Here is a 57671-nt window from a genome sequence, read left to right as displayed (position 1 = left end):
TAGAGCATGACATGCAGCGGCTGGGCCAGTCGCGTGTCGAGGCTCGTGCCACCTATGAGGCGTCCAACCCGCAGGGCAAGCTGGTTCAGCCTGACGAAATTGCCGGCCTGGCGTCGTTTCTTGCCAGCGATGCGGCGCGGGCGATGACAATGGCGGATTATCAGGTCAACGCCGGCTCACTGTGGTAGCTGGTTCAGGAGCAGAGCCAAGTCTGTGGACGAGCAGTTCCCGCACGTCAGAGATCTGGGCAAAGTATCCCAGGTCCAGCGTATCCCACAGACGGTGTGCGATGGCGTTATCGTAGATGGCATCGGCCCGCAGAATGGTCGGGTTGTCGCGCAGCAAGCGGTATTCGGGCGCGGAAAGTGGGGCGGTTTCGACCCACTCCAGCATGGAAACCGCCTCGCCCCCGGCGTCCGTTACCGCGTCATCAGCAATCAGGTTGCAGTAAACGACCTCGTTCGGCACAACGGCGCGCACCAGCAATCTGGCGGCCGCGCGCACGTCGGTCATCCTGAAGCACATGTCGCGCGGGGTGCATCCGGAAAGCCGGCAGGCTTTCAGGATGGTCTCGTAGATGTCCTTGGGGTTGGGATCGTTCAGGTCATACAGGGATGGCAACCGAGCGATCATCGCCGCGACGCCTGATGCGGCAATGGCATGTTCAGCGGCAATCTTGGCAGCCCCATAGCCGGAAATTCCGTCGAACGGTTCTGTGGCGGTCTCGGGGAACGGTCCGCCGGCATCAGGAAAGATCGAGGTCGAGCTTGAGAACGCAAGCCGCGCCTTGGCGTCCTTGCAAAATTGCAGGACGGTTGCGATGCCGGCTTGTGATGCGCTCTCCATCCTCTCGCGGTCCAGTGCGAGGTTGACGGTCGCCGCGCAATGGATGACCGCCGACACTTGCCCGGTCAGCCTGGCATAGTCCTGAGCTTTCAAACCAAAGCTGGGCGCCTCGATCGATCCGGCAACGACGACAACGCGGTGCTGGGGCACGCCAAGCGCCTCTGCACGGGCGGCCAGACGCGACAGCGGGTCGTTGTTGCGCGGCCGGACCAGACAATAGATGACCTGATCGTCCGGCAGGTGGCGGGCAGCTTCGGCGAGGACATGACCGCCCAGAAAGCCGGTAGCGCCGGTCAGCAATATGCCCTTCTTGTGAAACACGCCCGGTTGCGCCGCAATATCAGGATCCTCGGTCAGCAAGCGGTGCAACCGTTCAAGGGGCAGGTTCAGTGCCCAGTCAAAATCGACAGGCCGATTGTAAGCCGCCTCAAGGGACAACAACAGATCGACGCACATCAATGAATCCCCCCCATGATCATGGAAGGACACGGCCATGTCGATGTGGCTGACGGGACAACCCAGAATACGCGCTGTGGACACGGTCACGGCAAGGGCGTCCGTATCATCATCATCGACCGTCTGTTGGTGCGGCGGAGTCTGTGGCAACGCCTTGAAGTCGCACTTGCCTGATACGGGATGGATGGGAATTTCGTCCATGCGCACCAGATAGGTCGGCGTGCAATAGCGTGGCAGAACCCGTTGCAGCGCCTCTGCCAGGATTTGCGGCGTGCGCTGCCACGGCGCGGTGATGGTCCAACGATCGGCATTGCGGGCCGTCTGTTCAGCATCGGCGGTATAGTAGAACACCAGAACCTGCCCCTGACCGTCGATCTGCTGCACCCAGGGGATGGCCCGTGCAAAATCAATGTGCTGACCAAGCGTCTCGGTCAGTTCGCGCGTCTGGATGCTGTGGCCGCGCAGTTTGAGCATATGCGCAATGCGGCCCAGCACATGGATCTGCCCATCGGCGGTCACCAATCCCTGATCGCCGGTATCATAGAGGCGCCGGTTCTGCCCCTCCAACGTCAGCACCCTGAACCGTTCCGCCGTTTCCTGGGGCCTGTTGACATAGCCCGGCCCCAGCATGCGGGGTCCTTCGAAATGCAGCAGTCCGGGCTGGCCCGCCGAACACGGCAGGTCGTGATCGTCCAGCACCACGGCGCTGAGATGCGGCATCGCGATGCCGACCGACGCCCCCTCGGTACCGGTCAGTCGGATCATGCTGACATCATGGGTCTCGCAGATGCTGTAGAGGTTCCAGAGCGCGACATTCGGCAGCTTTTGACGCGCCTCTGCGATCAGGCCTTTGTCGACCACTTCGCCGTTCAGGATGACGCGGCGCAATGGCAGGTCGGCGCCGACCTTCGGATCGATCGCCCTCAATGCCTTTTGAAAAAAGGACGGGGTGAACAGCATCTCGTCAATGCGATGCCTCGACAGGAATGACACGAGGCCCTGTGGTGCCATCAGATCGTTCGTGTCGGGAAAGCAAAGCCGCGCACCGTTGCGAAGTGGCCGGAACATTTCCCAGATCGCGAAAATGTAGATCCCGACGTTCATCGTCGCCGCATAGGGCGTATAGGCATCGCGCCATTGATAGGACAGGTAGGCCGCATCGTGCGTGACGGGAATGCATTTTGGGCGACCTGTCGTGCCCGATGTTGCCACCAGATAGATGGCGTCGGTCGGACGCACATCGGCGGCCACCAGTCGATGGATATCTGTATTCGCCGTGTCCTCAAGGCAGGCCTGTGCGGCAAGGAGGCTGCAATGGGTCGGCAGTTTTTCCAGTCCGCCTGGCTGACAGGTGACGATGGTTCCGATCTGCAATTCGTCGACGATATTGCCAAGGACGGCCTGCGGCATTGCAGGGTCAAGATGCACGAACGGGCGTCCACTGATGACGCATGAAACGGCCGCGGCAGCCAGCAACGTGCTGGGCGTCCCAAACAGCGCTATCGGGCCCTCGACGTCGAGCCTGCTCTGAAATGCCAGGACAAAGCTTGCCAGTTGGCCATAGCTCAGCTGATGATCCCGATCATCCAAAGCGCGATTGTGCTGATAGGCCATCAACGCGCGCACAAGCTGCGCGGGCACGGTTCCCTCGGGAGGAGGTGTCGTTCCGGTCAAAGAGGACATGTCGAAAAGGCTCCCTGAACCGTCGCTTTGTGTTGCCCTGAATAGGAGACGCGCCTTTGCTTGTCCACCGTGGCCGGCAATCCCCTTGGACGGGACAGGCTGTATGAAATCAAATTCTTAGGCTCCAGACCCATTGATTTTACGCCCTTTGCGTGATTCAGGCCGCCGCAAGGAGACCTGATCGATGAGCAACTTGTTCTGGCTGACCGAAGCGCAGATGGCGCGCCTTCGCCCGTTCTTTCCCAAGAGCCATGGCCGTCCGCGAGTTGATGATCTGCGTGTGCTGAGCGGCATTATTTTCATCAATCGCAATGGCTTGCGATGGTGCGATTCACCGAGGGAATACGGACCAGCCAAGACCCTCTACAATCGCTGGAAGCGTTGGAGCGATAACTGGGTCTTTGCTCGGATCATGGTCGGCCTGGCCGCCGAGGGTGCTGATCCAAAGACAATCATGATCGATGCGACGTATCTGAAGGCGCACCGCACGGCTTGTAGCCTGCATGCGAAAAAGGGGGGCGCGGTCGCCAGATCGGTCGAACGAAAGGCGGCATGAACACCAAGCTGCACGCCGTCACCGATGCGAAAGGCAGACCTATCTGGTTCTTCATGTCGGCAGGGCAGGTCAGTGATTATACCGGCGCGGCGGCGCTTCTGGACAGCCTGCCGCAGGCCGACTGGTTTCTGGCAGACCGGGGCTATGACGCTGACTGGCTTCGAAAAGCGTTGCAGGACAGAGGATGAAAGCCTGCATCCCCGGCCGGAAGTCCCGCAAGAAAACCGTGAAATACGACAAGCGCCGCTACAAAAGGCGCAATCGCATCGAGATCATGTTCGGTCGTCTGAAGGACTGGAGACGTGTCGCCACACGTTACGACAGGTGCCCGGAGACCTACCTCTCCGCAATCGCATTGGCCGCAACCGTTCTGTTCTGGCTGTGATCAAGAACGAGTCCTGACCCTAGCGCGCGGTTTGCGCGTACCGATCAGCCGACATCACCACAGTTCGTCACAAAGTGGTTGTATCGCTGCGGCGACAAGTGGGGGTCTGGCTTTGGGCGTCCGGGGCCATGTAAGAGAGTCGGGTCGGTCCGGGGCATCTGGCTGCGTTTTGCTGATGCCAGACCCAGTGCCGAATTGACGCCCAAAGACCGTTGAATCATCGGTCCCGAAGGCTCTTGTGGCTTGACGGATGCTACGCCTGCACTCCAGTTTGCGTAATGTTCGACTTTCGCGACATCGAGATCATCTATGCCATCGTCCGTCACGGAGGCTTTCGTGCGGCTTCTGACCGTCTGGGCATGGCGCAGTCTGCCATCTCCCGGCGTGTGCGCCACCTCGAAGACCGTATGAAGATCGCCATCTTTGAACGCGATGGGCGGGGGGTGCGCCTGACCGCCGAGGGCCGGCGCCTGTGCGATGAGGCCGAGCTGCTGGTTGCACAGCGCGACCGCATCCTCGAAGAGCTTACGCAGAAGGTCATGGCGGGGATCGTACGCCTCGGCGTGGCCGAGACAATGACCCATACTGTCCTGCCGCGCATGCTGACGACGCTGCGCGCCCGCCACCCTGACCTCCGCTTCGAGATCTCGGTCGAGACTTCGGAACAGATGGGTCTGCAGCTGGCGCAGGACGGGCTGGACGTGGCGATCATGCTTCGCGACCAGGCACCACGCGGGATCGTCATGACGCCCCTGCCGCCCGTGACCCTGGGGTGGTTCGGATCGCCCGTCCATTTCGCCGTTCCACAGCCCGCCGGTGTCGACGTGCTGGCAGGCCTGCCGATCGTGTCGTTTCCCAAGCGCACCATTCCTCATCGGCAGGTCGTTCAGTTGCTGTCATCGGGGCGGCACATGCCGGTTGCGGTGCATGGATCAGCATCACTGGCCACGGCGCTGCATCTGGTGGGGCAGGGGTTTGGCATCGGCACCATCCCCCATGACATCGTCCGATCCTGGCCCCATGCCGGAGTGGACGAGATCACCGTCCGCCCTGAGGCCCGCCTGCCTGATCTGGAATTTGCGATCTGCTATGACGCAGAACGCAACGAGAAAATCGGCCGTGAGGTCACCCGCGCCGCCATCGAAGCCTCTGCTGACTGATCACCTTAGGGGATCAGTACTGCAGTCGATTGCGTTCTTGATTCAATCAGTCTTCCGGCCTCACAGTTTCCGCATGCCGTGACGCGAGGACGATATGACACGTATGACGTCAGACATGACCGATCCAGAGGTTCTGCGTCGCCTGATACGCTGCGGCACGCACGACGCCCCGACCGCGGGTCTTGGCGGCGGCGCGCTGCAGGGCAATCTGGTCATCCTGCCCTCGGCGGAGGCGTCAGAATTCCTGCGCTATTGCCAGCAGAACCCGCGGCCCTGTCCCTTGCTGGCGGTGGGCGCGCCGGGCGATCCGTCCCTGCCGACCCTGGGCCGCGATATCGACATCCGCCGCGACGTCCCACGGTATCGGGTCTGGCGCGATGGCGTGCTGGTGGCAGAGCCGACCGACATCGCCGATCTGTGGCGGGATGACCTGGTCAGCTTTCTGATCGGCTGCTCCTTCAGCTTTGAGGATGAACTGATCCAGGCCGGCATCCCGGTGCGCCATTCGTCGGCCGGACGGAACGTGCCGATGTATCGGACCAGCATCATGACCCGCGCCGCCGGACGCTTTGGCGGCCCGTTGGTGGTCAGCATGCGCGCCATGCCCGCCGCCGACGCGATCGAGGCCGTGCAGATCTGCGCGGGCTTTCCCCTGGCCCATGGCGCGCCTGTCCATCTGGGCGACCCCTCGCTGATCGGCATCGCCGATCTGGACCGGCCCGATTACGGCGACCCACCGGTGATCGAGCCCGGCGATCTGCCTGTTTTCTGGGCCTGCGGGGTGACGCCCCAGGCCGCCATCGAGGCCGCGCGCCCCGCTCTGGCCCTGACCCATGCGCCCGGCCACATGCTGGTCACCGACATTCCGGCGGCGCGGGCCGAACGCATCCTGACCGGCCCCGGTCAGGCGCTTTAAACAACAAGAAACCAACAGGAGAGAACCAATGAAAAAAACCATCGCCATCCTGATGACCGGCAGCACGCTGGCCGCCCCCGCCATGGCCGAGGAGTTCTCGGTCGTGGGCAGCTGGTCCAACCTACCGCTGTATCAGCAGTTCGAATCGACCTTCTGGACCGAACGCCTGCCCGAAATGACGGATGGCCAGATGACAGCACAGCTGACCAGTTTCGACCAGATGGGCATTGCGGGTGCCGATGTCTACCGGATGCTGGGCGACGGGGTCTTTGACATTGGTGCGACTGTCGCCGACTACACCGTGGGCGACGCGCCCGAGCTGGAGGGGCTGGACGTTCCGCTGATCGCCACGGACGCGGCCGAGGCGCAGGCCATGGTCGAGGCCGCCCGCCCGATGGTCGAGGACATCATGCGCGACCGCTTTGGCGCGCAGGTGCTGGGCATCGCGCCCTATCCGCCGCAGGTCGTCTTCTGCCGGGGCGAGGTCGCCTCGCTGGCCGATCTGCAGGGCAAGAAGGTGCGCGGCTCGGGCCGGATGACGACCAAACTGCTCGAGGCGCTGGGTGCCGAGGGGATCAACATCGCCTTTTCCGAGGTGCCCGGATCGTTGGAACGCGGCGTGATCGACTGTGCGGTGACGGGCGCGGGGTCGGGCTATTCCGCTGGCTGGTGGGAGGTGTCGGACCACCTGCTGACCCTGCCGCTTGGCGGGTGGGACCCGGTCGTGATCGCGATGAACGCGGATCGTTTCGACGGGCTGACCGGTGATCAGCAGACCATGCTGGTCGGTGCCGTGGCCGAGGGGCTGGAGGCCCCCGCATGGGAAGCCGCTCAGGGCGGCCTGGAGGGGGACATCGCCTGCCTGACGGGTGACGCGTCCTGCGACGGCAGCCGTGCTTCCATGACCTTGGTCGAGGCCAGCGATGGTGACATGACGCAGGCGCGCGAAATCCTGCTGACCGAGGTGTTGCCCGACTGGTCTGCACGGGCGGGCGACGAATGGGCGGCGCGCTGGAACGAAACGGTTGGCCAGACGGTCGGCCTGTCCATCGACCGCTAAGACCATGGCCGATCACATCCTTGGCGCGCTTCGGCGCGCCAACAGGGCCGTGGCCCTGATCCTCGGGTTGGCGCTGATCCTGACGGTGGCGTTCATCCTGACCGACGTGGCGCTGCGGGGCCTCGGCCTCGGATCGCTTGGCGGGTCGGACGAACTGTCGGGCTATGTCATGGCCGCCGTCGCCAGCTGGGGCCTGGCCTTTGCGCTGCTGGAACGCGCGCATGTCCGCATCGACGTGGTGCGGCTGAAGCTGGGCGACACGGGCCGCGCTGCGATGGACATCCTGGCGATGATCGTCACCAACGGCGTCGTCCTGCTGATTGCATTCCAATGCTGGCCCGTCCTGCAAAAGACCATCGAACGCGGGTCCCGCGCCAACACGCCGCTCGAGACGCCGCTGTGGATCCCGCAGGGGATCTGGTTCGCGGGCTGGCTGTGGTTCGCGCTCAGCGCCACGGTGGTCACGCTGGTCGCGCTGTCCTTTCTGATCGCCGGCCGCCGCGCCGCGCTGGACGACACCATCGGCATCGGATCGGAGGTCGAGCCATGATCTGGACCGTCGCAATCTCTCTGCTGGGCCTGATGGCCCTGTCGATCCCGGTGGGAATCGTCCTGTTCCTGCTGGGCATCGGGGTCTCGCAGTTCTATTCGGCCTTCCCGCTGCTGCGCGGGATGGGCCAGATGATCTGGTCGTCCTCCGCCTCCAGTACGCTGATCGCCATTCCGCTGTTCGTCCTGCTGGGAGAGATCCTGGTGCGCGGCGGCGTTGCCGAGCGGACCTATGCCGCACTGGACAAGTGGCTGTCCTGGCTGCCCGGCGGGCTGGTCCATGCCAACATCGCCACCGCGACCATGTTCTCGGCCACGTCCGGCTCGTCGGTGGCGACCGCCGCCACCGTGGCGACCGTCGCCATGCCTCAGGCCGAGCGGCTGAACTATGACCCGCGGCTGTTCTCGGGCGCCATCGCGGCGGGGGGCACGCTGGGGATCATGATCCCGCCCTCGATCAACCTGATCGTCTACGGGTTCCTGACCGAAACCTCGATCCCGCAGCTGTTTTTGGCCGGGCTGATCCCGGGCCTGCTGCTGGCCCTGGCGTTCATCGTCGTGACCGCGCTGATCTGCATCGTGCGCCCGGCGCTTGGCGGCCCGTCGCGCAGTTTCGACTGGTCCGAACGGGTCAACAGCCTGGCGCAGTTGCTGCCGATCATGGTGCTGTTCGGCGTGGTGATCGGCTCGATCTATGCGGGATGGGCCACGCCGACGGAATCCGCGGCCATCGGCGTCGCCATGGCGGCGGTGATCGCCGCTGCGGGCGACGGGTTGTCGCGCAGCGCCATCGCGCAGGCGCTGGAGGGCACAATCCGTATTTCCGCGATGATCATGCTGGTCATCGTGGGGGCCTATTTCCTGAACTTTGCCATGACCTCGGCGGGGTTGGGGCGGCAGCTGTCGCAGCTGATCGGCGGGTCGGGCCTGACGCCCTTTGGCACGCTGCTGCTGGTCATTGCGCTCTATATCGTGCTGGGCTTCTTCATCGAGACGCTGGCACTCATGGTCGCAACCATCCCCATCGTCGTGCCGATCATGGCGGACCTTGGCTATGACAAGGTCTGGTTCGGTATCCTGCTGATCGTGCTAGTGGAAATGGCGCTGATCACGCCCCCCGTGGGGCTGAACCTGTTCGTGGTCCAGGGCGCGCGCAAACGCGGGTCCATCAACGACGTCATCATGGGCGTCATCCCCTATGTCATGGTCATGGCCCTGATGGTCGCCGCGCTGATCGCGCTGCCCGGCCTGGCGCTGTGGCTGCCCTCTGCCTTCTGAAAGGATACTTCAACATGAACTTCACCTGCAATGGCGCGCCCCTGAACATCGCGGTCCGTCATATGGTCGTCGCTGGCTGGACCGGCCGCGACGCAGCCGCGATCCAGCACCATATCGAGGAGTTGGCCGCGATTGGCGTGACGCCCCCCTCGGCCACGCCGCTTTACTACCGCGTCGCGGCCGGGCTCTTGTCCCCGTCCGACCGGATCGAGGCAGTCGGCCCCGACAGTTCGGGCGAGGTAGAGCCGCTGATCATCCAGTCGGACGGGCAACGCTGGCTTGGCCTTGGCTCGGACCACACCGACCGCAAGCTGGAGGCGCATTCCGTGGCCCTGTCGAAACAGGTCTGCGCCAAACCCTGCGCGGCCGAACTGTGGGCGTGGGACAGCGTGGCCGACCGCCTAGAAACGATCGAGCTGGAGAGCTGGATCGACGAAGGCGCAGGCTGGCAGCCCTATCAGTCCGGCACCCTGGCCGCGATCCGCCCCCTGGCCGATCTGATCGAAGGGGCCGCGTTCGACGCCCTGGCGCAGGATGGCGGTGCGGCGATGATGTGTGGCACCTTCGGCGCCAAGGGCGGCGTGCGCCCCGCCGCGCGGTTCCGCATGCAGATGCGCGATCCCTCCACCGGCCGCAGCATCACCCATGAATACATCACCATCACCCTGGCCGAGATCGCATGACGCCGCTTCTCTCCCGCGTGACGGATGCTCTGGAGCGTGCCAAGGCCCGGCCGGACCGGAGCGCGATCTTTACCCAGTTGGACGCCACGCGCATTCTGTCCGAGGCACGTCACCAGCAGGCCCGCGCCGACGCGGGCGAGGACCTGCCGCTGTTCGGAATACTGATCTCGGTCAAGGATCTGTTTGACGAGGCGGGCCAGGTTACCGGCGCGGGTTCGCGCCTGTTGGCCACGCGGTCCCCGGCGACCGAGGACAGCACCGTAGTCGCGCGGCTGCGCCATGCGGGCGCGGTGATGTTCGGGCGAACCTCCATGTCGGAATTCGCCTATTCCGGCGTGGGGCTGAACCCGCATCACGGCACGCCCTCCAGCGTGCTGGTCCCGGGGGTGATCCCCGGCGGGTCCAGCTCAGGAGGCGCGGTCAGCGTCGGTCTGGGACTGGTCGATGCCGCCATCGGCACGGATACGGGCGGATCGTTGCGCATCCCTGCGACGGCGAACGGCCTCTGGGGAATGAAACCCAGTCAGGGGCTGATCCCGGATGCGGGCATCCACCCGCTGGCCCCCAGCTATGACACGCCCGGTCCCATGGCCCGCGATGCCGACACGCTGTGCCGCGTGCTGTCGGTCATGGCGGGCGCCCGGATCGCGCCACAGCCCGCTGAACGGCTGAGACTGGCGGTCCCGCAGGGCGCCTTTACCAATGATCTTTCCCGCGACATGGCCGAATGGTTCGACAGAGAGACGGCCCGCCTCAGCGCCGCCGGTCACCACCTGCAGCCGGTGGACATGGCCCGCATCGGCGCGGGGATCGGTTTGAACCGCATCATCGTGGCGGTCGAGGCGCATCGCCTCTATGCCGCCGATCTGGACCGGCTTCAGACCCTCGGCGATCCCCGCGTCCTGTCGCGCATCCGATTTGCCGAGACGCTGTCGGCGCAACAGATCGACGACGCCTATGCCGAACGCGCCGACCTGGTCCGTGTGTTTCGTCAGACCATGGAAGGTTTCGATGCTTTGCTCGCACCTGCACTTTCCATGATGCCACCCACGATCGCCGCGGTGGAGGCGGATTTCGATCGTCTGAACGCGGCGATGCTGCGCAACACCTCCTTGGTGAACCTGATCGATGGCTGTGCGATCGTGTTCCCTTCGCCGGGGGCAACCCCTGCCTGGTCGTTGACCATGCTGGCTGGCGTGCATGGCGCCGATGCTGCGCTGATCGGCGCCGCTCTGCGTCTTTCTCCGGCAGGTGTCAGCGAACTCGTGTAGGCCGGGCGGCGCGTTTGATGGGGGCCTGACCGGGATGGTGACAAAGATGATTTGGAACCACGCGGTTCACGCTCGCCGTTCTCCGGGATGCATGCGCGGCGCCGTCCGCTTAGCTCAGCTTTGGACCTGTAGCGGACCCTTTGGCGGATGCGCTGCAACGCCGCCCGGGCAGGGCCTCATGCACCATGGCGGCCCAGGAACGATGGTGATGGCGCGATCAGCGCAGACATCGGGCCGGTGATCGGCTGCGCATCGCGGCGCGATCGGTTCACTCGCGGTGGGCGACGGTCCAAGAGACCATGGCGCTGTTGGCAACGGACCGTTTCCTGTTACCGCTGCCGACCGAACGCACCGCCCGCACGGTTGTCTTCGACAGCATCGAACGCGTCTGCAACCCGCGCAGCGGCGCCATCCGAAACCGGGCCACCTCGGCCCTATGGAGTGAGGGACACGCGCGATGTCAGCCTGACCTGCTGTCCGCGACGCGGGCCGTTGCTTTGGATGCAGCATCCTGCGCCTGAGCGGGCATCGCCAAAAGCGAAAGGCAGCGTGAAGGAATATTGCCAGCAGCACCGATGTATCAGCCTGCCGGCCGCGCGTTCGCGCCGACACGGCGATGACGCGACACCCTCCCGATTTGCGGCACGGCCTTACCCATGCTTCGCGCACCATGCTGCAGGTCGCGCGGCGTCGTTACGGCCCCCTTTGTCATCACGTCATCTGCTGGCGACCGCCTCAGGACTGTAATTAGCCCGCCGAAGAAATGTCTTCGACGGCATAAGCATTGGACAGTTGGTCGGCGGAAACCTGCGGCGCTGATGCCGTTCCGGGCGGAACGGTGCCCTGACCGGACTGCGCCTGCGTCAGCACGATGACCTTGGCCATGCTGTCGGTCCGCTCGGCAAGGTGGATGATATCGTGGTTGAACAGCCGGATGCAGCCTGCCGATGACGCCGTGCCGATCGACTGCGGATCGGGTGTTCCGTGAATGCGATAATAGGTGTCACCGCCCCGGTTGTGGATATAGAGCGCCCTGGCACCCATCGGATTTTCCAAACCACCTTCGACACCCTCTGCTGAAGGACCATAGTGTTCGGGATTGGCGGCCAGCATGGTGTCAGTCGGCGTCCAGCGGGGCCAATCGCGCTGATAGGGGGTATGCGCCTCCCCGGCAAAGCCGAACCCCGCGGCGCCTACGCCGACGGAGTAGCGCATGGCCTTGTTGTCCGCCTGAACATGATACAGCCGCCTGGCATAGGGATCGACGATGATGCTGCCCACCGGGTGATCGGTCCAGTAATCGACGACCTGACGCGCCTTGTCCTCCGTCAGCAGGGACGCAGGGATGGCGGGCACCGTGATATCGCCGTCCTGGGTGGATGCATACATCGCCAGGGTCTGTTGACTGACAGGAGCAACGACAGGTTGCTGGGCTGCTGCGGGCTGCGGGGTATCCTGGACCGCTGGCTGGCAGGCAGCCAGCGTGACAAGGGCGACACCGGCAAGAAGGTGTCTGGTCAGGTTGTGCATCATCGTCTTCTTTCGGATTGCGCTTGCGCCCTGATGTTGGCGGGTACCCCTTGGGCAAGAGGCGCCACCCCCATCTGGTTGTTCCGCCAAGCGGCCATGGATTCGCACTTTAGTGCCGCCCCAACCTTAAGCCCGCCTTAAGGTTGGGGGGTAACAAGGCACCGACCAAGAAAGGAATGCCCGGTCATGCGGCTGCTGATTGTAGAGGATGATCCCGTTCTGTCTGACGGGCTCAGTGTTGGTCTGGGGCTGTCAGGGTTCACGGTCGATGCCGTGGCGACGCTGGCTGACGCCCGCGCGGCGCTGCGCGAAGCGGAATTTTCCGGGGTCGTTCTTGATGTTATGCTGCCTGACGGTCTTGGCACACAGCTGCTTGCAGAGATGCGTTCAGAAGAAAACATGCTTCCGGTGTTGCTGCTGACGGCCCGGGACCGGGTCACCGACAGGGTAAGCGGGCTGGACGCCGGTGCTGATGATTATCTGGGCAAGCCCTTTGATCTTGATGAGCTGGCAGCCCGGATCAGGGCGATGCTTCGCCGACATGAAGGCCGTGCCAGCCCGACGATTGTCTGGGGCGGGCTGACGATCGACGCCACCACGCGGCAGGTTCTGGTTGATGGACACCCTCGCCACCTGTCGCGACGGGAGTTCGCCATCCTGCACGCCTTGATCGAACAACCCGGTCGCATTCTCTCGCGCGCGCAGTTGGAGGAACGGCTCTATGGCTGGCAGGACGACGTCGAATCCAATGCCGTAGAGGTTCATATCCACAATCTGCGCGCCAAGCTGGGGCGCGGAACGATCCAGACCGAGCGGGGGCTGGGTTATCGCATGAACGCGCACCCCCCGGAGGGCAACTGATGTCGTTGCGCACGCGTCTCTCTCTGATCCTGATCCTGTCCACCGGGCTGATCTGGGTTTCGGCAATGGTCTGGATCAACAGCTCGACCCGTGCGCAGGTCCAGACCGTGCTGGATGCGCGGCTTGAGGAGTCAGCCAACATGCTGGGCTCTCTTATCCGCGAAGGAGGGGTTACATTCACCGAGCCCTTCGTGCTCGAAGATACCAGCGCGGGTGGCGATGACCCCAACCGACTGCTCTATTGCCAGGTCTGGTCCCTGCGCGGAGAGCTGGTCGGCGCATCAGCAGGTGCCCCGAATGACAAGCTGGCCCAGACGCCCGGCCTGGTCACCTCGATCATAGACGGAGAGCCGTGGCGGGTGTTCACCGCCGTTAATTCCGAACTTGGTCTGCGCATCATGGTCGGTGATCGCATCACGGTTCGCGATAGTCTTGTCAGCGACGTCATGCGCGGCCTGGTGTGGCCAGCGCTGGTTGTCATTCCCGCTCTTACCCTGCTGATCTGGGTGGTTCTTGGTCGTGGCCTGTCGCCTCTGGCAAAACTGGAATCCGCGTTGCGCGCCCGCGGTCCCGACGATCTCAGCCCGCTGCCTGCGGCCCGGGACCCCCGCGAGATCCGTCCTATCCGGCGCGCCCTCAACCAGATGTTCGAAAAGCTCGACCATGTCCGCAGGACCGAGCGTGACTTTACGGCCTTCGCCGCGCATGAGTTGAAGACCCCGTTGGCAGGCATGCGCATGCAGGCACAGATCGCGCGACGCGCACCCGACGAGGCAAGCCGGAACCGCGCATTGGAGGCGATCGAGACCTCGGTCGATCGCAGTGACCGGATGGTGCGCCAGTTGCTTGATCTAACCTTCATCGACTACGAAGCCGCCGACCCCGATCCTCTTGTCCCGTCAGCTTTGCTGGACGAGGCGGCGGCAAACGCCGACCTGCAGGCACAAGCCGCCAAGGTTACCGTTCTGACCGTCACACATTCCCTCCCCATGGTTCATATTCCCAAAGTGCTGATCCAGTCGGCGCTGCGCAATCTGGTCGAGAATGCCATCCAGCATTCACCAGGCGGCGGAACCGTGACCCTGTCCGCGCGCCATGAGGGCGAATGGATCGTCTTCAGCGTCAGGGATGAAGGGCTGGGGATCGATCCCGCCCATCGCGACCGGGTGACGGAACGGTTCTGGCGCGGGCCGGGCACGATGTCCCAAGGCAGTGGCCTGGGGCTGTCGATCGTGGCCGCGGCGGTTCAGCGCATGTCGGGACGACTGACGTTCGGGTCAAGCCAGGAGGGGCAGGAGGTTCGCATCCACGTGCCTTTGTCCCCGGACTGATCGCCCAAGGAATACTCCCTGACGTGATGAACCATTCAGGGAGATCGACGTGATTTCTCACTGAAACTCAAAGGAAAATAAATGCCTTCCAATCTAAGACTGTCCCTTTTGTTGATCCGCGTGACGTTCGGTCTGTTCCTGCTGGCGTGGGCAGCAAACAAGATGCTCAATGCCGAAGGCACAATCAGCATTTTCGCCCGGTTCTATGGCGTCGAGAGCTTGGGAGAGACCTCGGCGTTTGTGATCGGAGGTCTTCAGGTCGCGCTTAGCTTGTGCATCATTGCAGGGCTGTTCAAGACGGTGACCTATGGCGCAGGCGTGCTGATCCACGGTGCGTCGACGCTATCGACGGCCAGCCATATCGCGATGCCGCTTGCCGAAGGCTCCAATCTTTTGTTCATGGCCGGTCTGCCGGTCTTTGCAGCGGCCATCGCCCTCTTTCTGCTTCGCCGTGATGATACCTTGATGTCTGTCGATGCCCTGACAGGACCCCAAGCGGTACGTAGCGCCTAAGGTATCGCCTTGGCCGGGCTGTGCGAACGCTCACCCCGGGAAAATCAAAACGCGCGGACATCGTCTTCAAGGCGTTGAACAGTCGACCATTCTAAAGTGCCGCGCTGCCTCTCTCAGCAGAGGTCTGCAACAGAACCCTGCCACGGTAAGGACGACGGCGCTTGCGGACAGTCAGCCGAAAGCTTCCGTTGCAGACGGTCCGGTTTTCAGGGGGCAGGGCACGGAAAACAGGTTCGGGCGCAAAAGCGCCCGAACCATGTGCAGTATCCGTCCACCTGTCTGATATGACAACGCGACGCATCAGATGGGGCGGATGGTGGGCCGTTACTCAGTGGCTGGGCGGACGGCAGTGACCTCCAGCTCGACCAGCCAACCCGGATTGACCAGAGCTTCGACGACCATCGCAGACCGGACCGGCAAGTTCGGCTGCTCTTCGGTACCAAAGAACTGGGTGTAGCCTGTCATGAAGCCGTCGAAGTCCACGGCTTCTCCTTCGGGTGCCACAAGGAAGGCCTGCATCTTGATGATATCACCGACGCCCATTCCCAGACCCTCAAGCTGACCCTTGATCCGGTTCATGACGCTGACGGTCTGTTCTTCCGTGGTGCCATAGGCCTCGACGCTGCTGCGATCAGCGCTTTCATCGATCACGGAAGGAACGGTCCCACTCAGGTACACGGTCGTCATGCCTGCCGGGACCTCGACCGCTTGCAGGATCGGAAAGTCAGAGCCCGGGTTGGTGTGGCGGGTGACCTCCTGGGCGCCAGCGGGTGCAGCGAGAAGCATGAGGGCAAGTGCCGCGAGTTTGGGCGTCATCAGATATCCTTTCATTGAACTTCACGGGCCTCGGCAACGCGCTCAGGCGTTGCGGGGTCCTCGTTGTATTCGTTGCCGAATGCCGTACGAATGTAGTTGACCACATCCGCCACCTGCGCGTCATCAAGGACGCCGCTGAGGGGCGGCATCGCCTTTTGACCGTTCAGGATCAGGTAAATGGGGTAATCCGGCGTCATCAGGTTTTCGTTGTTTGCCAGTGCAGGATATGCCCCGGCACCCTCGGCACCCTGTCCGTCCGGCATATGGCAACCGGCGCAGACCGCGTCATAGACGCCCTTGCCGCCGGACTGCGACAGGCGGGCAGGGTCCTCGAACCACCCGGCGCGCTGGGTCATGGCGACCTCACCTGCCTCCTGGCTCGTATCTATCACATCCTCTTGCTCAGGTGTATCGGTCGGCTTAGCCTCTTGGGCATAAGCGGGCATGGACAAGGCAGCCAGTGTCACCAAGGGAAATAGCAGATGTCTCATCATGACCTCCTCATGCTTCTGTAACGCTGGTGTGGAGGCGCTGAACGGCATCCAGTGCCGACAGGATGGCGCCTTCCATCCAGGCCGCAAGATAGGAGATATGCTCTCCCGCCATCAGCGTGCGCCCGTCCATCATGGTTGCGTCCATGTAGTCGGCGTCCCGATCCTTCCAGATCCCGTAACAACCCAGCACCCAGGGCACGCGGTGCCATCCCACCGAGACACCCGAAACAAACTCGTCCCGATACTGCGCGTGGATCTGGCTGCCATAGCCAAGCACCGTCTCCAGACGCTCGGCAGGAGACATGGAGTTGAACTGATACGACGAGGCGCCCCAACTGTAGGCGCTCAGAAGAACGGCAGGGCCATCGCTGAAGAAATCGGTGGAGGGGTATGAGATTAGCGAGATCGGCAGGGTGGTGTAGCTGATGCCACCATAGATGTGTTCGTCCTGCTCCCAGAAACGACGCTTGAACTCGATCCCGCATTTGAACGACGAGGCGTAATACATGCCGTCGATGATGCCCGACATGCGCGAGGAAAAGTCATGATCGATCTGGCTCAGGATCGAGAACGGGATCGTGCAGATGCAGTAATCCGCCGTTTCCGTCTGCTCGTCGCCACCATCTGACGGGATCCAGGTCGCCGTGACGGTCTCACCCTCGTGACGGATGCGGGTGACCTTGGCGTTGTAGGTGATAACCTCGCCCACTTCCTGCGCGAAAGCGTCCGCGATCTTGTCCATGCCGCCGATGGGCTGGAAAATCGTCGACTGCATATGGAGGTTATCGCCAGCCGTCAGGTTGCGCCACAGGTTGGACTGCAGGATATCAGAGAGCGGGATCACTTCCGATGGCTCCGGCTTGCCTGTCGTGCCCCCGCCCTCGGGCGACGCCCAGCCGCGATAGGAGGAGGATGCCTCGCCGGTCGCGTATGCCATGTCGTCGTTCAGCGCGCCGTAGCGTTTCAGGGCTGCAAGCAGCAGTTCGGCGTCTGCCTCGCTGACGCTGGCATCCAGGGCATTCTGATCGACAACCTTTGCAAGCAGCTCTGCCACGTGGCCGCGGAAGTCAGATGAGATTTCCCTGAACCGCTGCGGCTTTCCGTCGAATGCGTCAGCGTTATGCAGGTAGGCGTTGTAATTGACCTGGATAAAGGGCTCCAGCTTGACGCCGAACCGCTTGCAGTAGTCCAGCACTGCGTAGTGGTCGGATGGAATGCGCCATGGTCCCGGGTTGATGTAATTGCCTTCGGAGAAAGTGACCTCCTGCGTCTCACCGCCCAGCTCGGTGTAGGTGTCGCCGCCGCGCAGGCTCCAGCAACGGCCCCCGGCCTTCTCCCGAAACTCAAGGACTTTCACCTCATACCCGGCCCGGCCAAGTTCATAAGCGGCGGTCATGCCCGCCAGGCCAGCCCCCAGGATCAGCACCCGCGTGCCCTTGGCATCGCCACTCAGCTCAAGGCGCCCGTCATAAGTCGATGCCTGGGCCAAGCCAAGCGCGCCCACTGCGCCATACATGGCGCTTGCCCCTGCCACAGTGCCGATCATCGACAACAGTGAGCGTCGAGACATTCCTTCTGGGTTGAAAGTCATTCCAGTCCTCCAGCTACCCCGCACGGCCACAGGGCGCGTATCGGTTGAATGAGAAACTCTCCGGAACTGCTTGGGGAGGAAATCGGCCCTGTCACCGGCGACACCGGAAGCGTGCCAGATGCATAAAGTTTACGCACGATGCATCTTTTAGCAATCTAAATGTCCATCGATTAGGCGGTTTGAATTGCCTTCTGAGCTGCGGTCGCGGTGTCCATAACTCCGAGACAGGGCATTGGGGGGGGTATTTCGTGCCGGTGACTATGAGTCGCCAAGGCATCCAGCCAAGTACGTTTCCGGAATTGCTGAGCCATCTGTTCGATGGTTGCAAACAGCCGCGGATCCTTCCTTGGGTACCAAGCAAAGCACCCGGCGCGTGCCCCTCACATCTGACGCAGAGCGACGCTATTTTGCCAATGCACATGATTGCGCTTCGGAAATGGCATCGACGCAGAACGGCACGGTTAAATTCATTTCATGGAGGAAAGAGCGGGCCAAGAGTGTCGGATGATATGAGCGACACCGCTTTGCCGATGCACAGGTTCAGATGAGAATCTCATGATGGACCTCGATGGTGTCGGCCAAATGCGGTGCCATCCGCGCAAATTCGTGAACGGCGTCCTTTTGAAGCAAGGCACGGAATTGCTTGGCCAATGTTTCTGGAAGCGTGCCCAGCTCGTCGGTTCTGTTGATAAGATAGATCTGTCGCGACAGCCCTGAAAACGGCAACGGCATCAGGTCGACCTGATCCCTGAACCTCTTGCTGTCGAGGATGCTGAGCGGCGTGGTCAGCGTCCAGCCGCCTGTGCCTGCAACGGTTGCAATGACGGATCTGCTGGCCTCGAAGGAAAACCGCCGCGGAACATAAAGACCGATGCGTTTAAGATGGGCGGAAACCAGGCGACCCATCGGCATCGCTTCTGAATATTGAACCAGCGGCAACGTCGACAGCTGGGCACGCCAATCAAGATCGGGCGAGTATTTGCCGCGCGCCGTCACCAGGACAAACTTTTCGCGCAGGATCTGCAGGACCTGGAACCTGTGCATGCTGGTCGGGATCGTCGCGGTAACAGCAATATCCGCGTCTCTTGAAAGCAACCGCGCTGTGACCTGATCAGAGCGGCCAGAGTAAGTGCAGATGAAACATCTGGGCAGCTTTGCCTGTAGCGAGGCCGCCAGCGTCGGCGTCAGAGAGGCATCGAGATCGTCAATAACGGCAAAATTCAAGACTGGCAGGCTATCGAGATTAAGCTCTGCCAGCGATTCTTCGGCCATGGAGACGGTGGCGATGATGCGATGGGCGTGCTGGCTGAGAGCATGGCCGGCCGGTGTCAGCGAAATCGGCCTGCGGGTACGGTCGAACAGCTTGGTGCCGATGCCGTTTTCCATGGCGGTGATCTGCTGGGAGACATTGGATTTGCTGAGCCCCAGGGCTCTGGCAGCCTCGGCGACCGACAGCGCCTGTTCCAGCGCGATGAACACCCGTAGTCCACGCAGCGACAGCCGTCCGGATGGGTCAGCGATGGATTTCGGCTGTGCGTTGTCGTCTGCCATCTTGCGATCTCCTTCTCAGACTGGATGCGGCCCGGCGGCGGGCACAATGACATCCATCAGCCAGCGCAAAAAATAAGCCTATAAAACGGGCAATTCCTTGTGGGGCACCCGGCGGTGCGACCTTGCGTCATATACCAAAAAGAAATCATTGTTTTTGGTGTGTTGCATCATAGCGCCGGCGCGGCGGGATGGAAAGATCGTTCATGTGAACGGACGGCCTCGTTCTGTTTTTGTGAACTGACTGGCATCACGATTGACCGGATGGGGGTCGCACTCATTACGTTAACCCAGATCAACGAACTGCAACACGGGAACCAGCCATGAAAAGTCAGACGCGCGTCGTCGTTATCGGTGGGGGCATCGCAGGGTGTTCGACGCTGTACCACCTGACGCAAGAAGGATGGACCGATGTCGTGCTTGTCGAGCGCAACGAGTTGACGTCCGGCACGACCTGGCATTCGGCAGCGCAGGTGACGAATTTCGGAGCGACACAGACCATGGTCGGGCTGAAAAGCCATTCGATCAAGCTGTACAAGGAACTGGCCGAAGATCCCGAATATCCGATCAACTATCACCATGCCGATGGCGGAATGCGTCTGGCCAATACCGAGGGGCAGATGGATGGCTATCGTCATTTCATCAGTGTCGCCAAGGGCATGGGCGTCGATTTTGAATTGATCGATGCCGAGGAATGCGCCCGCCGCCACCCGTTGATTTCGACCGACAACCTGCTGGGGGGGCTTTGGGATCCGCTGGATGGCGATATCGACCCCGCGCAGCTGTGCCAGGCGCTGGCCCGCCGCGCCCGTCTTGCAGGGGCGGAAATCTATCGGCACACGCCCGTGACCGGCCTGACCCAGCATGCCGACGACAGCTGGACGGTGCATACCGAAAAAGGCGACATCCGCTGTGAAATCGTGGTCAACGCCTGCGGTTACCGGGTCAACGAAGTCGGCGCGATGATGGGCGTTCACCATCCCGTGGCGTCGATGGAACACCAGTATTTCCTGACCGAGCCGATCAAGGCCATCGAAGAGGCCGGGCACCGCATGCCGCTGATCCGCTGCCCGATCAGCGATTATTACTGCCGCCAGGAAAAGAACGGACTGCTGGTCGGATTCTATGAACAGGACTGCAAGACCTGGGGCATGGACGGCATCGACCCGAATTTTGTCAACGCACTGTGCCCGGACGATCTGGACCGTGTGATGGATGTGCTTGAAGGCGCATTCGCCCGGATGCCCGCGCTGATGGAGACGGGCATCCACACTGTCGTCAACGGCCCGATCACCTACACGATCGACGGCGCTCCGCTGGTCGGCCCGATCCCGGGAAAACGCAATGCGTTCTGCATCATCGGCCTGCGCGCCGGGTTGGGTGAGGGTGGCGGCCACGGCTGGCTGCTGGCGCAGCAGATTGTGCATGGCGAGGCCTGCTATGACACCTGGGGCATTGATCCGCGCCGGTTCACCGGGCATTGCAATGTCGAGCTGACCGCGCTGAAGGCGATCGAGGATTATCAGAACGAGTTCCGTTTCCACTTCCCGCATGAACATCGCCCGGCTGGCCGTCCGATGAAGACCACGCCGCTGACCCCGATCCTGGCTGCCGAAGGCGCTGATTTCGGTGTCGTGAACGGCTGGGAACGCGTGGCCTTTATCAAGCCGTCCCCGGATTTCCACGAAACCTTCAGCTTCCGCTTCAACGAGACATTCGATGTCGTGGGCGAAGAGGTGAAGGCGGTCCAGACAGGCGTCGGCATGACCGAGGTCAACGGTTTCAACCGGATCGAGATCACCGGCCCCGGTGCGCGCGACTGGCTGGACAAGATGACCTGCGGTCGCGTCACCAAGAAGGTCGGCAAGGTCGGGCTCAGCTATCTGCTGAACGATCATGCCAACATCAAGGCCGAAGCAACGCTGGCAAATCTGGACGACGACACGATCTGGTACGGGTCCGCCGCAGCGTCCGAATTCCATGACATGGACTGGCTGCAAAAGCATCTGCCCGATGACGGTTCGGTCACGCTCAAGTCGCTGACGAATGACTGGACGATCCTTGTTCTGGCAGGGCCCAAGGCGCGCGATGTTCTGTCCGCCGCGTCGCGCGGCGATTGGTCCGCACAGGCCTTCCCATGGTTGTCCGTGCGTCGGGCCTTTGTCGGGATCGCCCCGGCAGTGGTCATGTCGGTCAGCTTCTCGGGTGAATTGGCCTATGAGATCCACGTGCCCAACAATCAGCTCTATGCGGCCTATCTGGCGCTGCGCAAGGCGGGCGAGGAGCACGGCCTGCGCCTGTTCGGATCGCATGCGGTGGAATCGATGCGCCTCGAAAAGGGATATCGTCACTGGAAGGCCGACCTGATCACCGAATTTGACCCGCTGGAAAGCGCGCTGGATCGCTTTGTCAAACTGGACAAGCCCGATTTTATCGGCAAATCCGCGCTGGAGACGCATGTCCAGCAAGGGCCGCGCCGCAAATTCGTCAGCCTGGTTCTGGACTGCACCCATGCCCCCGCGCATGGCGGCGACAGCATCATGTTGGACGGGAAATGTGTCGGCACGATCACGTCGGGTGGATGGGGTTACCGTGTTGGCAAGAACATCGCGATGGGCTTTGTCGACCCGGCAGTGGCGGATATCGGCACCGCGCTGTCGGTCGAAGTGATCGGTGAACCGGTCCCCGCGACCGTGGTCGAGCCCTGCCTGTATGATCCCGAAAACAAGCTGATGCGCGGATAGGCCCCGGCGTCTGGCCTTTGGGCCAGACCGCCTCGGGCAGGAACGCCCGGACCCGACAAATCGATCAAGACGACAGGAGTCATTATGAAGGTTCTCGTACCGGTAAAGCGAGTTATTGATTACAACGTCAAGGCTCGTGTGAAGGCTGACGGGTCTGGCGTTGATCTTGCGAATGTTAAGATGTCGATGAACCCGTTCGACGAGATTGCCGTGGAAGAGGCGATCCGCCTGAAGGAAAAGGGCATCGCCACAGAGGTCGTGGCCGTCAGCGTCGGCGTCAAGCAGGCCGCCGAGACCCTGCGCACCGCGCTGGCCATGGGTGCCGACCGCGCCATTCTGGTGATTGCCGCAGACGATGTGCATCAGGATATCGAACCTCTGGCTGTCGCCAAGATCCTGAAAGCCCTGATCGACGAGGAACAGCCGGGTCTGGTCATCGCCGGCAAGCAGGCGATCGACAACGACATGAACGCGACGGGCCAGATGCTGGCCGCGCTGCTGGGCTGGGGTCAGGCGACCTTTGCCAGCAAGCTGGAGATCGAGGGCGGTGCCGCCCACGTGACCCGCGAGGTCGATGGCGGTCTGCAGACCATCAGCGTCACGCTGCCCGCGATCGTCACCGTCGATTTGCGCCTGAACGAGCCGCGCTATGCCAGCCTGCCCAACATCATGAAGGCCAAGAAAAAGCCGCTGGACGAAAAGACCGCCGCCGATCTGGGCGTCGATGTCACCCCGCGCCTTGCGGTGGTCGGCACCCGCGAGCCGCAGGGGCGGCAGGCGGGCATCAAGGTCGGGTCGGTCGATGAGCTGGTATCGAAACTGCAAGAAGCGGGGGTTGTCTGATGGCTGTTCTGTTGCTGTGTGAAGTCACGGGTGGCGAACTGAACCGCGATGCCACCGCCAAGGCGGTCAGCGCGCTGAAGGCCCTAGGCGATGTAACCGTGCTGTGCGCGGGGGCTGCCGCACAGGCGGCCGGCCAGGAGGCCGCAACGATTGCCGGTGTCACCAAGGTTCTGGTGGCCGAGGATGCGCTGTACGGTCACCGGCTGGCCGAACCGACGGCCGCGCTGCTGGTCAGCCTTGCGGGCGATTATGAACACATCGCGGCACCCGCCACCACGGATGCCAAGAATATCATGCCCCGCGTTGCCGCGCTGCTGGATGTGATGGTGATCTCGGACGTGACGGCAGTCATCGATGCCGATACGTTTGAACGCCCGATCTATGCGGGCAACGCGATCCAGACGTTGAAATCGTCTGATCCGAAAAAGGTGATGACGATCCGCACCACCGGCTTTGACGCGGCAGGCGAGGGTGCTGCTGCAGTGGTCGAAAAGGTTGCCGCGGCCGCGGATCCGGCGCTGTCGTCCTGGGTCGCCGATGAGGTCGTGACCAGCGACCGCCCCGAACTGACCTCGGCGGGGCGCGTTGTTTCGGGCGGACGCGGGGTCGGCTCGAAAGCGGATTTCGCCATCATCGAGACGCTGGCCGACAAGCTGGGCGCAGCTGTCGGCGCATCGCGCGCGGCGGTCGATTCCGGCTATGCCCCCAACGACTATCAGGTTGGCCAGACCGGCAAGGTCGTGGCACCCGATCTGTATGTCGCGGTGGGCATCTCGGGTGCGATCCAGCATCTGGCCGGCATGAAGGACAGCAAGGTCATCGTTGCCATCAACAAGGACGAAGAGGCCCCGATCTTTCAGATTGCCGATTATGCGCTGGTCGGTGACCTGTTTACGACCGTTCCAGAACTGACTGGGAAACTGTGATGAACGCCGCCATGCAGGATTGCACCAGCGTGATTGACGGCAAGGCATTCGCGGCCGATCTGCGCCGCCGCGTGGCCACGCATGTCGCGCGACTGAAGGCCGATCACGACATCACGCCAGGCCTGGCCGTCGTGCTGGTGGGCGCCGACCCGGCGTCAGAGGTTTATGTCCGCAACAAGGGCATTCAGACCCGCGAAGCCGGGATGACGGGCTTTGAACATCGGCTGCCTGACACCACCAGTCAGGACGACCTGATGGCCCTGATCGCGCAGTTGAATGCCGATGCTGCGGTGCATGGTATCCTGGTCCAGCTGCCGCTGCCCGCGCATCTGGACGCCGGGGCCGTCATCAATGCCATTGATCCGTCCAAGGATGTGGACGGCTTTCATGTCCTGAATGTGGGTTTGTTGGCGACCGGGCAGAAATCCATGGTACCCTGCACACCTCTGGGATGTCTGCTGATGCTGCGCGACAGGCTGGGCGATCTGTCCGGGCTGAACGCGGTGGTGGTCGGACGCAGCAATATCGTGGGCAAACCGATGGCGCAGCTTTTGCTGGGCGAAAGCTGCACCGTGACCATCGCACACAGCCGGACCAGGGATCTGCCGGCGGTCTGCCGCAGCGCCGATATTCTGGTGGCTGCGGTCGGTCGGCCGCGGATGATCCAGGGCGACTGGATCAAGCCGGGCGCCACCGTGATCGATGTCGGCATCAACCGGATCAGCGACGGGGACCGCACCCGCCTGGTCGGAGATGTCGATTTTGACACCGCAGCCCGGGTCGCGGGCGCAATCACGCCGGTGCCGGGCGGCGTCGGACCCATGACCATTGCCTGTCTGCTGGCCAATACGGTGACCGCCTGTTGCCGGGCCAACGGGTTGCCCGAACCTGCCGATCTGACCGCCTCACAGAGGGATGCCTGACATGCTGGACAGGAAAACGAACCGGGACGCAGCCGCGGCCACCGACGGGGCGAAGGTTTCAGGGACCAAATTGTGCCTGACAGTGTCATGCGCATCGACGCGCGGTATCGTCGCCGCCATCGCCAACTATCTGGCCGATCAGGGGTGCAACATCACCGCCAGCTCTCAGTTCGACGATCCGCAGACCGGGCGGTTCTTCATGCGCGTCAGCTTTGCCTCGGAAACCGGGGCGACAATGGAGAAGCTGAGCGAAGGCTTTGCCGAGATCGCCAAGGGCTGTGGCATGAATTATGAGTTCCATGACGAGGCCCGGAAAATGCGGGTCGTGATCATGGTCAGCCGCTTTGGGCATTGTCTGAACGACCTTCTGTATCGCTGGCGGATCGGATCGTTGCCGATCGAGATCGTGGCCGTGGTCAGCAACCACATGGATTACCAGAAGGTCGTCGTGAACCACGACATCCCGTTCCACTGCATCAAGGTCACCAAGGAAAACAAACCCGAGGCCGAGGCGCGCATCATGGCGGTCGTCGAGGATTGCGGCGCCGAACTGGTCATCCTGGCGCGCTACATGCAGATCCTGTCGGATCAGATGTGCCAGAAGATGTCGGGTCGGATCATCAATATCCACCACAGTTTCCTGCCCAGCTTCAAGGGTGCCAACCCCTATCGGCAGGCCTATGAGCGGGGTGTCAAACTGATCGGTGCGACGAGTCACTATGTGACCGCCGATCTGGATGAGGGACCGATCATCGAACAGGACGCCATTCGCGTCACACATGCGCAATCCGCCGAGGATTACGTCTCGCTTGGGCGCGACGTGGAAAGCCAAGTGCTGGCCCGCGCCATCCACGCCCACGCGACCCACCGCGTCTTTCAGAACGGCAACAAGACCGTCGTCTTTCCGGCGTCTCCGGGGTCATTCTCAAGCGAACGCATGGGCTGACACGTTACCAACCACAATCACATCGGGCTAACCGATGGATCCCCCTGGGGCTGCATGACGCGCCTCAACCAACAAGGAGCTGCACATGACACATCATCTGGGTACTGTTATCTTTGCTCTTGCCGCGATCGGGGCAGCGTCGCCCGCATTGTCCCAGGAACAAATGACCGTTGCGTATTTCCAGGAATGGCCGATGCCGTTCCAGTTCGCAAAGGCGCAGGGCATGTATGACGAACAGCTGGGCACCACGGTCAACTGGGTCGCCTTTGATTCCGGAACCGCGATGTCGGCGGCGATGGCTGCCGGTGACGTTCAGCTGGCCATCAGCCAAGGGGTGCTGCCCTTTATCGCGGCGACGTCGGCCGGTCAGGACCTGAAGATCGTCGACATCGCGGCCTCTTATGCCGAGAACGAGAACTGTGTCGTGGCCGCAGGTCTGGAGATCGACAAGGACAGCGCCGCAGAGCTGGAGGGCAAGCGCGTCGCCGTGCCGATGGGCACTGGTGCGCAATATACATTCCTGCAGCTGATGGACCACCTGGAGGTCGATACGACAACCATGTCGATCGTGGACATGGCCCCCGCCGAGGGTGCTGCCGCACTGTCGCAGGGCAGCGTGGACATGGCCTGCGGATGGGGTGGCGCATTGGCGCGGATGCAGGAATTCGGCAATGTCCTGTTGACCGGTGCCGAAAAGGAAGAGATCGGGATCCTGTCCTTTGACCTGATCACGACGACCGGAACCTTTGCCGCCGAGCAGCCGCAGCTTCTGGCCGATTTCGTCACCGTCACGGCGCAGGTGAATGCCGCATGGAATGCGGGCGAGCAGCGTGAGGAAATGCTGCCCGTGATCGCGCAGGACGCGGGGATGGAACAGTCGGTTGCAGCCGACACGATCGACGATTTCGTCTTTCTGTCCGTCGACCAACTGTTGTCGGATGCATGGCTGGGTGAGCGCGTCGGGACGTATATCGACGGCGCGGCAGGCTTTTTCAACGATATCGGCACAGTTCCCTCGGTCCTGCCGTCCTATGGCGCGCTGATCGACACCGCGCCGCTTGTCGATGCCGCCAGCCGCTGATGTCGGGGGAGGGCGCCCGGCGCCTTCCCGCCCCGCGCAAGGAGACAGTGCCATGTCCGGTCTGAAGTTGAACAATATTTCGATGCGGTTTGATCTGGCCAACGGATCGCACGTGCAGGCATTGGAGGATGTCTCCCTGGATCTGCAGCCGGGACAGCTGATGTCTGTTCTGGGGCCGTCAGGCTGCGGGAAATCCACGTTGCTGAACATCGTGGCGGGGTTTCTTGCCCCCACCGCGGGAACCGTCACGCTGAACGGCCATCAGGTCACAGGGCCGGATGCCGAACGCGGCGTGGTGTTCCAGAAAGGCGCGTTGTTCGAATGGATGAACGTGCGTGACAATGTCTCGTTCGGTCCGCGCATGGCTGGGCAGCGAGAGTCTCAATACGGTTCGCAGGTCGATCATCTGATCGACGTCGTGGGTCTCAAGGATTTCCGCGACAAGGCGATCTATGAATTGTCCGGGGGCATGCAGCAGCGCGTCGCGCTGGCACGCTGTCTGGCCAACGATCCCGATGTCATCCTGATGGATGAGCCGTTGGGGGCGCTGGATGCGCTGACGCGGGAAAAGATGCAGGCGATGGTCCTGAACCTGTGGAAGGAGACCGGCAAGACCGTGATCCTGATCACCCATTCGGTCGAAGAGGCGCTGTTGCTGGGCGAAAGGTTGGTCGTCATGGCGCCACGTCCGGGCCGGATCTACAAGGAATACAATCTTCCCTTTGCTGAACAGGGCGTGGGTCAGGACCTGCGCGAGGTCAAGAAACAGCCCGCGTTCACGGCGATGCGCGAAGAGATCCTGTCGATGATCTGGAACATGGAAGAAGAAATCATGGGTCGTCAGGGAGATGTGGCATGACCGGTATCGTGATCCTTCTTGTCTATGTGGCGCTGTTTGCCGGTGCCGCGGTCGTGGTCGGCTTTGTCCGGCATCGCACCCGGCCACGCAACGATTTCACCAGCCTGAAGACGGTGACATTCGGTGACGAAAGCGCCATCCGGCCTGACCGTGCGGCATCCATCATCTCGATCCTGGTGGTGTTCCTGTTGTGGGGTGCATTTACCGGGTCCCGGCTGGTACCCTTTCACGTGCCGGGGCCGTTCATCGGCGAAACCACGTTCACCTATCAGACGACGGACGCTGCAGGGCAGATGCAGTCGGGCGAGGTGCTGGTTTATGCCGGCGTCACCCCCCCGACGGACGCTGTCGGCGATGACGCGGTCGTGGCCAACGTGCCGCGGGGCCGCGATCAGCTGATCCCCTTGCCGGATGGCGCGCAGGCAGATACCATCGACGGATCGCCCATCGCGCCCGGGGGCCAGCTGCGCGTTGCGAATGGCACGGTCTCGATGACCGCCAAGGGGACGCTGTCGTTTTCCGCCGATCAGGGTCTGCAGATGGAGCCGATCTGGCTGCCCTCACCCGAGGCGGTGGCGGCGCGCTTTGCCGAAATCGCGCAGACCGGATATCAGAACTTTACCTTGTGGGAGCATCTGGGCGCGTCGCTGATGCGGGTGTTGGCAGGCTTTGCTTTGGGGTCGCTGGTCGGAATTCCCTTGGGCTATGCCATGGGCCTGTCGGGCTGGTTCCGCGGTTGGTTCGATCCGATCGTCGAATTCATGCGCCCGGTGCCGCCATTGGCCCTGATCCCGCTGGTCATCATCTGGTTCGGCATCTGGGAAACCGGCAAGATCGTCCTGCTGTTCCTGGCTGCGCTGTGGATCATGACCATCGCTGCGCGTGCCGGCGTGTCGGGTGTGAATATCACCAAGGTTCATGCCGCCTATTCTCTCGGGGCATCGAAATGGCAGATCATGCGCCATGTGATCGGGCCGAACTCTCTGCCCGAAATCTTTACCGGCGCACGTGTGGCCATGGGCGTCTGCTGGGGTACCGTGGTCGCCGCCGAACTGGTCGCCGCACAAATGGGCGCCGGAATGATGATCATCGCGGCCTCCAAGTTCCAGCTGACCGACATCGTGCTGATGGGGATCATCCTGATCGGCATCATCGGTTACGGGATCGATGTTCTGATGCGCCTTGCCGAACGCAAGCTGGTCCCGTGGAAGGGCCGCAGCTGACCCAACTGTTCCCGCGCGGCGGCATCGCCCGTCCGCGCACATCCAGACTTATATCAAAGGAAATAGCCCCATGATGCTCTCTCGTTTTCCCCGCAAGTTCCTGGCCCATCTGCCGACACCTCTGGAGCGTATGGACCGGTTGACTGCGGAACTGGGCGGGCCGGAAATCTGGATCAAGCGCGACGATTGCACCGGTATGTCGACCGGCGGCAACAAGACCCGCAAGCTGGAATTCCTGATGGCCGAGGCCGAGGCGCAGGGCGCTGATGTGGTGATGACCCAGGGCGCGACCCAATCCAACCACGCCCGCCAGACGGCCGCCTTTGCCGCCAAGATGGGATTTGCCTGCCATATCCTGTTGGAGGATCGCACCGGCAGCAATGACCGCAACTACAACACCAACGGCAACGTCTTGCTGGATCACCTGCATGGTGCCACGACCGAGGTCTGTCAGGGCGGTCTGGACATGAACGCCGAGATGGAGCGCGCCGCCGACCGCATCCGCGCCGAGGGCCGTACCGTCTATACCATTCCGGGCGGCGGGTCGAACCCCACCGGCGCGCTTGGTTACGTGAACTGCGCGTATGAGCTGATCGGGCAGGCCAATGATCGCGGTCTGGTCATCGACCATCTGGTTCACGCGACGGGCAGTGCGGGCACGCAGGCCGGACTGATCGTCGGGCTAAAGGCGATCAATGCGCAGGTTCCGCTGTTGGGTGTGGGGGTGCGCGCGCCCAAGGACAAGCAGGAAGAAAACGTTTTCAAGCTGGCACAGGCCACGGCCCTGAAGATCGGCGCACCGGACGTGGTTCAGCGCGGCGATGTGGTTGCGAACTGCGACTATGTCGGCGGCGGCTATGGCATTCCCACCGAGAGCGGGATGGAGGCCATTGCCATGTTCGCACAGCTGGAAGGCATCCTGCTGGACCCGGTCTATTCGGCCAAGGGCGCGGCCGGCCTGATCGATCTGATCCGCAAGGGTCACTTCAAGAAAGGTGAGCGGGTCGTGTTCCTGCATACCGGCGGCGCGGCTGCGCTGTTCGGCTATGACGCGGCCTTTGACTTTTCCGACCGGCGCGTTTCCAGCAAGGCGGCCTGATCCATGACGATTGCCCGCTTTACCAAAAGCTTTACGCAGCAGGAACCGATCCCCGAGGACGGCATCGAGGCGGCAATCGAGGTGATGCGCTCGGGTCGGCTTCACCGCTACAACGTCGCGCCCGGCGAGGAATCGCATGTTTCCGCGCTGGAACGCGAAGTCGCTCATTGGCAAGGCAGCGCTTATGCGCTGGCTTGCAGTTCGGGCGGTGCAGCCCTGCGGATCGCCATGCGCGCCGCAGGGATCGGTGTCGGCGACGTGGTGCTGACCAATGCCTTTACGCTTGCGCCGGTGCCCGGCGCGATCGTGGCCGTCGGCGCGCGCCCGGTTCTGGTCGAGATCACAAAAGACCTTCGGATGGATCTGGACGATCTGTCCGCCAAGATCGCCAGGCATCGTCCGGCGGCCGTCATGGCCTCGCATATGCGGGGCCATCTCTGCGACATGGACCGACTGACGGCCATTTGTGCCGACGCCGGGGTGCCGCTGATCGAGGATTGCGCCCATACGATGGGGGCCAAATGGAACGGACGGCGCAGCGGCTCTTTTGGGCTGGCCGGGGCATTCAGTTCCCAGACCTACAAACATCTGAATTCGGGCGAAGGTGGCCTGTTGGTATCGGACGACGCCGATTTCATGGCCCGTGCCATCATCCTGTCCGGGTCGTATATGCTGTATGCCCGGCATGGCGCCGCACCGTCAGAGGCGCATTTCCGGAATGCGCGTCTGGACATGCCCAACACCTCGGCGCGGATGGACAATCTGCGTGCCGCCCTGCTGCGTCCACAATTGGCACGGATCGAGGATGCGATCGACCGGTGGAACGAACGCTATCACGCAACCGAAGCCGTGCTTGCCGGCTGTTCCCGGATCGCGTTGCCCGCACGGCCTGCGCAGGAAACCTTTGTCGGCAGCTCGATCCAGTTCCGCCTGCCCGGGATTGCGCCGCAGGATGCGACGCGATTTGTAGCGGATGCAGCCGAGCTGGGGGTCGAGCTGAAGTGGTTCGGCGCGGTTGACCCGGTCGGCTTTACCTCGGCGCATCCAAGCTGGCGCTATGTCGACCCGCAATCGCTACCGCGCACGGATGCCGTGCTGGCGGGACTGTTCGACATGCGGCTGCCGCTGACCTTCAGCACCGACGATTGCCGACAGATCGGACATATCATCGTCGCCTGCGCCAACGCCCTTGCACCAAGCGAGGCGTCATGAGCGTCGCTCCGCGCCGTATCGGCGTTCTGGGCGGCATGGGACCCGAAGCAACGGTTCTGCTGATGTCGCGCGTGATTGCGGCGACGCCTGCCACGGACGACGCAGATCACCTGCCGCTGATGGTGGACATGAACCCGCAGATCCCATCGCGCATAGCCCGGCTGATCGAGGGACGAGGCGAGGATCCTGGCCCGGTGCTGGCAGCCATGGCCGCCGGCCTGCAGCAATCGGGCGCGCAGGCGCTGGCGATGCCCTGCAACACCGCGCATCACTACGCCCCGGTCATTCGCGACGCGGTGACGATCCCCTTGCTGGATATGGTGGAAATGGCAGTTGCACAGGCTGCCCAACAGGTCGGGCAGGGCGGTCTGGTCGGCATCCTCGGCTCTCCGGCCTTGCAGCAGGTGGGAATCTTTGACCGGGCCTTGGCCCGTCATGGATGCGAGGCGGTCTATGCCGCGGATCAGGACGCCCTGTTGTCGGCGATCCGCGGCATCAAACAAGGCGGTCCATCCGTGGCGGCCCGCGATGCGCTGGCTGATGCCGCGCGCGATATCGCCGCAAAAGGGGCCAGCCTGCAGCTGGTGGCCTGCACCGAGTTTTCGCTGATCGCGGATGCTGCGGCGGACCACGCCCGGATCATCGACACACTGGACGTGCTGGTTCAGGCGATGCTGGATTTCGCCAGATGACCGGCGCATCGCCACGACGCACCTGCGCCATGCCTCATGGTATTTCGAATGGAAGGAACACACGATGGGCGTGACCCAGCTTAAGACAGCCTCGCATAAAAGCGAAAGCGACGCGCCCGATGTGGAGCAGACTGTCCGCGACATCCTGGCCGATATCGAGGCGAATGGCGATGACGCTGCCCGGAAATATGCCGAACGGTTCGACGGCTATTCCGGCAACCTGGTCCTGACCCGCGACGACATCGACGAGGCTGCCAGTCAGGTCGATCCGCAGCTCAAGGATGACATCCGCTATGCCTATGACAATATTCGCGCCTTTGCCGAGGCGCAAAAGGCCACGATCGGCGATTTCGAAATCGAGGTGCGCCCGGGCCTGTTCGCAGGCCAGCGCGCCATCCCCTGCAATACCGCAGGATGTTACGTCCCGGGTGGGCGTTACGCGCATGTCGCCTCGGCGCTGATGACGGTAACCACGGCCAAGGTCGCGGGCTGCCGCAATATCGTGGCCTGTTCACCGCCGCAAAAAGGCAAGGGCGTGCATCCTGCCATCGCCTATACCGCCGATCTGTGTGGCGCCGACCATATTCTGGCCATGGGCGGCGTTCAGGGTGTGGCCGCGATGGCCAACGGCCTGTTCGGACTGCCCAAGGCGGATATTCTGGTCGGTCCGGGCAACCAGTTCGTCGCCGAGGCCAAACGCATCCTGTTCGGGCGGGTCGGGATCGACATGTTCGCAGGCCCGACAGACAGCCTGATCATCGCCGACACGACCGCGGATCCCGAATTCGTCGCGTGGGATCTGGTCGGGCAGGCCGAGCATGGCTATAATTCGCCCGTGTGGCTGATCACCGATGACCGCGCTTTGGCCGAACGTGTCATGTCCCGCGTTCCCGAATTGATCGCGACCTTGCCCCAGATGAACGGTCAGAATGCCGCGGCCGCGTGGCGCGACTATGCCGAGGTGTTCTTGTGCGACACCCGCGAAGACATGGCAGCGTTGTCCGACCGGATGGCGCCTGAACACCTGCATGTGCAGGCAGCCGATCTGGAATGGTGGCTGAAACGCCTGTCCTGTTACGGGTCGCTGTTTCTGGGCGAAGAGACGACGGTCGCCTTTGGCGACAAGGCGTCGGGCACGAACCACGTTCTGCCGACCTCTGGCGCGGCCCGCTATACAGGCGGCCTGTCGGTCCACAAATACATGAAGCTCGTCACATGGCAGCGCGCCTTGCCAGGTGCGGTGGCGCCGCTGGCCGAAGCGACGGCCCGCATCTCGCGTCTCGAGGGGATGGAGGGCCATGCCCGGACGGCAGATATCCGGCTGGAGAAGTTCGGTGGATCGCAACATGCGGATCGCACAGCGCTGATCCGCTCCTGATGCCGGCCCCAGGGACCATCCGGATGAAACCGGTCGCCACCAGCCTTGCCTATGTGCAGGCGTTGAAACCGATGTTGCCGGGTTTTGCCGTGGCGGCGCTTGTCGCCACGACCGCGCAATTTCTGTCAGAGCATTACGGCGCGCCTGCAATGCTGCTGGCGCTGCTTCTAGGGCTGGCGCTGAACTTTCTGGCCGAGGCAGGGACGCGAACCGCCCCCGGCATCGCGTTCACCGCGCGCAGCGTGCTGCGTCTTGGCGTGGCGCTGTTGGGCGCAAGGATCAGCATCGACATGCTGGCCCAATTGGGTGGGCCCGCCATCGCGCTGGTCATTGGCGGTGTGGTCCTGACCATCTGTTTCGCGCTGCTGGTCAGCCGCGTTTTCGGACACGACTGGAGATTTGCGTTGCTGACCGGGGGGGCGGTGGCAATTTGCGGTGCATCCGCCGCCATGGCAATCGCCGCCGTGCTGCCCAAGCACGAAAAGTCCGAGCGCGACCTGGTCTTCACCGTACTCTCGGTGACGGTGCTGTCGACCGTGGCAATGGTCGTCTATCCGATGCTTGCAGGTTGGCTTCACTTCACCCCGCGCAGTTCCGGAATCTTTCTGGGCGGCACGATCCATGATGTGGCCCAGGTCGTAGGCGCAGGCTTTTCGATCGGTCCGGAAACCGGAGAGGCCGCGACCTTGGTCAAGCTGATCCGTGTTTCAATGTTGGCGCCGGTGGTGCTGTGCTTCTCGCTGGCGATAAGGCGGTTCGGACCGGATGACGTGTCCGGCGGGAAAAATCCGCCCCTGCTGCCGGGTTTTGTCATCGGCTTTCTGGCTCTGGCAGCTCTTAACTCGGCCGGTCTCATCCCACCGGGTGTGGCCGATGCGGCCGGATCGTTATCGCGATGGGCGCTGCTTATCGCGATTGCCGCTGTGGGCATCAAGACCTCACTTGGGCGCATGGTCGAGGTCGGATCCGGTGCTATCACGCTTATCGTCGCCGAAACAACATTTCTTGCTTTGGTTATTGTCGGTGGACTTTATTTTATATGAGAGTTGTTCAGTCACGGTGTGCTCTGCCCGCTGAGAACTGGCCCGTTCGAAGCTGGAGATTTCGGCCAACTTTCCTTGGCTGGGAGAGGAGCTGAAGACGATGCAAGCATCAAGGTGCTCGGAGGGGCAGAAGGCGTTCATCCAAAGGTAAGGCGAAGAAGGCACGTCTGTGGCAGAGATCTGCCGCAAGGCGGGGATCAGCCAGGCGACCTGCTTCAACTGAAAGAGGCGGTATGGCGGGCTGCTGCCTGATGAGATGCGTCGGCTGAAGGCGCTTGAGGACAAGAGCGGTCGCCTGAAAAAGATCGTCGCCGACCTGACTTTGGATCGGGAAATGCTGCAGGACGTCATCCGGCGAAAGCTCATTCGCCAGCCGGATTGAACCGGTGGCGCCTGCTGGCTCACCTTGGCCCGATGCGCGAACTCGTTCGCGGGATGTGCATCGATCGGGGCGCGTCGATACGCAGCGCTTGAGGGGCATTGCGGTTTGACACCTCCACGTTCCGCTACAAGTCCCGGGGCACGGATCAGGCAGCTGTTGAGACACGGATCTGGGAGATCTGCGAAACGCGGGTGCGCTACGACTATAGGCGTGTCCATATCTTGCTGCGACGGGCGAGCTGGCAGGTGGACATCAAGAAAATTAGAAATTTTTACAATTATTTAGGTCTGAAGCGGAGGAGCAAGAACCCGAAATGGCGGGTGAAGGCCAAACTGCGAGACGATCACCAGTGGGTTGTCGGGCCGAATGATGCCTGGGCCATGGAATGAGCCGGGCCAAAAAACAGTCCGGAGGACTTTTTTCCTGGCGAATTTTCATGACCAGTTGGCCTTGGGCAATAAATTGAGGATACTGTCGATCGTCGACACGCATCCGCGTTTCTGTCCAGTGGCCGACCCGCGCTTCACCTGCCGCAGCGAGGATGTGGTCCGGTGCCTGGTCCGGTCCCTGGTACGGTCTGTGTACAGGTCGGCTATCCAAGAACGATCCGGGTCGACAATGGCAGCGAATTTATATTTCCCGATCTAGACCTGTGGGCCTACGACAACGATATCGCCCTGGACTTCTCACGCATTGGCAAGCCCACTGACAATGGCTTCATTGAGGCGTTCAACGCCAAGCTCAGGTCGGAGTGCCTGAACGCGCGTCGCCATTGTCGCTCGGAGCAGTGGCGCGACAATGGCAACATCATGAGCCGTGCGGGCGCGCAGAAAAAACTGGAGACCAGTCGTAGGCATTACAATGAGGCGCGACCCCACAGCGCGATCGGATGCAACGTCCCGATTGTCGTGCGTCATGCCAGCGGCGCAGCCAGCCGGTCGCTATGACCAAGCTGGAAAACTCCGGCATCCGGCGGGCCAAGGCCGGGGAGCAAAGCCGTGTCGCCTCATCCGCTCGTTTTCGTCGCGCAAGGGTGGGCCAGTCTTCGCGGTTAATGTGCCGTGATCTGTCTTCCATTCTTCTTGGCGCTGACTGAAGGCCCGGCCCGCCTTTCATGCCGCAAAAGATCGCCCCGCGGCCATTCATCGTGGGTGAGAGATACTGACGCACCATCAAACGTGCCGAGGTCGGACAGATGATCCCAGAGGCTAAGCGAATAGGGCGTCATCAGCAGGCTTTCGACGCGGTTATGCGCCGTCAGGATGACGGAGTGCACCGGAAGCAGAATGTGGTGATACTGGATCTCGCCGTGATCGATCTGCAGCGTGGCCCGCCCAGCTTCGGCAAGGTGCTTGGCCTTGGCCCAGCGTCCATGCCAGAAAATCCGGTGCAGGGGCGAAAAAAGCTCTCCGTTCAGGTCAACGGGCCAGTCCTGAGCGGTCTGGCCGGAACAATGCCGGTGGCCCTTCCAAATGACGGGCTGGCGACCGCCTGCCGTCAGGATCGAATCGCCCACCTGCACCTCCCGCACTGGGATCACGCCTGCACGGGTGACATCGACAAGCACATCGGGCCCAAAGCAAGGCGGCACGCCCTGCTTTAAGGGTACCGGGGCGATGTCGTAGGCACCATTTCCAACTGGAAAGGTCTGCGGCAGCGTCGTGAACGAGTTCGTACCGTTCGTGATTATGATTTGCCCAAGCTGGGGCGCCCCCGAAGAGGCTTTCATCACCGAGGTATTGATCCGTGCATAGTCATCGCCCAGCCCGGAAATATCACTTTGGATGCCGGCAGTCTGGCCCGGGTTCATCGGGTTGTATTCCGCGATCAGCTTGCCCGACGCGTCGTAAACCTTGATGTTGGTGATAGCGCTTTTGCCTGTCAGCTCTGACCCGGTGTCGTTGATGGCCGTAATCTCGATCCGGTGGTCCTTGGTCCATACCAGGGTGCCACGCTGCACTGTCGCGGTGCCTTGGGAAGAGTTGGTTCCGACGGATGGGTTAACGAGCAGCTGGTCGCCGCGAATGCTGAAAGTTGTCATTGGCATGTCCTTGGGCAGGTCTTGCCAGACTGTACCGACATACATTTTCCATATCGTTAATGCGCGGCCCGCAGCGATTGCAATTCGGCTGTCACGGGTGATTGCCCGAAGACAATGCCCTCATGCGTAAACCCAACCGACGCGCGACTATATGCACGATGCGATGCGCGATGCCTGGTCAAGCCGATGCCTGTTCTTGAAGCGCGGGCTGAAACGAACTAATGGGACCAGATCCGCCGCCCGACGGCACCAGTTAAAGAGGCCACGTTGGGCATAGAAATCGAACGGAAATTCCTGGTCGCAACCGATGCCTGGCGGGATCTTGTCAGCACAACCCACCATATCAGCGATCATCTGATTGCGCGGTTCGACCTGGGCAAGGCTCGCATCCGGATTTGCGACGGTTCGGCGACGTTGACGATAAAGGGAAACCGGACCGGGGTCTCGCGGAGCGAGTACCATTTTGACCTTGCGCCAGACGATGCCGCGGCGATGATCGCCGAGTTTTCAACGGCGCCCGCGCTGGAAAAGCGACGCCATGACGTCTGTCTGGCTGGTCTTGTATGGCAGGTCGATGAGTATATGGGACCGCTCGAAGGGCTGGTGACCTGCGATGTCGAACTGCCTCACGAAGTGCACGACCTTGCCCGCCCAGCATGGGCCGTGCGCGATATCACGCATGACAGCCGCTATGGTTCGGCACAGCTTGCACGCGCCATGCATGCCGATGGGGTTATTCCCGCAGATTGCACAGGCGGGGGAAAACGCCCCCCGCCCGCTGACTGACAAACCCCCAGATCGACAGGCGGGTGCGGATGCCGCACCCACCCTTTGTCACTGCGCGGCGCGCATGTCGCCAGTGGACCAGAACAGCGTCTCGCCCGAGCTGTCGTCCACGCCGTCATTGTCGGTGACCACCCAACCGGTTCCGGCCGCGTCGATCGCAAAGCCCTCGACCTTGTCGACGACATAGCCGTTCTGCGCCTGCAGGTCGGGGATCAGGTCACGGACCTTTTCCTTGGTCACCACCGGCAGGGTATCCCCCAATTTGGCGGGGTCCAGATCGGACAGCGGCACGCGGAACAGTGCCTTGACCGCGGCGGCAGCGCCGATCAGGTTGTCGCGTTCGATCACATAGGCCCAGTCACCGTCGATGGCGATCTCGGACAGACCCATCCAGCCTTCGCCCGCCGGTTCCAGCGGATAGGCGACGGCGCCCCATTCCTCGGTTTGCAGGTCATACGAGACCAGCTTTACCTGTCCGGCGGGATCGTCGCCCCATTCACGCTGGACGGCCATCCACAGGCGGTCACCCTGCAGGGCGATGCCCTCGAACCCGTACCGGACCTCGTGAGCCAGCAGTTCGACGGGCAGGCCGATCTCACCCTGGATCTCTCCCTGCGCGTCCACGTGATAGATCGCATGCGGGATCAGGTGATCGCTGCGCCCTTCCGAGGCCAGCCAGAAGCCGCCCTGACCGTCCGGTGCGATGCCCTCCAGGTCCAGCTTTTGCGCCGGATCGCCGTTGCGCGTCACGACCGTTCTGGCGGTGATCCGGGCCGGGGTTTGCGTGGCGTCGATGGTATAGATCGACGGTTGCGCGCCATAGGCGCTGTCCGACACCGCGAACAGCTGTCCGGGCGCATCGCCCGCAGCCAGGCCCGACAGGGCGCCCCAACCGATCAATGTATCCGCGCCCTCTGACGTGATCATCGGATATCGTGCGGGTTCATCCGTCGCCTCGAACAGCATGACATGCGCACGGGCACCGCCATCCTCGCCCAGATCGGCCTCGTTCGCGGTGACCAGCAGGTTGCGGGCGGGCAGGGCGACGATGCCCTCCGGGCTGATCCCCGACGGCAGCAGCTGCGTCAGGCGGGGCGCGGTCACGTCGCTGACGTCATACACCCCGATCAGCGATCCGCGTTCGGAGACGACAAAGACATGGGGCGTGCCGTCAAACGTTGCCACCTCGATGGATTCGGGTTCGACCCCCTTGGCGTCCGAACGCGTGTCGGGATAATGACCAGCCTGAATCACCGCATGTTCAAAGCTGTTGCCTGAATCAAAGACGACCGTGCCGTCCCGGTGAAAGATGGTCCAGCCGCGCGATCCGCCCTGGTAATCGCCTTCGTTCGCCGTCGCAAAGTGATCGGCGTCGATCCATTTGACCGCATCGGGTTCGCGGGGAACGTCCGCCAGCGCGTCGTCAAAGGACAGGGCACCGTCATCGCGGGTGTCGATGTCGTCAAGGTTGACCATGCCGGCGCTGAAATGCGACGCGACGGCCCCGTCCGCGCCGATCACGACGATATGGTTGTTCTCCTGCAGGGTGACGACGATCTCTCCTGCTGCGTTGATGTCGACATATTCCGGCTCCGGATCATCGGCGCCGATGTCGGCCAGACCCGTCATGTCGATGCGGCTTTGCCCGTCGCAATCCAGGGCGCCGTCCGTGACGGCCAGCTTGACGACATAACCGGCGGGCATCTGCGGCAGGGCGCCGTCGTTCAGATCCTCGTCGCGCTGATTTTCGATCGCAACGGCCACAAAGCTGCCGTCGTCGGCGCGGGCGACCGAATCCGGCTGACCGCCCAGATCGCACGATGCCAGAACCTCATGGCTCTCCAGATCCAGCACGCGCAACTGCCCCGACGGCTCTGTAAACGAGGTCGAGGTATCCACCCCGACGAACACGCGGTTGCCGATGATCACGGCGGTCGTGGGCTCTCCGTCCATGGCGACGTTGCCCAAGGGGACGGGGGCCGCCGGATCGGTGATGTCGACAAAGCCCAGTACCCCGAGGGGGCTGTCGGAATAGACGACGGTATTTCCATCCTCGGATGCCGAGATGATCTCGGCCGATGTCGGGCGGGATCGGTCCTCTCCCTCGGCCATGTTGTCGGGCGTGGCAAAGACGGCAAGACGGTTGAATGTGGTCTGTGCCACCGCAGGCATGGCGGTTGCCAATGCGATGGCCGACGTCAGAAGGGCAAATTTTTGCACCGTGGAATCCCCCGTTTTGGTTCGGGCCCTTCTTTGCTTGCTGTCGATGTCAGTCCTGCAACGAAATGATGGCGGTTGTGCAACATGCGATGGCCGCCTGTTCCGGCACATGCGTGGACTGCTGCCCTCTGGCAAAGTGCACGGGTCGGGCGGCGTCAAAGCGCGCCTTTCATCCTGTGCGGCCATCCCACGAGCATCGGCGGCGTTCGGCAGGTGATCGGTCAGGGCAATGCCAGAGAAAGCCCCGACTGCGCTTTGGGCTGGACAGTCGCTAGCGGCGCGACACGCATTCTGCGTGCCATTCGCCGGCGCGGGATCGACAGCGGGCATCCGGTCCAAAGCAGGTTGCACATTTCGTACAGCCGTTCGTTGATGGGTTCACATGACGCTGGGCAGGCGCGGTACCGATCACGGCCTGTCGGCCGCGACCCGCATGGCCCGGGAAACGCATCGACAAGACGTCGGTGCGGCAACGGCCCATCCAACGGCTTGGTCCGGACCGCTGGGTGGAGGAGGCATTGGCCTGAAAAGCGCGACGTGAGGCGGGTCGCGTGTCACCTGATCATGTTGCGGGCCTGTTCGGGTTGGAATGTGCCGTCCCCGATAAATCCGATTACCGTATCGCGAACCGGCTGCCCGAGGCACGTCATTGCGAGGAGTGGAGGACAGGTTTGCGGTGTATCATCCATCGTAATGACCATGGCGTTATAAACAGGACCAATGCGCCCTGTGTCGGACGCATTGAGGCAATCCGCGCAGCGTTGGTCACCGTTTGAACATCGCGTGTTTAGGATGTCTGATCATTTTGCCTGACAGCCCTGTAAACCGCGCACCTGAATGCATTGTGCCACCAAGCCAGACGGCGATCCGCATCGATGCTCGCCGCGTCTTGAGTGGCGTTATTTTTCTGGCGCAATGGTTCAGGATGGAACGATTCAGCGTGGGGCAATGGGCTGGCGGAAACGTATGACAATCGCTGAAACGACAGCAGCGCCTTTGCCCGGTTCATGGGCGGCCTGAGCGTCAATGCCACGGAACCGGGAACACTCATGACAAAGCGATCTATTTGACAGCGCACCGCACGGCATGCGGCCGGCATTCCTGCCGGAAATCCCGCAAGGCAATGGTGGGATATGAAACGGGGAAGCTTCTGGTCCGCCATGTCCCACGGACCCATCGTTCCATTCTGACTGTGACCGTTGCCAGGTTTGAGCTCGCTCCTAGCGATATTCCATCTGGCCACACCGCCAGAACCGACCCGGCGATGAGGTCCATTACAACGCAGGGCATGTCACCGCCTCTGCCTGCACACACGACTGGAAAAGTTCAGCGACTACGCTGTTCCGCGTCCCGGCCTCGATCAGGTCTGGGACCGCGCGTTATCCTGCGGCGTCGGGCGTGGCCTCGCGCAGGTGGCGTTGAAAACAACTGGTCTGTGTGTTTTGCAGCGGAACTGTGCCCGGAGCGTGATCAGGCCAAGGGTGGCCATGAATCCGAATGGTCGCAGCACGGGGGCGTTGACGCAGCCTATTGTGACCGACCTCTGCGATAGGACCGGCAGCACCGTGGGCGGTACTGGGTTTGCCTGCCACCAGAGAGGATTGTGAAGGCCCGCCCTGGACAGAATATCGAAACCGCCGGTCCGGGACGTGATCACCACCCGTTTCACATCGCCTGTGCCGACACGTGTGGGATCCAAATCAACATGTTTGTCCGTGACAGCGGTCGGATTGCCTGCGCATCGCGCAGCGCAGTTCGCATTGGATCTGGCAACCCGCACTGGGTCGCTGCCAAGTCCGGGCTTGCCGGGAATGCTGCCGACAGGGCAGAAACTGGGTCCGGCACGCCGGCCTGCCTGCACGCCGGCCTGGATGTGGGCGTGGCATTGCCCAAGTGCCGATCCCCGCTGATGCCCATGACATCACCGGGGATCGGGTGTATCGTCGCAGCATTCGCACCGGCCAGATGATGCAAGTCCCTCTTGCTGTTCGGCCCCTCGCGCGGGATGGTGCCATTCAACGCCATTCAACGCCATACGGAGCGAACAGTGCCAGACGTCGGTCTCAGAGAGTGGTTCGCGGTCGGACGCGCCATCGCAAGCGGTAATCTGCTGCGCTATGACAGCGGGGCAAGCCGAACGGCCCTGTTCGAACGCGAACTGGGTGCCCGAACCGGCGCGGCGCATGTGCTGGCCGTCACGTCAGGGACCAGCGGGCTGATCGCCGCACTGGCCGCCGCCGGGATCGGTCCCGGCGACGAGGTGCTGGTGCCGGCCTATACCTGGATGGCGACAGCCGCCGCGCCGGTGCAGGTGGGCGCCGTGCCGATCCTGGTCGATATCAACGAGACGCTGACGATGGACCCCGAGGACATCTGGGCCAAGATCACCCCGCATACGCGCGCCATCATTCCCGTGCACATGGTCAATGCCCCCTGCGACATGGACGCGATCATGGCAATTGCCAAGGAACACGACCTGATCGTCATCGAGGATTCGTCGCAGGCCGTCGGCATCCGCTACAAGGATCGCCATTGCGGGGCGATCGGCGATCTGGGGGTGTTCAGCTTCAACAAGATGAAGAACATGAACATCGGCGAGGGTGGTGCCGTCCTGACCAGTGACGAACGCTATTTCATCCGCGCGCGCAGCTATCATGACCTGGGGTCGATGGTCCGCCAGCATGGTGACCGGCTGAACGAGCCGGAATTCGTCGGCACGAACATGAAGGTCACCGAGATTGACGGCGCCATGCTGCGCGTGCAGCTGAAAAAGGTGGTCCCGATGCTGCGCCGCATGCAAAAGCGCCGCGCCATTCTGGCCGAGATCCTGGACCACAGCACCGAATTCAAGGTCACCCCCCACAACGACCCCGCATCGGCCGTCAGCCTGTCGATTTTGGCCCCGACCCGCGAGGCCGCGATCGAACTGACCAGCCGCCGCGGCGTGCACAACAGGCTGCGCGACAGTTCCAAGCACCTGTACACCAACTGGGAGCCGATCCTGAACAAGCGGACCTTCCACCCGAAGATGAACCCATGGGCCTGGGCCAAACGCGACATCGACTATACGCCGGACATGTGCGCCCGCACGCTGGATATTCTGGACCGGACCTGCATCGTCACGCTTGGGATGCGCTATCCCACCCCGCTGATGGCGATGGTCGCCCGAAAGCTGGCCGGCCAAAGGTGATCAGCGTGCGGCCGCATGTGCCGCCGCTCGCGCGGTCAGCATCATCATCGTCAGTGTCGGATTGTGAACATGCTGGCGGGGAAAGCACGCACCGTCGGTGACATAAAGCCCCGGCACATCCCAGCATTCGTTGTTCGGGTCGACGACCGATGTTGCAGGGTCGGTGCCCATGCGCGCGGTGCCGCATTCGTGCACGCTTGTCCCGCCGGGCGACAGATCGGTGTTGACGATCAGGTCCGTCATGCCCAGATCCGCGGCCAGATCGCGGATGATCCGCGCCTGTTGGGCGGCCAGGGCACGCTGGTCGTCGGAATGGCGGAAACGGATGACGGGAACGCGCATGCCATAGCGGTCGGTCTGCGACGGCGACAGCGTTACCCGGTTCCAGGCATCCGGCAGCATCTCTGCGAATGACACGATATCGACGCGTGCGGTCCCGTCAGGCCTGGGGTGCACGTGAATCTGCATGCTGATCGACGGATGCAGGGACTCATCCGGCGGAATATGGATGCAGCGGCCCGGTTCCGCCTGTTCAGGCATGACATCGTTTGATCCCGACCACAGGCCCGTCCCGCTCATGACCGCGTGGTCCATCAGGTTGCTGCCAAGCGCTGGCGAGCCTGTCCCGATGCCCTGGGTGTCGCCACCCGTTCGCGACAACAACAGGATGCGCGTGCTTTCGATTGCCGAGGCGCATAGAAAGACGATCGGTGCGTGGGCGGTGCGTACGGCGCCTGTCCGACTGTCCACCCACTCCACGCCATCGGCCGCCCCCGTCTGACCCCTGAGCACACGCCGCACCACGGCCCCGGCCTGAAACGTCATGCGACCGGTTCCAGCAGCCAGGTCCAGCCATGACAGGGGTGGCGCAAAGTTGCCAAGCACGGGCCGTGCCCCGGGCCATCTGGACCGAATTCCGTCCATGATCGCACTCTCAGAGGCCGTCGGCTGCAGCACGTGCGACAATCGGCTTGTTTCCGGGCCCGGATCTGTCTGGGAACCGCCACGCAGTTTCAGTTTGTCTTCGACCCATCCATACCAGTCGTCGACATCGTCCAGCGCAAAAGGCCAGCCATCGTCGACGCTGTTCGATCTGTCAGGTTCCATTCCCAAAAGTCGGTAATATTGCCGCCCATGACCGGGCACGGTCATTCGTCCCCCCGGCTGCCGGGCGCGAAACCACAGGAACTGGCTGCCGTCTTCGGTCTGATAGGGACAGTCGCGATCGTCGACCAGCACATCTGGCGCCATCGCCCATGCAAAGCATCGCGATTGCACGGGCTGGCGAGCACGGCCCAGCAGGCGAAACACGCGTTCGCCGAACCGTGCCAAAGCGGGGGGTAAACGGCTCTCCGCCTGGGTTCTGTCCAGAAACCGCGCCAGTGCTGTCAGCGCCTTGGTGACGCGACTGACCGGACCCGAGCCTGCCTCCAGCACCGCAACGCGCAGGCCCGCTTCGCACAGCGCGGCGGCCGCCACGCCGCCAGCCGCGCCAGAGCCGACGATGATCGCGTCGAACCGACTATGTTCCGATATGGAGGCGTGGTGCCACGATTTCGCGGTCGTCATCGTTGCACGGACCCATGCCGTCCTGTGGTCAGGCCAAGGCACCATGAAAGCGACCTGCAGGATCCCGCATGTCCGTGCCGACCAACGCCATCAAATTCCGCGCTGAAACGAGATTGTTTGAAATTCAACTGATTATCCATGCGGTCAAAATGCGCCACTATGCCAGACGTTCCCACGGTTACGACGTTTTAATGGGCACGCCACTACTGCGTACCGACGTACTGCCGCATGGACAACACGCTTGCGCATCTGTTGTCCGTACGAACACGATAAATCACTGTCCTGTAGTCAGAACCCTTATTCACTGCACCCCGCGAAGACACAGACCTCGAATGACCCGATTTCGTACCAACCCCATGTCGTGTCGTCAGAGCGTTATGATACCGACTGGATGCTGACAACCAATACCAAACCGAACTGTATAGATCCGTGCAGTGAGTGGCATCATGATGATGGCCGGGTAGGCGACACTAAGATACAAAAAGGTCAATATAAGTCTAACCCCTGATAGCAATCCACAGTTGCGCTTTGCTAAAAAATGGATGGTAATTGATATTTATTAGCATGTCGGCCAGAGCTTCGTGGGCAGACCATCACGACAAGCAAGGCGCTCTTGCTGACCGGGGCGCAGATTTCACCGCTCCCTCTGTTCGTTTCCAGAATCATGGTCGTCCGCATGCAGATGATTTGCGTGTTCGTGGTGAAATCATCCTTATCAATTGCGGTGGTGCGATGAGGAGGGACTGAATGCCATTGGTTTTCTAGAATCCCCAAAAGGGATCGTGGGCCGGCAACGGCCCTCTGCAGTCGTCTGAAATGGTTGAGCAACCATGGTGTCTTTGCCTGAATGATCGCGGGTCAGGCGGGGGAGGGTGCCGATCCGACGCGGGTCATCATCGACACGACCTCTTTGAAGGCGCACAGCGCGAACTACAGCCTGGGTGCCAACAAGGCCTGCGCGGTCGCCAAGTCGGCAGAACAAGTGGGTCCAAAGGGAAATGGCGACTGTCTGGGTGACAGTTCCGCCTGCAAACTGAACACGATGCCGCAGGCTGACACCGATGCGAAAGGTCAGCAAATTCGCCATTTCATCGCAGCAGAATGGGACAGTGACGACACCGCCGCTCCAACACCTTAGGACAAACTGCCGCAGGCTGACGGGCTTTTGGCAGGCTGGGGCCATGACGCTGAGTGGCTGCGAAAGGCGTTGCAGGATGGTGGCTTTGAAGCGTGCACCCTTCGCGAGGAGGCTGTCGGATGCGGCGGGCGCTGGTACAGGCGGCGCAATCGCATCACGGTCATGTGCGGTCGGCTGAAGGAGCGGAGGCGGTTTGCCACGCGCCCGAAGACCTGTCTCGCTACTATCGCTCTGATTGAAACAGTTCTGTTCCGGCTGTGAGCAAGGGCGATTCCACGCCCTAACAGTTTGACCGGCCGTCACTATTCGTTATCATCGCAAAACCGCGGGAGCAGCGCTTTGACCAAATCATCATCGCGAGTCGGTACCGCCATATTCTGGGAGGAATAGAATGATCAAATCAATTCTTGGGACATCGATCGTGGCACTGGCCGCTGCGATGCCCGCCGTCGCACAAGACGTTGACCGCACTGACTGGCCCGCCAGCTTTACCGTAGGCACAGCGTCCCAGGGCGGGACGTTCTTCGTGTTCGGTTCGGGTTACGCGAACCTCATCGCCGAGGAGTTGGGCGTCACGGGCGGTGCAGAGGTGACCGGTGGGCCGATGCAGAACATGGCCCTGGTCCATACGGGCGAGGCGGCCCTTGGCATGACCACGATGGGGCCTGCCCAGCTAAGCATTGCTGGCGAAAGCCCGTTGGCACCCGGTCTGGAAATGACCAATGTCTGTGCGCATTTCCCGATGTACGAAACGCCCTTTCATGCGGTCGCGCTGGCCAGTTCGGGGATCACCTCGCTGAGCGAGATCCCGGACGGTTCACGCGTGGGCTTTGGCCCTTCCGGGGCGACGGCAGACACCTATTTTCCCGAAATGCTGACGGCTCTGGGCGTCGAATTCGAGCGGCGCAACGGTGGCTGGAGCGATCTGGGCGGCCAGTTGCAGGATGGATTGCTGGACGTGATCGCTTTCGCTGCAGGCGTGCCGATTCCCGAAGTCTCTCAGTTGGAGGCATCGAACGACATCAGCATCATCGAATTCACCGAAGCGGAACAGGCACAGATAACCGAAGAATTCCCGGTCGCGAATTTCGAGATCCCCGCCGACACCTATCAGACGCTGACCGAGCCTGCGCGCGCCGTGTCGATGTGGAACTTTGCGATCGCCAACTGCGACCTGCCAGAGAGCTTTGTCTATGAGGCCACGCGCGTTATCATGGGCGACAATGCCCGGATGGTGCAGGTCCATTCATCAGCCGAAACAGCAGTGGTCGAAAACTGGGACAAGAACACGGTCATCCCGTGGCACCCGGGTGCGGCACGCTGGTTCAACGAAAATGGCGCCCAGATCCCTGACGACATGATCAAGCAGTAACATCGACACAATGTCGGGCCATCAGGGCCCGGCGGCTTTGACTGACCGGGGAACGATTCCCCGGTCTTTGATGATATGACAAGGGGAATACCAAGATGACAGTGACCGACAGGCCACGCGATGACGTGCCGGGGGATCACCCCGATGGGACGCGGGCCGAGATCGGTCAGGTCGGGGCGACTCAGTCCGGCCTTGCACCGTCCGGTGCCCGGGACGGAGCCGCGCCGCTGGTAGGAACAGGCGCCGATGAAGAGGTCATTGAATACAACCGGCGTCTTTATGATGGCCTGACCTTCAGGATCATCGCCGTAACCCTTGCCATCTATGCGTTTTTTCACATTGCCGCGCTGAACGGCCTGTCGATCCGCAACATGACCGGCGGCGTCGTCGATCTGCCCTTTCTGCCGCGCCTTCCGATGGAGACCTGGACCTATCGTACGGTCCATATCGCCGGCGCGACCGGGTTGGGCTTTCTGATGTTCTCGGGCACGTCCTTTGTCGATCGCGCCGATACCGCGCGCGACCGCATGCTGAACATGGCCTCCCTCATGCTGCTGATCCCGGCGATCTTTTCCCTGGGAGTAACCTTCTGGTTTCAGAACCTGATCGCCTCGGGCACGCAGTGGAGCGGGATGGACCCGACCATCATGTTCAACGAACGCTGGCTGTTCGGCGCGCCGTTGCTGGTCGCCACCTTTGGGGCCATCGCCATTTCCTGGGTCCATCAACGCCCGCGCGACCGGATAAACGCGGCGGATCTGGTCCTGCTGGTGGCGGGGGTGGCTGTGGCCAGCTATCTGATCACCATCTTCAATATGCCAATCCGCGCCACGACCGGCACGGCATTTGCCCCGCTTGGCATCTCCATGGCGGGGATCGCCGGAACCGCGCTGATCCTCGAGCTGACGCGGCGGGTCACCGGCTTGGCGTTGCCGATCATCGCGGGCATATTTCTGGCGTATGTCTGGATCGGGCACCTGATGCCGGGGGTCCTGAATTCGCCACGGATCGCGCTGCAAAGGTTCTTCAGTCAGGTCTATACCGATGTCGGCATTCTGGGTCAGACGACGGCGGTTTCCTCGACCTACATCATCCTGTTCATCATCTTCGCGGCCTTTCTCCAGGCCTCCAAGGTGGGCGAGTACTTCATCAATTTCGCCTTTGCCCTGACCGGTCGTCAGCGCGGCGGGCCGGCCAAGGTGGCAATCTTTGCCAGCGGCCTGATGGGGATGATCAACGGTACCTCGGCGGGGAATGTGGTGGCCACCGGCAGCCTGACCATTCCGCTGATGCACAAGGTCGGCTACGACAAGAAAACCTCGGGCGCGATCGAGGCCGCGGCCTCGACCGGAGGGCAGATCATGCCGCCGATCATGGGGGCAGGAGCCTTCATCATGGCCGAGATCACCGGCATTCCCTATCAGGAAATTGCCATCGCCGCGATCATCCCCTCGATCCTGTATTTTGCCTCGGTCTATTTCATGGTGGATCTGTCGGCGGCCCGGATGGGGATGCGCGGTATGCGTGCCGACGAGTTGCCAAAAGTGGCCGACATGATGAAGCAGGTCTTTCTGTTCCTGCCGATCATCATCCTTATCGTCGCATTGTTCCTGGGATATTCGGTCATTCGCGCCGGAACCTATGCCACGGCAGCCGCGGCGGTCGTCAGCTGGCTGACCCCCTATCGCATGGGTCCGCGTTCGGTTCTCTATGCATTTCAGATGGCCGGCACCATGTCGATCCAGATCATCGCGGTCTGCGCTTGCGCGGGCATCATCGTCGGCGTGATCTCCCTGACAGGCGTGGGCGCGCGGTTTTCCAACCTGCTGCTGGGTCTGGCAGATACCAGCCAGTTGCTGGCGATGTTCTTTGCGATGGTCATCGCAATCCTGTTGGGCATGGGAATGCCGACAACGGCAGCCTACGCCGTCGCGGCGTCGGTCGTCGCGCCGGGCCTGATCCGTCTGGGGATCGACCCGCTGACCGCGCATTTCTTTGTGTTCTACTTTGCGGTCGTCTCCGCGATCACACCACCCGTTGCCTTGGCCAGCTATGCCGCAGCCGGGATCTCCGGCGCGGATCCGATGGGAACGTCAGTCGCGTCCTTTAAGGTCGGATTGGCCGCCTTTATCGTGCCATTCATGTTCTTCTATAACAGTGCCCTGCTGATGGATGCCCCTTGGGCTGAAATTGCGCAATCCTTGGTCACGGCTCTGGTCGGTGTCTTCTTCCTTGCCGCCTCGGTTCAGGGCTGGCTCTGGGGCAAGGCGGCCGGGATAATCATCCGCCTGGGGCTCCTTGTGGCGGCCTTGTGCATGATTTCAGGCGGCTTGATCACAGATTTATTGGGTCTGGGACTGGTGATAGGACTTGTCATGCTGAACCGGATCTTGGGGCCGGGATCAAAGACCCCGTTGATCCAGGGGCAGGCTGACTAAGCCTCGCCTGAGAAGCCAGTTGATCTGCTGCCGGTTTTTTGGACGGCAGGTTGCGCGAGTATAGCGCGCGCCTCGAACTCCATTGGGCCGAGGTGGCCCGGTTTCGAGTGGCGCCGCCGCGGATTGTAGAAGCGTTCGATGTCGTCGAGGACATCGGCGCGCGCTTCATTTCGGGTGCGATACACTTTGCGGGCGGTGCGTTCAGTTTTCAGCGTTCAGAAGAAGCTTTCCATCGCCGACCTCGCCACGGTCCGAGTGACCATGGCGAGGCGCGACATACAGCCAGCCCTCGGCAGTCCAGATGTATGTGAAATCGGCCAGCCACCTCTGGTTTGGCCGATCTGCCTTGGAAATCCCGGTCCAGCCTCGCCGGTTCTGTCGAACCGGTGGCGTTCACCGGCTCGATGTCGGCAATGATTGAGCGCTCACCATCGTCCCTGGGCTTGCCTCTGCGCCGAGGCCGAGCCTTGAAGGCGTTGCAGCGCATCGGTCGCAGGGTCCCGTGCGAGCCGCAGGCCAGTCCTTCTGCCAGAACATCGCGCCACATGCGCCGGGCGCCATAGGTTCGATCACTGGCTTTGAAGCTCGTCTCGATCGCCATGACCAGCTTGGGCTCATGGATCTCGCGCGTGCTGGTCGGGCGGCCCTGCCAGGCGTGAAAGCCGCAGCGCGAAACCTCCAGCGCCTCGCAGAGCGAACTGACTGGCCGAATGTGCCGGTGCCTGGCGATGAAGGCGAACCTCATGTCGCCTCGCGCGCGAAAAAAGCGTTCGACCATTGTCCTTACACCAATGGCGGACAATGCTCTCACCCTTCTTGAGGATGTCACGCTCCGCCCGGAGCCGGACGACCTCTTTCTTCAGGGCTGCGATCTCGGCCAGATCGGCACGCATCTGCCCGTTCCCGCAAAAGGCAGCAGCCGGGGCTGCGCTCAGCTCCCTCATCCAGCGGCACGAGCCACACTCTCGGACAGATCGAAATCGCGGGCCGCCTGCGACACCGCTACGCCCCGATCGGTTACCAGCCTCACGGCCTCTGTCTTGAACTCACGGCTGAACTTTCGTCTCGTCATATCCACTCTCCAGTTCCTTGGTCACGATCCTATCTTCGTGTCCACGGAACCAGCAGCAGATCAAGTTCCGGAAGCTGTCAACCTGGACAGCGTCCGGAACAGTTGTAGCGTAATCGCTGGCCCGGTATTGACCAGCGCTGATGCGATGACCTGCCGCGGGGTTTCTCCTCCGATACTGAGCAAGGCCTGCCTCAACCTGAGGGCGGGCACTGACGCGGGCGGGATTCACGGACAAGCGGATCACCTGCATCCTTGCCAAGCATTGGGCAGTTCGAACTGCGCGGATCTGTGTCCCAAGGGGGGCACGTCCGAAGGCACCTTTTACAACTGAAAGGCCAAATTCGGCAGCGTTTGGGGTTAGTGATGTGACCGCACCCCTTTGTGGATCGTTTCAAACTCACCTTGGCACAGAGATGCCGTAGGTGGGCATCGCATCATCAGTGACGTGTCGATGCCATGAAGGATCTGTTTTCAGAAAAAGTGCTTGGGCCCGGCGTGAAGTATGAAGCGGTCGCATACCCTTAGACTGCCTTCGCTCTGTCGGAGCAGAGGGCCCGTCAGTTTTTCCGAGCCGATCGTGAGATGTTCCTTTCCAACGCGCAGCATGAATCGCGGTGGCAGGCCGTCATGTCGATCTCCGCAAAGATCGGCTGTGCGCCCCAGATCCTGAACGAGTGGGTCGGGAAGGTCGAGGTCGACAGCGATAATTGCGCTGGTATCCCGGCAGACATGTTTGTGAAGATGAAGGCGTTGGAGCGGGAGAGGTTGGAGCTGCGCCAGGGTGCGGAGGGTCAGAAAACAGTCCCGGGGACTGTTTTGCCGATGAACGAGATCTGCGCAAGGCGAGTGGGTATTTTGCAACGACGGAGCTTTATCGCCCGCCTGCGTGATGGTCGGGTTCATCAACGATCGTCGTGTTAAGCATGGGGCTTGACCATCGAGGCGCCATCGGTCCGAGCCCAATGAAAATGGCCGATCTGCAAGGTTCTGCCGATCGCCCCATCCACCTGCGACGATCGTTTGATGAAGCGGACCGATCCGGCTCGGTTGTCGGATCGCGCCCGGCGCGACGCAGCCCTGCAACCCAGGATCGGGCGCGTCTACGGCGTACGTGATGTCTGGCGTTAGCTGGATCGGGAGAGCTGCGACATCGCCGGTTACACGTTTGCCAAACTGATGAGAGAAAAGCATATTCAAGGCATCATCTGCGGCAAGCCGCAAAGAACGCCGGTGCCGGACAAAAAGGTTCCACGCCCGCTGGACAAGGTGAACCGGCAGCTTAGTGTTCCAGCGCCGAACATGCTTTGGTGCCGTCCCTTGTGGTGCCATTGGTTCACGCCGATGGACGATTTCACATTCGCCACCATCCGGAGGGGCTTCGGTTATGTGGCTTTCGTCATCGACGCCCACGCCCGCCGGATCGTCATCTATCTGATCTGCCGCGACGAGGGACTGACGGCGCGAAAGCGAAAGGTCCTGCGCAAGGCTGTCGAGACGAGGGCACCGAGCTTAATCGACCCGCGGCCCGATGCGCGCTGGTCACTGGAGTTCGTTCTTGATTCGTTTGCCGACGGCCAACGGCCAACGTTTACAGTGGCTCAAAGTGATCGACGACGTCACCCGCACTTGCCAAGATGCGATGTGACCTGCCCCCCGTTGGTCCCTCGATCATAACGAGAGTCTGCCGGTTTGTGCGCTGCTCCCTAACCTTGGACCGCCGGATGCTGGAGTTTTCCGGCTTGTGCGCTGCTCCCTAACCTTGGACCGCCGGATGCTGGAGTTTTCCGGCTTGGTCCGGCGACGGGCTGGCTGCGCCGCCGGGATAATGCAGGGCGATCGGGACGTTATGTCCGATGGCGCTGTGGGGTCGGTCCTCGTTGTAGTGCCTACGCCAAGTCTCCAGTTTTTCCTGTGCGTCCGCAAGGCTCATGAACCAGTGCGCGTTCAGGCATTCCGACCTGAGCTTGCTGTTGAACGCCTCGATAAAGCCATTGTCGGTGGGCTTGCCTTCAGAGCTTTCGCCGGATGACGTCCTGCAGCATTTCCCGATCCAAAGTCAGGTCGGCGACGATCTTTTTCAGGCGACCGTTCTCGTCCTCAAGCGCCTTCAGCCGACGCATCTCGTCCGGCAGCAAACCGCCATACCGCTTCTTCCAGTTGAAATAGGTCGCTTGGCTGATCCCCGCCTTGCGGCAGACCTCGGCCACTGGCGTGCCTTCCTCACCCTGCTTCAGGACAAACGCCTTCTGCGCCTCCGTGAACCTCGATGCCTTCATCATTCTCTGCTCCTCTCCCAGCCAGGGAAGGTTAGCCGAAAACTCCAGTTTCAAACGGTCCAGTTTTCAGGGGGCAGAGCAGCTTGGTTGCGGCTAACGCAAAAGCGCGGTCAACGCGCCATCCAGGTTAGCAGCTTTGTTGGAGTCATTCGAGCTCCAGACGGCTATCAGATCGAGGTCTTGCCGAAAGTTGGCAAGCTCACTGAAGGTGGGGATGTTCAGGCTAGGCAATTGTTGATTGAGATGCTGCGCTGCCTTGGCGGTTTTCGGCACATTCAAACCGACAACGCCAAGCTCGCTGCCACGCGAATGCCCTTGCTTGAGGTCTTCATCGAAGCGTTTCTTGGCAGTGTTGAGCAGATCGTCAAACGCGGCTTGCGCAGTGACTATAGTGCCCTGCAAGATAATATGTTTGCGCTACGTGGCAAACTGCAGATGGCAGAACACTTGCGGCAGAATCTTTGCCGACGAGATCGCTTCTTTGCCGAGTTCGACGAATTCTCTCCGGATCGTGCGGAAAACCGGCTTCTGCATGCTGCCTTACGTCAGGTTCTGTCATGGACGGGATCACAGACGAACCAGCGGCTCGCACGAGAGCTATGCTTTGTGTTTGCCGATGTGCCAATCTCCGAACGGCCGTCGGTCGATCTGCTACGGGTGCGCTTGGATCGCGGCATGGCTCACTATTCGGACGCCTTAGCCTGGGCAAGGTTGATCCTCGAACACGAGTCGCCTTTGACCGGAACCGGCAGGCACCGGTCGCCATCATTGCTATTTCCAATGGAGGCAGTATTTGAGGCCTTTGTCGCCAAGCATCTAAAACGGCAGATCTCTCTCCCTTTCCATCTGAAACCACAGGTAAAGACCTTTTCGCTTGTGAGACATCTTGAACAGAACTCGTTCCGTTTGAAGCCAGATTTCTTGGTGAAGGCTTCGGGCTCAAACTTTCTGGTTCTGGATACGAAATGGAAGCTGCTGGACATCAAGAAGAAAAGCAATGGAACGGATAAGTACGGGCTAAGTCAGGCAGATTTCTATCAGCTTTATGCTTATGGACAGAGCGATCTAGATGGCCATGGCGACATTGTCCTCGTCCATCCAAAGACAGAAGCTTTTAGCCAGCCGCTGCCTGTTTTCGAGTTTCCCAAGTCAAACGGGCTGCGCCTTTGGATGCTGCCATTCTGCTTGCAGCAGCGAGTTTTGATCCTTCCGCCATCTGGGGCGTGCGGGACGCTCGACACTCTATCCGCCGAATTTGCGTGAATCCCGCATCCGCCCTGTTGAACACGAACTCTCACCGGTTTCGTGCGTTTGAGTGCGGGTTTGGCTACTAAGGTACTGGATTCGCACGCAGTTTGGGTTGTTTTGTTAACCTATTGTTGACCAAGGATTTGGACAGCAAAAAGCCCCGCGTGATGCGGGGCGTAATGCATTGTAGTTATTGGTAAATTTGGTTGCGGGGATAGGATTTGAACCTATGACCTTCAGGTTATGAGCCTGACGAGCTACCGGGCTGCTCTACCCCGCGCCATTGTTGTCCTGATCGGTTTTTTTCATCGTTTCAGAGAGATATATGCTTGGTTGCGGGGATAGGATTTGAACCTATGACCTTCAGGTTATGAGCCTGACGAGCTACCGGGCTGCTCTACCCCGCGCCATTGTTGTCCTGATCGGTTTTTTTCATCGTTTCAGAGAGATATATGCGTTTCTTACCAGGTCTGGCGGTGACCTACTCTCCCACGTCTTGAGACGCAGTACCATCGGCGCAGCGGCACTTAACGGCCGAGTTCGGGATGGGATCGGGTGTTTTGCTCGCGCTAGGGCCACCAGACCAGGAAAGAAACGCTCAGCGTCGGATCCGTTTGGGGATCTGATATTGTCCAAGGATGCTTTGGAGGAAGGAGGGTAATCCTGCTTCTTCCGGATCAAATCAAGCCTATCGAGCCATTAGTACCGGTCAACTGAATGCATTGCTGCACTTACATCTCCGGCCTATCGACGTGGTGGTCTTCCACGGCTCTCAAGGGAGACCTTGTTTTGAGGGGGGCTTCACGCTTAGATGCCTTCAGCGTTTATCCTGTCCGTTCATAGCTACCCAGCACTGCCGTTGGCACGACAACTGGTCCACCAGTGGAACGTCCACCCCGGTCCTCTCGTACTAGGGGCAGCTCCTCTCAAGTCTCCAACACCCACGGCAGATAGGGACCGAACTGTCTCACGACGTTCTAAACCCAGCTCACGTACCTCTTTAAATGGCGAACAGCCATACCCTTGGGACCTGCTCCAGCCCCAGGATGAGATGAGCCGACATCGAGGTGCCAAACGATGCCGTCGATATGGACTCTTGGGCATCATCAGCCTGTTATCCCCAGCGTACCTTTTATCCGTTGAGCGATGGCCCTTCCACTCGGGACCACCGGATCACTATGGCCGACTTTCGTCTCTGCTCGACTTGTCAGTCTTGCAGTCAGGCTGGCTTCTGCCATTGCACTCAACGACCGATTTCCGACCGGTCTGAGCCAACCTTCGCGCGCCTCCGTTACTGTTTGGGAGGCGACCGCCCCAGTCAAACTACCCACCACGCAGGGTCCCGGACCCGGATAACGGGCCGCGGTTAGACATCAAGAGTGCGAAGGGCGGTATCTCAAGGATGGCTCCACGAGGACTAGCGTCCCCGCTTCAAAGCCTACCGCCTATCCTGCACATCGCAATCCTGATGCCAGTGCGAAGTTGTAGTAAAGGTGCATGGGGTCTTTCCGTCTAACCGCGGGAAGTCTGCATCTTCACAGACAATTCAATTTCGCTGAGTCCACATTTGAGACAGCGGGGAAGTCGTTACGCCATTCGTGCAGGTCGGAACTTACCCGACAAGGAATTTCGCTACCTTAGGACCGTTATAGTTACGGCCGCCGTTTACCGGGGCTTCAATTCAAGGCTTGCACCTCTCCTTTTAACCTTCCGGCACCGGGCAGGCGTCAGACCCTATACGTCGTCTTACGACTTCGCAGAGCCCTGTGTTTTTAGTAAACAGTCGCCACCCCCTGGTTTGTGCCCCCGGCCTCTACTTGCGTAAAAACCGGGCCTCCTTCTCGCGAACTTACGGAGGTATTTTGCCGAGTTCCTTAAATGTGGTTCTCTCAAGCGCCTTGGTATTCTCTACCAGTCCACCTGTGTCGGTTTAGGGTACGGTCTTGTGGAGGGCTATTTCCAGGAACCCCTAAGCAGCCCGATCAATCCGTTAAGATCGAACTACCCTCGGGATCCGTCACCATCTCCTGGCCCAGGAATATTAACCTGGTTCCCATCGACTACGCCTTTCGGCCTCGCCTTAGGGGCCGGCTTACCCTGCTCAGATTAGCTTTAAGCAGGAACCCTTGGACTTTCGGCGACAGGGTCTCTCACCCTGTTTGTCGCTACTCATGTCAACATTCTCACTTCTGATCACTCCACCGGTTGCCTCACGGCCCGGCTTCACAGTCAGAACATTGCCTCCGTAGACCATTGCTGGGCTAAAGAGGCAGCGTTCTATATCACAGAACGCTCCGCTACCACGCACTCTAAAGTGCATCCAAAGCTTCGGCTCGTGGCTTGAGCCCCGTTACATCTTCGCCGCAAGACCTCTTGATTAGACCAGTGAGCTGTTACGCTATCTTTAAAGGATGGCTGCTTCTAAGCCAACCTCCTGGTTGTTTTGGAAGTCTCACATGCTTTCCCACTTAGCCACGAATTGGGGGCCTTAGCTGTTGGTCAGGGTTGTTTCCCTCTCCACGACGGACGTTAGCACCCGCCGTGTGTCTCCCGGATAGTTCTCTTGGGTATTCGGAGTTTGCTTAGACTCAGTAAGGCTGTGGGCCCCCATCATCCATGCAGTGCTCTACCCCCCAAGGAATACGTCCGAGGCGCTACCTAAATAGCTTTCGCGGAGAACCAGCTATCTCCGAGTTTGATTGGCCTTTCACCCCTAGGCACAAGTCATCCCGACCTTTTTCAACAGGTGTGGGTTCGGACCTCCAGTACGTGTTACCGTACCTTCATCCTGCTCATGCCTAGATCACTCGGTTTCGGGTCTGATCCGTCTAACTATGTCGCCCATTTAAGACTCGCTTTCGCTGCGCCTACACCTAACGGCTTAAGCTTGCTAGACAGACCAAGTCGTTGACCCATTATACAAAAGGTACGCCGTCACCCCTCAAGGGGGCTCCGACTGCTTGTAGGCGTCCGGTTTCAGAAACTGTTTCACTCCCCTCGTCGGGGTGCTTTTCACCTTTCCCTCACGGTACTGGTTCGCTATCGGTCAGTAAGGAGTACTTAGCCTTCGAGGGTGGTCCCCCGATCTTCAGACAGGATTTCACGTGTCCCGCCCTACTTGATACGTCCCATTGAGCTTCCGATACGGGGCTGTCACCCGCTATGGCCAGACTTTCCAATCTGTTCTCGTCACTCTCAAGGCTCGGCTGGTCCGCGTTCGCTCGCCACTACTAGCGGAGTCTCTATTGATGTCCTTTCCTCCGGGTACTTAGATGTTTCAGTTCCCCGGGTTCGCTTCTTAAACCCTATGTATTCAGGTAAAAGATACCTGGTTAACCCAATTGTTGACTGCCCGAAGGCAACAACAATCAAGTTTCAGGTGGGTTTCCCCATTCGGAAATCCATGGATCAAAGCTTATTCTCAGCTCCCCATGGCTTATCGC

42 protein-coding genes, 2 tRNA genes, 2 rRNA genes and 5 pseudogenes (2 of these 51 running past the window's edge) are annotated in these 57671 nt (G+C 61.4%); 35 read left to right on the top strand and 16 right to left on the bottom strand.

The window, feature by feature from the left end; translation table 11 throughout:
• Positions 1-188 carry the end of an SDR family NAD(P)-dependent oxidoreductase gene (locus ACJJVR_RS00270; RefSeq protein ID WP_405401275.1) on the top strand. 559 nt of this gene lie to the left of the window's left edge, so 188 of the gene's 747 nt are visible here — the last part of the coding sequence; its start codon lies off the left edge, out of view; it ends in the stop codon at positions 186-188.
• On the opposite strand, the gene ACJJVR_RS00265 is transcribed toward ACJJVR_RS00270, so the two are convergent.
• Positions 166-2916 (bottom strand): AMP-binding protein, encoded by a 2751-nt coding sequence (locus ACJJVR_RS00265; protein ID WP_405401284.1) that lies wholly within the window; start codon positions 2914-2916, stop codon positions 166-168. The genes ACJJVR_RS00270 and ACJJVR_RS00265 overlap by 23 nt on opposite strands.
• A gap of 253 nt (positions 2917-3169) precedes the next feature.
• Between ACJJVR_RS00265 and ACJJVR_RS00260 the strand changes: the two are divergent.
• The 9 genes and pseudogenes from ACJJVR_RS00260 (at position 3170) to ACJJVR_RS00220 (ending at position 11364) form a co-directional block, all read left to right on the top strand.
• Positions 3170-3926 (top strand): annotated as a pseudogene (locus ACJJVR_RS00260) (IS5 family transposase).
• A 278-nt stretch (positions 3927-4204) separates the two neighbouring features.
• Entirely contained in the window at positions 4205-5086 is an 882-nt protein-coding gene (locus ACJJVR_RS00255; RefSeq protein WP_405401273.1) for a LysR family transcriptional regulator, read from the top strand.
• 115 nt (positions 5087-5201) lie between these two features.
• Entirely contained in the window at positions 5202-6002 is an 801-nt protein-coding gene (locus ACJJVR_RS00250; protein ID WP_405401271.1) for a putative hydro-lyase, read from the top strand.
• Between the two features lie 28 nt (positions 6003-6030).
• A complete protein-coding gene (locus tag ACJJVR_RS00245) occupies positions 6031-7062 on the top strand; it encodes a TRAP transporter substrate-binding protein (protein WP_405401269.1) in 1032 nt (343 codons plus the stop codon).
• A 4-nt stretch (positions 7063-7066) separates the two neighbouring features.
• Positions 7067-7612, top strand: a complete 546-nt coding sequence (locus ACJJVR_RS00240) for a TRAP transporter small permease subunit (protein ID WP_405401267.1) — start codon at positions 7067-7069, stop codon at positions 7610-7612.
• A complete protein-coding gene (locus ACJJVR_RS00235) occupies positions 7609-8889 on the top strand; it encodes a TRAP transporter large permease (protein ID WP_405401265.1) in 1281 nt (426 codons plus the stop codon). Before ACJJVR_RS00240 ends, ACJJVR_RS00235 begins: the two co-directional genes overlap by 4 nt.
• Positions 8890-8903: 14 nt before the next feature.
• Positions 8904-9572, top strand: a complete 669-nt coding sequence (locus tag ACJJVR_RS00230; protein ID WP_405401264.1) for a DUF2848 domain-containing protein — start codon at positions 8904-8906, stop codon at positions 9570-9572.
• The gene (locus ACJJVR_RS00225; RefSeq protein ID WP_405401262.1) at positions 9569-10843 is read left to right on the top strand and encodes an amidase family protein; all 1275 of its coding nucleotides are present in this window, start codon (positions 9569-9571) and stop codon (positions 10841-10843) included. Before ACJJVR_RS00230 ends, ACJJVR_RS00225 begins: the two co-directional genes overlap by 4 nt.
• 299 nt (positions 10844-11142) lie before the next feature.
• Positions 11143-11364 (top strand): hypothetical protein, encoded by a 222-nt coding sequence (locus ACJJVR_RS00220; RefSeq protein WP_405401260.1) that lies wholly within the window; start codon positions 11143-11145, stop codon positions 11362-11364.
• Positions 11365-11590: 226 nt separating this feature from the next.
• Here the strand turns inward: ACJJVR_RS00220 and ACJJVR_RS00215 are convergent, their stop codons facing one another.
• A complete protein-coding gene (locus ACJJVR_RS00215) occupies positions 11591-12232 on the bottom strand; it encodes a L,D-transpeptidase (RefSeq protein ID WP_405401259.1) in 642 nt (213 codons plus the stop codon).
• A gap of 327 nt (positions 12233-12559) precedes the next feature.
• On the opposite strand from ACJJVR_RS00215, the gene ACJJVR_RS00210 reads away from it, so the two are divergent.
• The 3 genes from ACJJVR_RS00210 to ACJJVR_RS00200 all read left to right on the top strand — a co-directional run bounded on the left by ACJJVR_RS00210 (position 12560) and on the right by ACJJVR_RS00200 (position 15078).
• Positions 12560-13234 carry a response regulator gene (locus ACJJVR_RS00210; protein WP_405401257.1) on the top strand — a complete coding sequence of 225 codons (675 nt, stop codon included), beginning with the start codon at positions 12560-12562 and terminating at the stop codon, positions 13232-13234.
• The gene (locus ACJJVR_RS00205; protein WP_405401254.1) at positions 13234-14565 is read left to right on the top strand and encodes an ATP-binding protein; all 1332 of its coding nucleotides are present in this window, start codon (positions 13234-13236) and stop codon (positions 14563-14565) included. Before ACJJVR_RS00210 ends, ACJJVR_RS00205 begins: the two co-directional genes overlap by 1 nt.
• Before the next feature lie 111 nt (positions 14566-14676).
• Positions 14677-15078, top strand: coding sequence for a hypothetical protein (locus ACJJVR_RS00200; protein WP_405401252.1), 402 nt, complete (start codon positions 14677-14679; stop codon positions 15076-15078).
• 324 nt (positions 15079-15402) lie between these two features.
• On the opposite strand, the gene ACJJVR_RS00195 is transcribed toward ACJJVR_RS00200, so the two are convergent.
• From ACJJVR_RS00195 to ACJJVR_RS00180, 4 genes are all read right to left on the bottom strand, one after another.
• Positions 15403-15894, bottom strand: a complete 492-nt coding sequence (locus tag ACJJVR_RS00195; protein ID WP_405401250.1) for a RidA family protein — start codon at positions 15892-15894, stop codon at positions 15403-15405.
• Between the two features lie 11 nt (positions 15895-15905).
• Positions 15906-16388, bottom strand: coding sequence for a c-type cytochrome (locus ACJJVR_RS00190; protein ID WP_405401248.1), 483 nt, complete (start codon positions 16386-16388; stop codon positions 15906-15908).
• A 7-nt stretch (positions 16389-16395) separates the two neighbouring features.
• Positions 16396-17934: a flavin monoamine oxidase family protein gene (locus ACJJVR_RS00185; RefSeq protein WP_405401282.1), complete on the bottom strand. Its 1539-nt coding sequence runs from the start codon at positions 17932-17934 to the stop codon at positions 16396-16398.
• 585 nt (positions 17935-18519) lie between these two features.
• Complete coding sequence (locus tag ACJJVR_RS00180; RefSeq protein WP_405401246.1) at positions 18520-19530, bottom strand: LysR family transcriptional regulator; 1011 nt, start codon at positions 19528-19530, stop codon at positions 18520-18522.
• 320 nt (positions 19531-19850) lie between these two features.
• Here ACJJVR_RS00180 and ACJJVR_RS00175 point away from each other — a divergent pair, with 320 nt between their 5' ends.
• From ACJJVR_RS00175 to ACJJVR_RS00110, 14 genes and pseudogenes are all read left to right on the top strand, one after another.
• Complete coding sequence (locus tag ACJJVR_RS00175; RefSeq protein WP_405401245.1) at positions 19851-22271, top strand: FAD-dependent oxidoreductase; 2421 nt, start codon at positions 19851-19853, stop codon at positions 22269-22271.
• A gap of 84 nt (positions 22272-22355) precedes the next feature.
• On the top strand, positions 22356-23114 hold the full coding sequence (locus tag ACJJVR_RS00170; protein ID WP_405401243.1) for an electron transfer flavoprotein subunit beta/FixA family protein: 759 nt from the start codon (positions 22356-22358) through the stop codon (positions 23112-23114).
• The gene (locus ACJJVR_RS00165) at positions 23114-24040 is read left to right on the top strand and encodes an electron transfer flavoprotein subunit alpha/FixB family protein (protein ID WP_405401241.1); all 927 of its coding nucleotides are present in this window, start codon (positions 23114-23116) and stop codon (positions 24038-24040) included. Before ACJJVR_RS00170 ends, ACJJVR_RS00165 begins: the two co-directional genes overlap by 1 nt.
• Before the next feature lie 11 nt (positions 24041-24051).
• Complete coding sequence (folD, locus tag ACJJVR_RS00160) at positions 24052-24963, top strand: bifunctional methylenetetrahydrofolate dehydrogenase/methenyltetrahydrofolate cyclohydrolase FolD (protein WP_405401239.1); 912 nt, start codon at positions 24052-24054, stop codon at positions 24961-24963.
• Position 24964: 1 nt separating this feature from the next.
• Positions 24965-25909: a formyltetrahydrofolate deformylase gene (gene purU, locus ACJJVR_RS00155; RefSeq protein ID WP_405401237.1), complete on the top strand. Its 945-nt coding sequence runs from the start codon at positions 24965-24967 to the stop codon at positions 25907-25909.
• 85 nt (positions 25910-25994) lie between these two features.
• Complete coding sequence (locus tag ACJJVR_RS00150) at positions 25995-26990, top strand: ABC transporter substrate-binding protein (protein WP_405401235.1); 996 nt, start codon at positions 25995-25997, stop codon at positions 26988-26990.
• Positions 26991-27042: 52 nt separating this feature from the next.
• Positions 27043-27849, top strand: a complete 807-nt coding sequence (locus ACJJVR_RS00145) for a taurine ABC transporter ATP-binding protein (RefSeq protein ID WP_405401233.1) — start codon at positions 27043-27045, stop codon at positions 27847-27849.
• Positions 27850-27854: 5 nt separating this feature from the next.
• Positions 27855-29072: an ABC transporter permease gene (locus ACJJVR_RS00140; RefSeq protein ID WP_405401280.1), complete on the top strand. Its 1218-nt coding sequence runs from the start codon at positions 27855-27857 to the stop codon at positions 29070-29072.
• 70 nt (positions 29073-29142) lie between these two features.
• The gene (locus ACJJVR_RS00135; RefSeq protein ID WP_405401231.1) at positions 29143-30171 is read left to right on the top strand and encodes a D-cysteine desulfhydrase; all 1029 of its coding nucleotides are present in this window, start codon (positions 29143-29145) and stop codon (positions 30169-30171) included.
• Positions 30172-30174: 3 nt separating this feature from the next.
• Complete coding sequence (locus ACJJVR_RS00130) at positions 30175-31383, top strand: DegT/DnrJ/EryC1/StrS family aminotransferase (protein WP_405401229.1); 1209 nt, start codon at positions 30175-30177, stop codon at positions 31381-31383.
• Positions 31380-32075: an aspartate/glutamate racemase family protein gene (locus ACJJVR_RS00125; protein ID WP_405401227.1), complete on the top strand. Its 696-nt coding sequence runs from the start codon at positions 31380-31382 to the stop codon at positions 32073-32075. The genes ACJJVR_RS00130 and ACJJVR_RS00125 overlap by 4 nt, the downstream gene beginning before the upstream one ends.
• Before the next feature lie 64 nt (positions 32076-32139).
• The gene (hisD, locus tag ACJJVR_RS00120; RefSeq protein WP_405401225.1) at positions 32140-33453 is read left to right on the top strand and encodes a histidinol dehydrogenase; all 1314 of its coding nucleotides are present in this window, start codon (positions 32140-32142) and stop codon (positions 33451-33453) included.
• A gap of 23 nt (positions 33454-33476) precedes the next feature.
• Entirely contained in the window at positions 33477-34496 is a 1020-nt protein-coding gene (locus ACJJVR_RS00115) for a YeiH family protein (protein WP_405401223.1), read from the top strand.
• A 100-nt stretch (positions 34497-34596) separates the two neighbouring features.
• Positions 34597-35825: pseudogene (locus ACJJVR_RS00110) on the top strand (integrase core domain-containing protein).
• A 104-nt stretch (positions 35826-35929) separates the two neighbouring features.
• Here ACJJVR_RS00110 and ACJJVR_RS00105 read toward each other — a convergent pair.
• Positions 35930-36919, bottom strand: a complete 990-nt coding sequence (locus ACJJVR_RS00105) for a Hint domain-containing protein (RefSeq protein ID WP_405401221.1) — start codon at positions 36917-36919, stop codon at positions 35930-35932.
• 267 nt (positions 36920-37186) lie between these two features.
• Here ACJJVR_RS00105 and ACJJVR_RS00100 point away from each other — a divergent pair, with 267 nt between their 5' ends.
• Positions 37187-37705, top strand: coding sequence for a CYTH domain-containing protein (locus ACJJVR_RS00100; RefSeq protein WP_405401220.1), 519 nt, complete (start codon positions 37187-37189; stop codon positions 37703-37705).
• A 48-nt stretch (positions 37706-37753) separates the two neighbouring features.
• Here ACJJVR_RS00100 and ACJJVR_RS00095 read toward each other — a convergent pair whose 3' ends face one another.
• Entirely contained in the window at positions 37754-39877 is a 2124-nt protein-coding gene (locus ACJJVR_RS00095; RefSeq protein ID WP_405401279.1) for an esterase-like activity of phytase family protein, read from the bottom strand.
• Positions 39878-40712: 835 nt separating this feature from the next.
• Entirely contained in the window at positions 40713-41087 is a 375-nt protein-coding gene (locus ACJJVR_RS00090; RefSeq protein WP_405401218.1) for a hypothetical protein, read from the bottom strand.
• Positions 41088-41972: 885 nt separating this feature from the next.
• On the opposite strand from ACJJVR_RS00090, the gene ACJJVR_RS00085 reads away from it, so the two are divergent.
• Positions 41973-43115 (top strand): DegT/DnrJ/EryC1/StrS family aminotransferase, encoded by a 1143-nt coding sequence (locus ACJJVR_RS00085; RefSeq protein WP_405401215.1) that lies wholly within the window; start codon positions 41973-41975, stop codon positions 43113-43115.
• On the opposite strand, the gene ACJJVR_RS00080 is transcribed toward ACJJVR_RS00085, so the two are convergent.
• A complete protein-coding gene (locus ACJJVR_RS00080) occupies positions 43116-44684 on the bottom strand; it encodes a GMC oxidoreductase (protein WP_405401213.1) in 1569 nt (522 codons plus the stop codon).
• An 847-nt stretch (positions 44685-45531) separates the two neighbouring features.
• Between ACJJVR_RS00080 and ACJJVR_RS00075 the strand changes: the two genes are divergently transcribed.
• The 3 genes from ACJJVR_RS00075 (at position 45532) to ACJJVR_RS00065 (ending at position 49632) form a co-directional block, all read left to right on the top strand.
• The gene (locus tag ACJJVR_RS00075; RefSeq protein ID WP_405401211.1) at positions 45532-45822 is read left to right on the top strand and encodes a hypothetical protein; all 291 of its coding nucleotides are present in this window, start codon (positions 45532-45534) and stop codon (positions 45820-45822) included.
• A 391-nt stretch (positions 45823-46213) separates the two neighbouring features.
• On the top strand, positions 46214-47194 hold the full coding sequence (locus ACJJVR_RS00070) for a TAXI family TRAP transporter solute-binding subunit (protein ID WP_405401210.1): 981 nt from the start codon (positions 46214-46216) through the stop codon (positions 47192-47194).
• 95 nt (positions 47195-47289) lie between these two features.
• On the top strand, positions 47290-49632 hold the full coding sequence (locus ACJJVR_RS00065) for a TRAP transporter permease (RefSeq protein ID WP_405401208.1): 2343 nt from the start codon (positions 47290-47292) through the stop codon (positions 49630-49632).
• Here the strand turns inward: ACJJVR_RS00065 and ACJJVR_RS00060 are convergent.
• A pseudogene (locus ACJJVR_RS00060) lies at positions 49629-50704 on the bottom strand (IS3 family transposase). The gene ACJJVR_RS00065 and the pseudogene ACJJVR_RS00060 sit on opposite strands and share 4 nt — an antisense overlap.
• Positions 50705-51286: 582 nt before the next feature.
• Here ACJJVR_RS00060 and ACJJVR_RS00055 point away from each other — a divergent pair.
• Together ACJJVR_RS00055 and ACJJVR_RS00050 are read left to right on the top strand one after the other, a co-directional pair.
• Entirely contained in the window at positions 51287-51625 is a 339-nt protein-coding gene (locus ACJJVR_RS00055) for a hypothetical protein (RefSeq protein ID WP_405401206.1), read from the top strand.
• Positions 51626-52129: 504 nt separating this feature from the next.
• Positions 52130-52346, top strand: a pseudogene (locus tag ACJJVR_RS00050) (IS3 family transposase); the annotation flags it as partial.
• Between the two features lie 111 nt (positions 52347-52457).
• On the opposite strand, the pseudogene ACJJVR_RS00045 reads toward ACJJVR_RS00050, so the two are convergent.
• Positions 52458-52980, bottom strand: a pseudogene (locus tag ACJJVR_RS00045) (integrase core domain-containing protein).
• Between the two features lie 87 nt (positions 52981-53067).
• Here ACJJVR_RS00045 and ACJJVR_RS00040 point away from each other — a divergent pair.
• Positions 53068-54243: an McrC family protein gene (locus tag ACJJVR_RS00040; RefSeq protein WP_405401204.1), complete on the top strand. Its 1176-nt coding sequence runs from the start codon at positions 53068-53070 to the stop codon at positions 54241-54243.
• 188 nt (positions 54244-54431) lie between these two features.
• Here the strand turns inward: ACJJVR_RS00040 and ACJJVR_RS00035 are convergent.
• From ACJJVR_RS00035 to ACJJVR_RS00020, 4 genes are all read right to left on the bottom strand, one after another.
• Positions 54432-54508: transfer RNA gene (locus ACJJVR_RS00035), tRNA-Met, on the bottom strand.
• Between the two features lie 50 nt (positions 54509-54558).
• Positions 54559-54635 (bottom strand) — tRNA-Met (locus tag ACJJVR_RS00030).
• Positions 54636-54696: 61 nt separating this feature from the next.
• Positions 54697-54811: ribosomal RNA gene (gene rrf, locus ACJJVR_RS00025) — 5S ribosomal RNA — on the bottom strand.
• Between the two features lie 95 nt (positions 54812-54906).
• Positions 54907-57671 (bottom strand): 23S ribosomal RNA (locus ACJJVR_RS00020) (it continues 68 nt past the right edge of the window).

The organism is Paracoccus sp. Ld10 (genome assembly GCF_045064235.1).
Taxonomy (GTDB): Bacteria; Pseudomonadota; Alphaproteobacteria; order Rhodobacterales; family Rhodobacteraceae; genus Paracoccus.
The sequence above is the reverse complement of the archived record's forward strand: the minus strand, read 5'-3'. Positions and strand labels throughout refer to the sequence as shown.

What these genes read in the sequence shown, in the direction of transcription:
- ACJJVR_RS00265 (WP_405401284.1), bottom strand. Translation starts at nt 2,916, where the DNA reads ATGGCCTATCAGCACAATCGCGCTTTGGATGATCGGGATCATCAGCTG.
- ACJJVR_RS00255 (WP_405401273.1), top strand. Translation starts at nt 4,205, where the DNA reads ATGTTCGACTTTCGCGACATCGAGATCATCTATGCCATCGTCCGTCAC.
- ACJJVR_RS00250 (WP_405401271.1), top strand. Translation starts at nt 5,202, where the DNA reads ATGACCGATCCAGAGGTTCTGCGTCGCCTGATACGCTGCGGCACGCAC.
- ACJJVR_RS00245 (WP_405401269.1), top strand. Translation starts at nt 6,031, where the DNA reads ATGAAAAAAACCATCGCCATCCTGATGACCGGCAGCACGCTGGCCGCC.
- ACJJVR_RS00240 (WP_405401267.1), top strand. Translation starts at nt 7,067, where the DNA reads ATGGCCGATCACATCCTTGGCGCGCTTCGGCGCGCCAACAGGGCCGTG.
- ACJJVR_RS00235 (WP_405401265.1), top strand. Translation starts at nt 7,609, where the DNA reads ATGATCTGGACCGTCGCAATCTCTCTGCTGGGCCTGATGGCCCTGTCG.
- ACJJVR_RS00230 (WP_405401264.1), top strand. Translation starts at nt 8,904, where the DNA reads ATGAACTTCACCTGCAATGGCGCGCCCCTGAACATCGCGGTCCGTCAT.
- ACJJVR_RS00225 (WP_405401262.1), top strand. Translation starts at nt 9,569, where the DNA reads ATGACGCCGCTTCTCTCCCGCGTGACGGATGCTCTGGAGCGTGCCAAG.
- ACJJVR_RS00220 (WP_405401260.1), top strand. Translation starts at nt 11,143, where the DNA reads ATGGCGCTGTTGGCAACGGACCGTTTCCTGTTACCGCTGCCGACCGAA.
- ACJJVR_RS00215 (WP_405401259.1), bottom strand. Translation starts at nt 12,232, where the DNA reads ATGTATGCATCCACCCAGGACGGCGATATCACGGTGCCCGCCATCCCT.
- ACJJVR_RS00210 (WP_405401257.1), top strand. Translation starts at nt 12,560, where the DNA reads ATGCGGCTGCTGATTGTAGAGGATGATCCCGTTCTGTCTGACGGGCTC.
- ACJJVR_RS00205 (WP_405401254.1), top strand. Translation starts at nt 13,234, where the DNA reads ATGTCGTTGCGCACGCGTCTCTCTCTGATCCTGATCCTGTCCACCGGG.
- ACJJVR_RS00195 (WP_405401250.1), bottom strand. Translation starts at nt 15,894, where the DNA reads ATGACGCCCAAACTCGCGGCACTTGCCCTCATGCTTCTCGCTGCACCC.
- ACJJVR_RS00190 (WP_405401248.1), bottom strand. Translation starts at nt 16,388, where the DNA reads ATGATGAGACATCTGCTATTTCCCTTGGTGACACTGGCTGCCTTGTCC.
- ACJJVR_RS00185 (WP_405401282.1), bottom strand. Translation starts at nt 17,934, where the DNA reads ATGATCGGCACTGTGGCAGGGGCAAGCGCCATGTATGGCGCAGTGGGC.
- ACJJVR_RS00180 (WP_405401246.1), bottom strand. Translation starts at nt 19,530, where the DNA reads ATGGCAGACGACAACGCACAGCCGAAATCCATCGCTGACCCATCCGGA.
- ACJJVR_RS00175 (WP_405401245.1), top strand. Translation starts at nt 19,851, where the DNA reads ATGAAAAGTCAGACGCGCGTCGTCGTTATCGGTGGGGGCATCGCAGGG.
- ACJJVR_RS00170 (WP_405401243.1), top strand. Translation starts at nt 22,356, where the DNA reads ATGAAGGTTCTCGTACCGGTAAAGCGAGTTATTGATTACAACGTCAAG.
- ACJJVR_RS00165 (WP_405401241.1), top strand. Translation starts at nt 23,114, where the DNA reads ATGGCTGTTCTGTTGCTGTGTGAAGTCACGGGTGGCGAACTGAACCGC.
- folD (WP_405401239.1), top strand. Translation starts at nt 24,052, where the DNA reads ATGCAGGATTGCACCAGCGTGATTGACGGCAAGGCATTCGCGGCCGAT.
- purU (WP_405401237.1), top strand. Translation starts at nt 24,965, where the DNA reads ATGCTGGACAGGAAAACGAACCGGGACGCAGCCGCGGCCACCGACGGG.
- ACJJVR_RS00150 (WP_405401235.1), top strand. Translation starts at nt 25,995, where the DNA reads ATGACACATCATCTGGGTACTGTTATCTTTGCTCTTGCCGCGATCGGG.
- ACJJVR_RS00145 (WP_405401233.1), top strand. Translation starts at nt 27,043, where the DNA reads ATGTCCGGTCTGAAGTTGAACAATATTTCGATGCGGTTTGATCTGGCC.
- ACJJVR_RS00135 (WP_405401231.1), top strand. Translation starts at nt 29,143, where the DNA reads ATGATGCTCTCTCGTTTTCCCCGCAAGTTCCTGGCCCATCTGCCGACA.
- ACJJVR_RS00130 (WP_405401229.1), top strand. Translation starts at nt 30,175, where the DNA reads ATGACGATTGCCCGCTTTACCAAAAGCTTTACGCAGCAGGAACCGATC.
- ACJJVR_RS00125 (WP_405401227.1), top strand. Translation starts at nt 31,380, where the DNA reads ATGAGCGTCGCTCCGCGCCGTATCGGCGTTCTGGGCGGCATGGGACCC.
- hisD (WP_405401225.1), top strand. Translation starts at nt 32,140, where the DNA reads ATGGGCGTGACCCAGCTTAAGACAGCCTCGCATAAAAGCGAAAGCGAC.
- ACJJVR_RS00115 (WP_405401223.1), top strand. Translation starts at nt 33,477, where the DNA reads ATGAAACCGGTCGCCACCAGCCTTGCCTATGTGCAGGCGTTGAAACCG.
- ACJJVR_RS00105 (WP_405401221.1), bottom strand. Translation starts at nt 36,919, where the DNA reads ATGACAACTTTCAGCATTCGCGGCGACCAGCTGCTCGTTAACCCATCC.
- ACJJVR_RS00095 (WP_405401279.1), bottom strand. Translation starts at nt 39,877, where the DNA reads ATGCCTGCGGTGGCACAGACCACATTCAACCGTCTTGCCGTCTTTGCC.
- ACJJVR_RS00090 (WP_405401218.1), bottom strand. Translation starts at nt 41,087, where the DNA reads ATGGCGGACCAGAAGCTTCCCCGTTTCATATCCCACCATTGCCTTGCG.
- ACJJVR_RS00080 (WP_405401213.1), bottom strand. Translation starts at nt 44,684, where the DNA reads ATGACGACCGCGAAATCGTGGCACCACGCCTCCATATCGGAACATAGT.
- ACJJVR_RS00075 (WP_405401211.1), top strand. Translation starts at nt 45,532, where the DNA reads ATGATCGCGGGTCAGGCGGGGGAGGGTGCCGATCCGACGCGGGTCATC.
- ACJJVR_RS00070 (WP_405401210.1), top strand. Translation starts at nt 46,214, where the DNA reads ATGATCAAATCAATTCTTGGGACATCGATCGTGGCACTGGCCGCTGCG.
- ACJJVR_RS00065 (WP_405401208.1), top strand. Translation starts at nt 47,290, where the DNA reads ATGACAGTGACCGACAGGCCACGCGATGACGTGCCGGGGGATCACCCC.
- ACJJVR_RS00055 (WP_405401206.1), top strand. Translation starts at nt 51,287, where the DNA reads ATGTTCCTTTCCAACGCGCAGCATGAATCGCGGTGGCAGGCCGTCATG.